At 48.9% G+C, this 57,671-nt stretch carries 55 protein-coding genes and 3 tRNA genes (1 of these 58 running past the window's edge); 34 read left to right on the top strand and 24 right to left on the bottom strand.

The annotated features are described in order from the left end of the window. A partial coding sequence (locus VGS28_01660) for an NAD(P)-dependent oxidoreductase (GenBank protein HEV2412495.1) occupies positions 1-827 on the bottom strand: 827 nt, incomplete at its 3' end. A 60-nt stretch (positions 828-887) separates the two neighbouring features. Here VGS28_01660 and VGS28_01665 point away from each other — a divergent pair. Beyond that, entirely contained in the window at positions 888-2,051 is a 1,164-nt protein-coding gene (locus VGS28_01665) for a DUF4236 domain-containing protein (protein HEV2412496.1), read from the top strand. Between the two features lie 57 nt (positions 2,052-2,108). After that, positions 2,109-3,470: a hypothetical protein gene (locus tag VGS28_01670; protein ID HEV2412497.1), complete on the top strand. Its 1,362-nt coding sequence runs from the start codon at positions 2,109-2,111 to the stop codon at positions 3,468-3,470. Between the two features lie 347 nt (positions 3,471-3,817). Here VGS28_01670 and VGS28_01675 read toward each other — a convergent pair whose 3' ends face one another. Then, positions 3,818-4,048, bottom strand: a complete 231-nt coding sequence (locus tag VGS28_01675) for a hypothetical protein (GenBank protein ID HEV2412498.1) — start codon at positions 4,046-4,048, stop codon at positions 3,818-3,820. A 303-nt stretch (positions 4,049-4,351) separates the two neighbouring features. On the opposite strand from VGS28_01675, the gene VGS28_01680 reads away from it, so the two are divergent. The 4 genes from VGS28_01680 to VGS28_01695 all read left to right on the top strand — a co-directional run bounded on the left by VGS28_01680 (position 4,352) and on the right by VGS28_01695 (position 7,449). Next, positions 4,352-5,107 (top strand): hypothetical protein, encoded by a 756-nt coding sequence (locus VGS28_01680; protein ID HEV2412499.1) that lies wholly within the window; start codon positions 4,352-4,354, stop codon positions 5,105-5,107. 82 nt (positions 5,108-5,189) lie between these two features. Next, complete coding sequence (locus VGS28_01685; protein ID HEV2412500.1) at positions 5,190-5,429, top strand: DUF5659 domain-containing protein; 240 nt, start codon at positions 5,190-5,192, stop codon at positions 5,427-5,429. Positions 5,430-5,594: 165 nt separating this feature from the next. Next, positions 5,595-7,112 (top strand): hypothetical protein, encoded by a 1,518-nt coding sequence (locus VGS28_01690; protein ID HEV2412501.1) that lies wholly within the window; start codon positions 5,595-5,597, stop codon positions 7,110-7,112. Between the two features lie 70 nt (positions 7,113-7,182). Further along, positions 7,183-7,449 carry a hypothetical protein gene (locus VGS28_01695; protein HEV2412502.1) on the top strand — a complete coding sequence of 89 codons (267 nt, stop codon included), beginning with the start codon at positions 7,183-7,185 and terminating at the stop codon, positions 7,447-7,449. Positions 7,450-9,216: 1,767 nt separating this feature from the next. On the opposite strand, the gene VGS28_01700 is transcribed toward VGS28_01695, so the two are convergent. From VGS28_01700 to VGS28_01715, 4 genes are all read right to left on the bottom strand, one after another. Continuing rightward, positions 9,217-9,293: transfer RNA gene (locus tag VGS28_01700), tRNA-Arg, on the bottom strand. Between the two features lie 114 nt (positions 9,294-9,407). Further along, entirely contained in the window at positions 9,408-10,100 is a 693-nt protein-coding gene (locus VGS28_01705; GenBank protein ID HEV2412503.1) for a hypothetical protein, read from the bottom strand. Between the two features lie 70 nt (positions 10,101-10,170). After that, positions 10,171-10,263, bottom strand: a tRNA-Ser gene (locus tag VGS28_01710). Positions 10,264-10,329: 66 nt separating this feature from the next. Next, positions 10,330-10,417: transfer RNA gene (locus VGS28_01715), tRNA-Ser, on the bottom strand. Positions 10,418-10,577: 160 nt separating this feature from the next. Here VGS28_01715 and VGS28_01720 point away from each other — a divergent pair. Continuing rightward, positions 10,578-11,066, top strand: a complete 489-nt coding sequence (locus VGS28_01720; protein ID HEV2412504.1) for an Hsp20/alpha crystallin family protein — start codon at positions 10,578-10,580, stop codon at positions 11,064-11,066. Positions 11,067-11,202: 136 nt separating this feature from the next. On the opposite strand, the gene VGS28_01725 is transcribed toward VGS28_01720, so the two are convergent. The 5 genes from VGS28_01725 to VGS28_01745 all read right to left on the bottom strand — a co-directional run bounded on the left by VGS28_01725 (position 11,203) and on the right by VGS28_01745 (position 13,776). Then, positions 11,203-11,643 carry a pilin gene (locus VGS28_01725; protein HEV2412505.1) on the bottom strand — a complete coding sequence of 147 codons (441 nt, stop codon included), beginning with the start codon at positions 11,641-11,643 and terminating at the stop codon, positions 11,203-11,205. A 96-nt stretch (positions 11,644-11,739) separates the two neighbouring features. Continuing rightward, positions 11,740-12,147, bottom strand: coding sequence for a hypothetical protein (locus VGS28_01730; GenBank protein HEV2412506.1), 408 nt, complete (start codon positions 12,145-12,147; stop codon positions 11,740-11,742). A gap of 62 nt (positions 12,148-12,209) precedes the next feature. Next, positions 12,210-12,629, bottom strand: a complete 420-nt coding sequence (locus VGS28_01735; protein ID HEV2412507.1) for a hypothetical protein — start codon at positions 12,627-12,629, stop codon at positions 12,210-12,212. Between the two features lie 20 nt (positions 12,630-12,649). Next, on the bottom strand, positions 12,650-13,399 hold the full coding sequence (locus VGS28_01740) for a hypothetical protein (GenBank protein HEV2412508.1): 750 nt from the start codon (positions 13,397-13,399) through the stop codon (positions 12,650-12,652). Next, positions 13,399-13,776 carry a hypothetical protein gene (locus tag VGS28_01745; protein HEV2412509.1) on the bottom strand — a complete coding sequence of 126 codons (378 nt, stop codon included), beginning with the start codon at positions 13,774-13,776 and terminating at the stop codon, positions 13,399-13,401. Before VGS28_01745 ends, VGS28_01740 begins: the two co-directional genes overlap by 1 nt. A gap of 127 nt (positions 13,777-13,903) precedes the next feature. On the opposite strand from VGS28_01745, the gene VGS28_01750 reads away from it, so the two are divergent. Genes VGS28_01750 through VGS28_01785 form a run of 8 tightly spaced genes read left to right on the top strand, consistent with a single transcriptional unit; the run spans position 13,904 to position 26,864 of the window. After that, positions 13,904-15,472: a hypothetical protein gene (locus VGS28_01750; protein ID HEV2412510.1), complete on the top strand. Its 1,569-nt coding sequence runs from the start codon at positions 13,904-13,906 to the stop codon at positions 15,470-15,472. Next, positions 15,472-16,965, top strand: a complete 1,494-nt coding sequence (locus VGS28_01755; GenBank protein HEV2412511.1) for a hypothetical protein — start codon at positions 15,472-15,474, stop codon at positions 16,963-16,965. The genes VGS28_01750 and VGS28_01755 overlap by 1 nt, the downstream gene beginning before the upstream one ends. A 2-nt stretch (positions 16,966-16,967) precedes the next feature. After that, positions 16,968-17,912: a PrgI family protein gene (locus VGS28_01760; protein HEV2412512.1), complete on the top strand. Its 945-nt coding sequence runs from the start codon at positions 16,968-16,970 to the stop codon at positions 17,910-17,912. Positions 17,913-17,940: 28 nt separating this feature from the next. Next, positions 17,941-18,975 carry a hypothetical protein gene (locus VGS28_01765; protein HEV2412513.1) on the top strand — a complete coding sequence of 345 codons (1,035 nt, stop codon included), beginning with the start codon at positions 17,941-17,943 and terminating at the stop codon, positions 18,973-18,975. Continuing rightward, entirely contained in the window at positions 18,975-21,008 is a 2,034-nt protein-coding gene (locus VGS28_01770; GenBank protein ID HEV2412514.1) for a DUF87 domain-containing protein, read from the top strand. Before VGS28_01765 ends, VGS28_01770 begins: the two co-directional genes overlap by 1 nt. Next, positions 21,008-23,860 (top strand): hypothetical protein, encoded by a 2,853-nt coding sequence (locus tag VGS28_01775; protein HEV2412515.1) that lies wholly within the window; start codon positions 21,008-21,010, stop codon positions 23,858-23,860. Before VGS28_01770 ends, VGS28_01775 begins: the two co-directional genes overlap by 1 nt. A gap of 1 nt (position 23,861) precedes the next feature. Then, a complete protein-coding gene (locus VGS28_01780) occupies positions 23,862-26,096 on the top strand; it encodes a serine hydrolase (GenBank protein HEV2412516.1) in 2,235 nt (744 codons plus the stop codon). Positions 26,097-26,150: 54 nt separating this feature from the next. After that, a complete protein-coding gene (locus tag VGS28_01785; protein HEV2412517.1) occupies positions 26,151-26,864 on the top strand; it encodes an Ig-like domain-containing protein in 714 nt (237 codons plus the stop codon). Positions 26,865-26,867: 3 nt separating this feature from the next. Here the strand turns inward: VGS28_01785 and VGS28_01790 are convergent, their stop codons facing one another. The 3 genes from VGS28_01790 to dnaA all read right to left on the bottom strand — a co-directional run bounded on the left by VGS28_01790 (position 26,868) and on the right by dnaA (position 30,710). Further along, positions 26,868-27,944: a DNA replication/repair protein RecF gene (locus VGS28_01790; GenBank protein ID HEV2412518.1), complete on the bottom strand. Its 1,077-nt coding sequence runs from the start codon at positions 27,942-27,944 to the stop codon at positions 26,868-26,870. A gap of 39 nt (positions 27,945-27,983) precedes the next feature. Further along, complete coding sequence (gene dnaN, locus VGS28_01795) at positions 27,984-29,078, bottom strand: DNA polymerase III subunit beta (GenBank protein ID HEV2412519.1); 1,095 nt, start codon at positions 29,076-29,078, stop codon at positions 27,984-27,986. Between the two features lie 279 nt (positions 29,079-29,357). Then, positions 29,358-30,710 carry a chromosomal replication initiator protein DnaA gene (dnaA, locus tag VGS28_01800; protein ID HEV2412520.1) on the bottom strand — a complete coding sequence of 451 codons (1,353 nt, stop codon included), beginning with the start codon at positions 30,708-30,710 and terminating at the stop codon, positions 29,358-29,360. Between the two features lie 232 nt (positions 30,711-30,942). On the opposite strand from dnaA, the gene rpmH reads away from it, so the two are divergent. The 4 genes from rpmH to VGS28_01820 all read left to right on the top strand — a co-directional run bounded on the left by rpmH (position 30,943) and on the right by VGS28_01820 (position 33,121). After that, on the top strand, positions 30,943-31,080 hold the full coding sequence (gene rpmH / locus VGS28_01805; GenBank protein HEV2412521.1) for a 50S ribosomal protein L34: 138 nt from the start codon (positions 30,943-30,945) through the stop codon (positions 31,078-31,080). A gap of 35 nt (positions 31,081-31,115) precedes the next feature. Beyond that, on the top strand, positions 31,116-31,463 hold the full coding sequence (locus VGS28_01810) for a ribonuclease P protein component (GenBank protein ID HEV2412522.1): 348 nt from the start codon (positions 31,116-31,118) through the stop codon (positions 31,461-31,463). Positions 31,464-31,534: 71 nt separating this feature from the next. Continuing rightward, on the top strand, positions 31,535-32,593 hold the full coding sequence (locus tag VGS28_01815) for a YidC/Oxa1 family membrane protein insertase (protein ID HEV2412523.1): 1,059 nt from the start codon (positions 31,535-31,537) through the stop codon (positions 32,591-32,593). Between the two features lie 3 nt (positions 32,594-32,596). Then, a complete protein-coding gene (locus VGS28_01820; GenBank protein HEV2412524.1) occupies positions 32,597-33,121 on the top strand; it encodes a R3H domain-containing nucleic acid-binding protein in 525 nt (174 codons plus the stop codon). On the opposite strand, the gene VGS28_01825 is transcribed toward VGS28_01820, so the two are convergent. After that, on the bottom strand, positions 33,090-34,220 hold the full coding sequence (locus VGS28_01825) for a glycosyltransferase family 1 protein (protein ID HEV2412525.1): 1,131 nt from the start codon (positions 34,218-34,220) through the stop codon (positions 33,090-33,092). The two genes, VGS28_01820 and VGS28_01825, sit on opposite strands and share 32 nt — an antisense overlap. Positions 34,221-34,339: 119 nt before the next feature. On the opposite strand from VGS28_01825, the gene cyoA reads away from it, so the two are divergent. The 10 genes from cyoA to VGS28_01875 all read left to right on the top strand — a co-directional run bounded on the left by cyoA (position 34,340) and on the right by VGS28_01875 (position 44,775). Next, on the top strand, positions 34,340-35,284 hold the full coding sequence (gene cyoA / locus VGS28_01830; GenBank protein HEV2412526.1) for a ubiquinol oxidase subunit II: 945 nt from the start codon (positions 34,340-34,342) through the stop codon (positions 35,282-35,284). Then, positions 35,281-37,293, top strand: a complete 2,013-nt coding sequence (locus tag VGS28_01835) for a cbb3-type cytochrome c oxidase subunit I (protein HEV2412527.1) — start codon at positions 35,281-35,283, stop codon at positions 37,291-37,293. Before cyoA ends, VGS28_01835 begins: the two co-directional genes overlap by 4 nt. Continuing rightward, complete coding sequence (gene cyoC / locus VGS28_01840; protein HEV2412528.1) at positions 37,290-37,907, top strand: cytochrome o ubiquinol oxidase subunit III; 618 nt, start codon at positions 37,290-37,292, stop codon at positions 37,905-37,907. The genes VGS28_01835 and cyoC overlap by 4 nt, the downstream gene beginning before the upstream one ends. A gap of 1 nt (position 37,908) precedes the next feature. After that, complete coding sequence (gene cyoD / locus VGS28_01845) at positions 37,909-38,310, top strand: cytochrome o ubiquinol oxidase subunit IV (protein HEV2412529.1); 402 nt, start codon at positions 37,909-37,911, stop codon at positions 38,308-38,310. Further along, positions 38,307-39,161 (top strand): heme o synthase, encoded by an 855-nt coding sequence (gene cyoE, locus VGS28_01850; protein HEV2412530.1) that lies wholly within the window; start codon positions 38,307-38,309, stop codon positions 39,159-39,161. Before cyoD ends, cyoE begins: the two co-directional genes overlap by 4 nt. Positions 39,162-39,176: 15 nt before the next feature. After that, a complete protein-coding gene (locus VGS28_01855) occupies positions 39,177-39,980 on the top strand; it encodes an ABC transporter permease (protein ID HEV2412531.1) in 804 nt (267 codons plus the stop codon). Further along, positions 39,981-41,201 carry an ABC transporter ATP-binding protein gene (locus VGS28_01860; protein ID HEV2412532.1) on the top strand — a complete coding sequence of 407 codons (1,221 nt, stop codon included), beginning with the start codon at positions 39,981-39,983 and terminating at the stop codon, positions 41,199-41,201. A 4-nt stretch (positions 41,202-41,205) separates the two neighbouring features. Beyond that, positions 41,206-42,369, top strand: coding sequence for a glycosyltransferase family 1 protein (locus VGS28_01865; protein ID HEV2412533.1), 1,164 nt, complete (start codon positions 41,206-41,208; stop codon positions 42,367-42,369). Between the two features lie 131 nt (positions 42,370-42,500). Then, a complete protein-coding gene (locus VGS28_01870) occupies positions 42,501-43,832 on the top strand; it encodes a glycosyltransferase family 1 protein (protein ID HEV2412534.1) in 1,332 nt (443 codons plus the stop codon). Between the two features lie 4 nt (positions 43,833-43,836). Beyond that, positions 43,837-44,775, top strand: a complete 939-nt coding sequence (locus VGS28_01875; protein HEV2412535.1) for an FkbM family methyltransferase — start codon at positions 43,837-43,839, stop codon at positions 44,773-44,775. Positions 44,776-44,791: 16 nt separating this feature from the next. Here the strand turns inward: VGS28_01875 and VGS28_01880 are convergent, their stop codons facing one another. From VGS28_01880 to VGS28_01900, 5 genes are all read right to left on the bottom strand, one after another. Further along, positions 44,792-45,526 (bottom strand): hypothetical protein, encoded by a 735-nt coding sequence (locus VGS28_01880; GenBank protein ID HEV2412536.1) that lies wholly within the window; start codon positions 45,524-45,526, stop codon positions 44,792-44,794. 49 nt (positions 45,527-45,575) lie between these two features. Beyond that, complete coding sequence (locus VGS28_01885; GenBank protein HEV2412537.1) at positions 45,576-48,164, bottom strand: hypothetical protein; 2,589 nt, start codon at positions 48,162-48,164, stop codon at positions 45,576-45,578. Between the two features lie 5 nt (positions 48,165-48,169). After that, a complete protein-coding gene (locus tag VGS28_01890; protein HEV2412538.1) occupies positions 48,170-48,742 on the bottom strand; it encodes a hypothetical protein in 573 nt (190 codons plus the stop codon). A 68-nt stretch (positions 48,743-48,810) separates the two neighbouring features. Further along, a complete protein-coding gene (locus tag VGS28_01895) occupies positions 48,811-49,221 on the bottom strand; it encodes a GtrA family protein (protein HEV2412539.1) in 411 nt (136 codons plus the stop codon). Positions 49,222-49,239: 18 nt separating this feature from the next. Further along, on the bottom strand, positions 49,240-50,202 hold the full coding sequence (locus VGS28_01900; protein HEV2412540.1) for a glycosyltransferase family 2 protein: 963 nt from the start codon (positions 50,200-50,202) through the stop codon (positions 49,240-49,242). A gap of 28 nt (positions 50,203-50,230) precedes the next feature. Between VGS28_01900 and VGS28_01905 the strand changes: the two genes are divergently transcribed. Continuing rightward, entirely contained in the window at positions 50,231-51,271 is a 1,041-nt protein-coding gene (locus VGS28_01905; GenBank protein ID HEV2412541.1) for a sugar phosphate nucleotidyltransferase, read from the top strand. Here the strand turns inward: VGS28_01905 and VGS28_01910 are convergent. Continuing rightward, complete coding sequence (locus VGS28_01910) at positions 51,268-52,380, bottom strand: glycosyltransferase (protein HEV2412542.1); 1,113 nt, start codon at positions 52,378-52,380, stop codon at positions 51,268-51,270. The two genes, VGS28_01905 and VGS28_01910, sit on opposite strands and share 4 nt — an antisense overlap. Further along, complete coding sequence (locus VGS28_01915) at positions 52,377-53,807, bottom strand: sugar transferase (GenBank protein ID HEV2412543.1); 1,431 nt, start codon at positions 53,805-53,807, stop codon at positions 52,377-52,379. Before VGS28_01915 ends, VGS28_01910 begins: the two co-directional genes overlap by 4 nt. A 154-nt stretch (positions 53,808-53,961) precedes the next feature. Between VGS28_01915 and VGS28_01920 the strand changes: the two genes are divergently transcribed. Next, on the top strand, positions 53,962-55,359 hold the full coding sequence (locus VGS28_01920; protein HEV2412544.1) for an O-antigen ligase family protein: 1,398 nt from the start codon (positions 53,962-53,964) through the stop codon (positions 55,357-55,359). Here the strand turns inward: VGS28_01920 and VGS28_01925 are convergent. Further along, positions 55,345-55,974, bottom strand: coding sequence for a hypothetical protein (locus tag VGS28_01925; protein ID HEV2412545.1), 630 nt, complete (start codon positions 55,972-55,974; stop codon positions 55,345-55,347). The genes VGS28_01920 and VGS28_01925 overlap by 15 nt on opposite strands. A gap of 51 nt (positions 55,975-56,025) precedes the next feature. Next, positions 56,026-56,538 (bottom strand): DUF2127 domain-containing protein, encoded by a 513-nt coding sequence (locus tag VGS28_01930; protein ID HEV2412546.1) that lies wholly within the window; start codon positions 56,536-56,538, stop codon positions 56,026-56,028. Positions 56,539-56,646: 108 nt separating this feature from the next. Between VGS28_01930 and VGS28_01935 the strand changes: the two genes are divergently transcribed. The 3 genes in view from VGS28_01935 to VGS28_01945 are tightly spaced (at most 46 nt apart) and all read left to right on the top strand, a layout consistent with a single transcriptional unit that may run on beyond the window. Further along, the gene (locus VGS28_01935; GenBank protein HEV2412547.1) at positions 56,647-56,790 is read left to right on the top strand and encodes a hypothetical protein; all 144 of its coding nucleotides are present in this window, start codon (positions 56,647-56,649) and stop codon (positions 56,788-56,790) included. Positions 56,791-56,836: 46 nt separating this feature from the next. Continuing rightward, complete coding sequence (locus VGS28_01940; protein ID HEV2412548.1) at positions 56,837-57,295, top strand: GtrA family protein; 459 nt, start codon at positions 56,837-56,839, stop codon at positions 57,293-57,295. A gap of 38 nt (positions 57,296-57,333) precedes the next feature. Then, positions 57,334-57,671: the 5' portion of a hypothetical protein gene (locus VGS28_01945; protein ID HEV2412549.1), read on the top strand. 133 nt of this gene lie beyond the right edge of the window; only the first 338 of its 471 coding nucleotides appear in the window; its start codon is at positions 57,334-57,336; the stop codon falls past the right edge of the window.

Genomic DNA, 57,671 nt, shown 5'->3' on the forward strand with positions numbered 1-57,671 from the left:
GCCCAAACGTTACCCTCGTAGTTATTGAACTTTGCCGGTTTAGCTTCAAAACCATAACCAAATAGCTTACCTGTTTTCACCATATCTATGATTTCTGTCATCTTGTCTTCTAATTCGATAATGTCAACGATAATTGCAGACTTCTTAACCTTTGATAATAATTCATCAGTAATAAGTGCATTAGTTTCGCCATTCTTAGCATATGCGGGGAATATAACATCGGCAGTAGAAAATAGTTCTTCTAATTCAACACGCATATAGCTGTCGTTGGTTGAAGAACGTGACCAATAAATAACGTCCATACCAAGTCCAGCACATCTCTCTGCTATTGCTGAACCATTATGTCCAAGTCCAATGATGCCAGCTGTTTTGCCTTTAATCTGCACTCCTCGATACTTCATAAAGTCAGCATCAAAATCTAGTGGGAAGTTGTCTTTAATTAAACGGGGAGTTTGCCGAGCTAGATTAAACATCATAGTAACTGCCCACTCTGCTACGGCCTGAGTTGAGAAGTTCTTGATATTACAAATAGGTATGCCACGCTTATCGGCAGTGTCTTTATCAATATATCCAAAGGCAGTTGAAGCAACTAAAATAGCTTTAAGATTAGGTATATTCTCATAGTCTTTACTTGTGAGCTTCCAACCAATGTAGTCAGGGTTAAGACACAGCAAGCGTTCTTCATTACCAGCGAACAACTCTGGCGTTTCACTCAATGGTTTTACATCAGTTATAACAGTAAGGTCTGCTTTGCTTTCAGCTAATTGTTCCTCAAGCTTTTCATCAACTAACTTTGTCCATAGAGGGTCAAATATAAATACTTTCATGGTCTAATAATACCTTATTTACCGCCTAAAATTGTATAATACAGATAGTAGGAGATATGTATGTCATTGCGATACCGCAGGTCAATAAGACTAGCAAAGGGAGTAAAGCTTAATCTAACTAAAACTGGTGTAGGCATGACTGTTGGCGGTAAAGGCGCACACTATTCTGTTCATAGTAGTGGACGTCGCACCGCTTCAGTGGGTATGCCAGGCACGGGACTTTACTACCAAAAGCGAACTAGTAGCAAATCACGCGATGCCGTCACACCACGCACGACCACTGCACCACAGCCGAGTGTACATGCTACACCGGCACAGCAAAAACAAGCTAATGCGATAGGAAGTACAGATGACGCGCTAAAGGTGACAAGTGATAGCTACGCACTATTTCGTACACAACTTACTACTCTGCTTGAATGGCGTAAAGTAAAACGTGCTGAGGTTACAGAGGCAAAGTCACAGCTTAAAACATTGACTGCTCACTACAATCGAAGACGCGCAATGGTGTTGAAACGATTTTATGTTGACGCAGAAGCGGCGATGAACCAGCAAGCAGAGGTAGTAGCGTCACTTGAGCAAGAACTCAATGAGAAGTCCATGAGTTTGTCTTTTGCAAATAGTCCACAATTTGCCAGCACATGGACAGACTGTGTCACTACGTTTAATGAGCTAATGGGGAGCGAACGAGTCTGGGACATCACATACTCAACTGCCGTAAACAAGTTCAAAGACCGGAGCGTTGCTAACAATAGCTTCAATCGTACTTTGATACAAGAAACTCCCGAGCCATTGGCATACATAAATAGTGATGTTGACTGCTTAGCATTACCTGGTGCCAATAATTCAAGTATCTACATTTATCCAACGTTTCTCTTAATCTTTAGGAGTTACCATGAGTTTGGCATCTTCGACTTGAAAGAGGTTCGCCCTGGAATACATTTGACCAAGTTTATCGAAAGCGAAGGAGTGCCAAAGGATACTGTTGTCGTAGGTCAAACTTGGTATAAGACCAACAAAGACGGTACCAAGGACAAACGCTTCAACGGCAACTACCAGATACCCATAGTTCAGTATGGAGAGCTGCTATTTGAGAGTGCTAAGGGACTGCAAGAGTTCTATATGTTCAGCAACATTAAGGCGTTTGCTTCATTTTCAAAGGCGCTTGCAGCACACTACCAAGTAATCGCAAAAACAAAAACTCAAGCAACGGCTATAAGAAGCTAGACGCTACTACAGTTGCTTAGCATTAGCCTTCTAAGTGAGGTTTATAATATATATGGTATGAGCGCAAGGAAGAATAGTAAGAAATCTCAAAAAGCATACAAACCAAAGCCGCCAAAGGTAGGTACTGATGTTGGTGAAGAAGAGAAACGCTATAAAGCATTTACTGAGCTGGCTATAAAAGGCGGTGCTGAACTTCGTAAAAAACTCAAGTTAAGCGAAGATGCGTTCTCATTAGTCTATGGCCCTAATACTGGTAACCCCAAGAAATACTATCTTACGGGGGTTTTGAATGAAGTCGAAAAGGCCGGTATGGCCATGATGTATACGGCTGACTTTGTCGTAGAAAGCAAGAAAAAACCAGAGCCAGAAATAACTGACGCTACAGGTTATCGGATTGCGAACAATGCTATCCAAGTCAAGATTGATGAATTAACAGTTTCTGAGCGAAAGTTGACCGAAACGTTGGTTGACTTAGTGGGTTTTCGGCGCGCAGATGAGGCAGACTATTATCGACATTACATCGTACTCCACGAATTAGATGCCAAGAAGAAAATCCAGAATGACATGCATGAGTTTTCAGGAGTGAAGAGTAAAAACCTTGCTTTCCAGATTGAAGAACTTGAAAAACAAGCTGATGCGCTAGCGGCCAAGCTTGACCCAGCAAAGTGCTGGTATGCCAAGAAGCGTCGTGGCGTTCTGACAAGGAATATCAGCACGTTTAGCGAGCGATTTAAAGAAGTTTTCCCTTACATGAAAGAGTATGAACAGGCGACACTTTACACTTATGGCGCATCGTTTGGTAGACAAAGCGGGTTCCTGCATTCTGGTAAGCCAGTGGAGCGACGTAAGTTAACCCTTAATACTTTAGGTGCACACGTCGGTCGTATTGGCACTTTAGCACCGGGTGTTCTAACGGCTACAAAAGACCTAGGCCACTTAAACAACGTCAAAGGCATCTTAAAAACTATATCCGACGTAACAAAGAAGAATGATTACCCCATTAAGCTCTTCAGGCAAAAAACAAAGCCGAAAATAGTTGAGGGTGATTTTGTGGTAACAGTTTGGGGTAGCCTGGGTCAAGTTACAAAAGTTATCAAAAGTAAATATGGTTATAAAAGCTTTCGAGTAAAGTACTTAACTGATATGCCCTTACCTGACATGCCGGTTGACGATTTTCCCGCTGAAAATGTTCGATTAGTCTACGCTAGGAAGCCACTCGTTGAGCAATTAAGGCAAGAAATACATAAGGCCACGCCCGAACTAAAACCTGGTACGAGAGAGCTAAACAAATTGATGACCGAGAGCGTTTTACACCTATGGAATAACGTCGGTCTCAAGGAGTTCACGCTTAACAACCCGAAAGCTGGTTATGAAAAAATTCAACAGGAAATTGATAGGATAAATTCTCCCAAGAAATAGGTTACTGACACTGCACTCCACCAACTCCTATTAAGTGCACAATAGACAGCCTAATCATATTTAATAATCCGTGGTCTACTAAGCAGTGCCCTGTAGCCTGCCTAACGCTGATTATTGACCATATGACGAGGCAGCCTACTAGAGCAAACCATGTAATAAGGTAAACTTTTGTGTCAATTCCTTCTGAATGAGAAGGCTTTGAGCCGACTTTTGCCATGATAGTACTTATTAGAAGTGCGATAGCACCGCTAATAAAAACAGTCCCCCAAAATGTTAAGAACAGTACTAGCAATATCATATTATTCCAACCCTGCCTATTACTAGGGTCTGAGTGTATGTGGAGTTCTTCATGCTTTCTTACCTGACTGCTTGCGCTTGTTTAAAACCTTTTGTGCATACACGAGATACACGACAAGTCCAAAAATACTGCATAAAAATCCTATGAATTCCACAAGTAGCGCTTTCGGCATATCGACAGGCAATTTATTGCGCTTATAGGCTCTGTGGCAGTAAATCCAGAACAGTATAAATGCAATTGCTCCAATACTTTGACCAACTTGCTGTGCATTGCTTTCCATTCAATCTCCTCTTGAATTTTCCTGCGGCCAAAAATAAAAAACGACACCGCAAGGTGTCTAAAGCCATTCACAAGTCAGCTTTCGCCGAAATGCTTATGCGGTGCCGTTTCTCACGGCGAACCGCAATTAAATTGCGCTTCTGACTTGATAATGACTTTAGACGTTGGTAATTATACCATTTACCCCTGTAATCCCCAAGCATAAGCGTAAAAATAAAACCCCTAGTGCTTGCTGTCTAACCCCTTATACACGAAAATATAGGAACGGGTGTGGGCGAAAACAAGTATGAATATGGGAATGTAAATGAACCTAAAAGCTCAAGTTAAACATATTGAAGGCAAAAGTTTAGCCTGGCGCAGGCTTGCCGTATTCTTTAGAGAAGAGTCAATCTATGAGCTAATCAAAACCCTGGGTATTTATTCGCGAAAAGGCTATTTTGAGTATGAGCTTAGGATTAGTAGTGGATACTATGACTGGACACAGGCTCGTCGGGATATACAGTTTCGCACAGATGTTTTTCAGCCGTCTCTTGGCTTTAAGGGGCTATATCAACAAGACCCCTATGGGTTACATGTTAAAGGCAAGTTACCACTCTCAGAGAAAGAAATAAATGAAGTCGTAGAAAAACTGCCGCCTGATATAGCCGAAAAGTATTTATTATTCAGCCTGACAAATATCAATCAGGGCAAATTCATGAAGCTCATTTCTAAGTTACTAGATGAAAATAGTGCTGACGATGACATATTTTATCCACCAGTTCAGTATCGAGAACTGAAGGTTGATGGTGATGGAATTTATTATAAAAACAAGCCGTTTGAAATGGACTACCCCCATCGGCAAGCTATGCGTATTTTGATAGAAAAGAAAGGCAAACCTTGCGATTACGAAGATTTTAAGGACGATGACGCAGGGATTTTTATTAAAAGCATTAGAGAATACCCTAATATCAATCACACCATACGTAACCTTATCTATGAATTACGCGGTGAATTACTGATTAACACGGGTAAGCGACTTATCGAGAACCATGAAAAAGGTGGCTGGTATCTAGATATTTGACCGCAACTATTACTGACAACTGACTGACCCTACACCCCTCATACTCAGGGGTGTTTTTAGTTTAAGGAGCATGTCTATGGATATGGACGAACCAGTCATTAGAATACACGATTTGGGGCTTGCGGCTGCGCTGGTGAGCCACGACTTCAAGTTACATGCTACTGACCGTGACCAAAATGGCCGCCTCTACTTTATCTTTAGACAAACTGACAACCTAACTCAAGACATTGACGCATATTGGGCTGACACACTCGTCGTTAAGGCGCGGACGTACTCAGACAATATCAAGATGCTTAAATCACGGATTTACGGAGAGCGGTAACTATGCGGCTCAGTGCAAGTTTAATAGCGAAGTTTCAGAAAAGGTACTTTGAGACCTTCGGTGAAGCTATTACGGCGGAACTCGCCGAATCGGAGCTGTTGAGTCTTGCCGAGCTGGTAGAGATTACGCGGAAGTTAGTCAAAGCAACCAATAAGGGAAATGGCAATGAAAAACAATCAAGCACCAAAAACCACAGTTGACCAAATAATTGCTGCCTTGACGGAAAGTGCTGTTAAGCTTTTTCACGACCAGTACAATGAGCCGTATATTGCTTACGACGGCAACGGCAGTAACGTCAGCAAAGTTCATTCAAATATAGCCAAGCTATGGCTAGTTCACTATTGTCACACCCAGCTAGGCAAAGTTCCTAGCACTGATGCAGTCAACCGTGTGCTGGATACACTGGCGGCACGCGCCCACTTTGACGGTAAGCAGCATGCTCTGGAAGCTCGCAGCGTCTACAACAAAGAGGGCTTGTGGTACGACCTTGGTGGCAGTGCTGTACATGTCACGCCGGAACGGTGGGAAGTCATCGAGCAGCCGCCAATCATTTTTAGGCGCTTCTCACATCAAAAACCCCAGGTTGTACCACGGCGCGGCGGAGACCTACGAGCACTCTTAAAGTATGTCAATATAACCGACGAAGCCGAACAACTACTGTTTCTGGTCTACGTTGTGGCAGCATTTATACCTGACTACCCGCACCCACTCTTAATCCTGCATGGTATACAAGGTGCTGGTAAAACTACGCCGATGATGATTATGAAAGACCTGATTGACCCGTCGTCGCTTAGAGAGGGTTTTTCACTGCCCAGCAAAGAGAGTGAATTTGCCCAAATCGCCAACCATCATTACTTCTTATTCTTCGACAACCTTTCGACGATGCCCGAAGCGTTTTCTGATACCCTGGCCAGGGCGGTGACTGGCGGTAGTTTTAGTAAGCGCGGCCTGTACACCGATGACGACGATGTTATCTACCGCTTTCAAAGGACTATTGCCCTTAATAGCATCAACCAGGTGGTCTACAAATCCGACCTGCTAGACCGCTCAATCCTTATACATTTAGAGCGCATTAGCGAGGATAAACGCAAGCCGTCCCAGCTTTTCTGGGCTGAGTTTGAGCATGACCTGCCAGACATACTGGGTGCAATCTTTGATGTATCAGTTAAGGCTCTCGCGTTGCGACCAAACGTTAAGCTCGACAAAGCAACCCGAATGGCCGACTTTTTACACTGGGGCTATGCTATTGCAGAAGCAGCCGGATATAGCGGCAAGGCATTCGAGCAAGCTTACTACGCCAACATCGCCACCCAGCATGACGAAGCGATTGAGGCCAATCCAGTCGCTCAGGCAATCATGGAGTTTATTAAAGACCAGGCAACGTGGACGGGCACGCCATCCGAACTATACGCACTGCTCACCCCGATAGCGTTCAAACTGGGGGTTAGTAATAGCCGAGGCTGGCCAAAAGATGCACCACGGCTTGGCAGGGTGCTGGAAATCCTAACCCCAAACCTTGCTGCTAAGGGTATCGTGCTAGAGCGGTCACGCGCTCAACAACGACTAATAACCATAACTAATACTACTGTCGTTACTGTCGTTACTGACGTTACCCCTGTAATAAATGCCTCTGATGATGACGGTACGACGGCAACGACGGCACAATCGGAGTTTAAGATGTAACACATAATCAAGATAACAATAAGGGGAAAGATATTTAAGATGCTAGTCAATAATTTTAAGGAGGTTAGAGATGGACAAATTAAACAATAAAACCGGTATTACTTTTCGCCTACAAGTCAAAGACTATAAGTTCAGAAGTGATGAAGGCAACACCTTCGATTTTGAAGATTGCACCGATTTGCATAGACTTTTTGCTTGGGCAATCGGCCATGTTGTAGATGAGTATGTATTTGAAGAACTACTTAAAGGTGATATTTCCAATATAACGATTGTGCTAAGCCCTGATAACTTAAAGGAGGAAGACTTTGTGACCGAAAATACAGGGTATAAGCTCTAACAATATGGAGATAGATATGTACGACAACACTTTAATAAGCTATAATATAAATGTTTTCACATCTGGTAGACACGCTGTTCGTGTTTTTATTTCTGCTCTTCAAGGGCAGCATGGTGCAGAAAGAAGCGAATAGCGACTGGATGTGAAAACAGCCATGCTGTCCTTTTTGATAGGAATAAAACCATGAACTACTCAGAACTAAAATTTGCCTTGTACGCCCGTAAGTCCACCGAGGACGAGGGTAAGCAGGTTCAGTCTATAGAAGACCAGATACACTATATGCGGCAAAAAGCTGATGACTGTGGTATAAAGCTAAAACGCAAAGACATTATCACCGAGGAGAAATCCGCTAAGGCACCTGGTAAACGGCCGAAGTTTTTGCAACTAATTGCTGACATCAAAGCCGGTAAGTACAACGCTATAACCTGCTGGCAGACCAACCGCCTGGCTCGTAACCCCGAAGAAGCGGGTATTATCCAACAACTACTGCAAGACGGAATTATCAAGTGTATTGTGACCAGTGACCGAACTTACTACCCCGAAGACAATGCTGTGGTGTTTGCTGTAGAGATGAGCATAGCCAATCAGTTTGTCCGCGACCTTATGAAGAATGTCCGCCGTGGCATGTATTCCAAAGCCGAAAAAGGCTGGTACCCTGGCAGGCCACCAATCGGCTACAAAAACGACCGTGAGGAGAAAATCATAATTGAAGACCCTGAGCGCTTTGATATGGTGCGCCGTATGTGGGACATGATGCTGACTGGTACCTACACCGTTAAGGCAATCGGTGAAATTGCCGATAAAGAATGGGGCTTACGCACTATCAAGCGCAAGAAAAGCGGCAATAAACCGCTGTCTTACAGTGGTGTTTATGATATGTTCCACAATCCCTTTTATAAAGGCGTCATACGCTACGGTGGTACAGAAAACCCTGGCAAGCATACAGCAATGGTTACCGAGGAAGAATATGACCGCGTGCAAAGCCTTATACACACCAAACTACCGGAACGGGCAAAGAATAAGGAGTACATCTTTGCTTTTCGTGGCATGCTTAAGTGCGGTGAGTGTGGCTGCTCTATAACACCGCAACATACCGTGACCACTAAGAAAAGCGGTGTTGTTCATGAGTACGACTATTACCGCTGCACACTCCGCCGCCGTGATTATAAATGCACCCAAAAGAAGTACCTAACCGAAGACAATCTCAACGAGCAGATTAAGCAGGAGCTAAAGACGCGCACCATCATGCCACGCTTTTATGAGTTGGCAGTTATGGCTTTGCAAGAAATGAATGAAGATAAAATCACCAAGCAGATTAAGGTGAGCGAAACGCAGAACAAGGCCATTGTCACCAAAGAAACCGAAATCCGTGAGCTTGGCCGCATGCGCTACCGTGGCGAGTGTCCTGATGATGAGTTCTACGCCTCTGAAAAGGATAAGCTTGACCAAGAACTCAAAGACCTCAAGAAAGCCCGTGAGAAAGCTGAAAAACGAGCTAATGACTGGCGAGCTGTAGCAGACGAAACTTTTAGCTTTGCCCGTTATGCCGAAGAAGACTTTAATAGCGACAGCCTTGAGAATAAACGGAAGGTCTTGGCAAAACTCGGTCAGAACCTCACGCTGCTAGATGGAAAAATCCATTTTACCCCTAATAAATACATGGTGCCGGTGCAACAGGCATATCCAGACCTTGCAGCCCGCTTAGAGGCCGTTAGAAACGCCCCACAACAGATACGAGAACGGGTTGAAGCAGAGGTCAAATCTGAATGGTACACCCGGCAGGATTCGAACCTACGACCTTCGGCTCCGCAAGCCGACGCTCTATCCAGCTGAGCTACGGGTGCATATGGTGCAGTCAGACGCAGATGTCTGCTGCATGTCAGTAAAAGGTACTTCCCGCGTGAGGGCGGGACTGACAAGAATATATCACAGGTTACCCTAAAAAAACAGGGGTAGTATTAGAAGCGGAGCTTGCGAGACAGTCGGTCGACTGCGTCGAACTTGTAGTTCTCCATGGGCAAGAAACGGCTCAGCACATCGACAATCTTCTCGCCCTGACCTTCCTCAAAGTAGATAGAGAGCATTGGTCTGAACCTGGCATTAGGACGGAGCAAGATGCTCCACAGGCCGCCATCCTTAACGATTCCGAATGAGTGGAAGTCGTTGAACTTATAGATTCTCTCACCAATATGAAGACCAGTCCCATCAATTGCGTAATGGAGAACACGCGGTTTCCTAACGCCGACGACACCAATGGCCACACACATAATCGCTGAACCAATTGCCATAAACCAATCACGAAGGATAAAGACACTGAAGAGAAGAAGCGCCACTACAAAGACGCCGAAAACGACAAACCAACTGGCCGGTTTTTCGTGATCTATAAACTCTGAGGCCTCCCACGAAACTTTCTCCGCTTCAGTAAACGTAGGCTTGGAGATCGTAGGGGCTTCGTCGTCTTCATCGGCCGGGTCATCAGGCGTTAGCAGAGCTGCCGGCAGACCGTCATGGCCGACCGGGGCCACCTCGTCATCCTGAGTAGGTGCGTCGTTGTGGGTCGCCGACGCATCAGTCGAGGCCGGTGCCATTTTGTCGTCACCACCCTCAGTATCTTTCTCCCAGTAGCCGTGCTCATCTCCTGGTTGCTGCATATAGGTAAAGTATATCACTAATGCCGCGAACGCCGCATAGACGACACCATGACAGTTGATTGCAAATGTATGGCGGAGAGGGAGGGATTCGAACCCTCGCACCAGGTCACCCCAGTCTAACGATTTAGCAAACCGTCCCCTTCAGCCTCTTGGGTACCTCTCCAAACATGGGTATTTTACTATAACTCTGCTCTCTTGGCGAACCGTGCGAATACAGATGTTATACGCGTGGCGGAGAGGGAGGGATTCGAACCCTCGGTACGTTGCCGCACACTGGTTTTCAAGACCAGCTCCTTAAACCGCTCGGACACCTCTCCAGTGGCCATATTGTACCATATTGCGCCCCTTATAGAGCTTGCCTTGAACCACATAATTGTGCTATCTTGACCTCTAACAGCCGTTTATTGCAAAACATTGACAATTTTAGCTATAATGAAGTTGCAATAACCGCAGTTTCGGCGATAAGTGGAGGATACAATGGCAAGAGGACAAAAACAGAAGGACGATCTGCTCCTAGACGAAGAGTTGGCTGCAGCGTTCTTGAACGATGACGACGCAGCCGCTGCCACTGATCAAGGACAGCCAGCTAGCGACGCAGCTCCAGTCCAAGCCGAATGGGAAGAGACAGAAGAGGAAGTAGTACCAGGCCAGCTTGCAGTTGATGTCTACGAAACCAAGGACAAGCTTGTTATCAAAGCACGGACAGCCGGTGTCGACAAGAAAGATCTCGACGTCAGCATTTCAGATGGCATTCTCACAATTAGCGGCACTCTCTCAGCCGGCGACGAATCGTCAGCTGAAAACTACCATATTCAAGAGTGCTATTGGGGAGAGTTCCGTCGCTCTGTAACTCTGCCCGTGCCGGTGCAGGAAGATGGAGTCCAAGCCGAACTCAAAGACGGTGTCCTGACGATTACGTTCACGAAGATCAAGCAGGAGACTGCCCGTAAGATCGAAGTTCTATAGACCATAAAACCGTATCTCAAAAAGAACTCCTCCGGGGGTTCTTTTATATTCAGCGCTTAGCGTAAAAGCAGGGGACATAGCAAAAGAAAAAGGAGAGCTGCTTATGCGCTCTCCTTTTATCAGCATCGATCTGGAGCTAGCTGTTGGCTGAAGCGGCAGCCGAGACGTTCCCAATGACGAAGTGGACGATAATCTGGGCAAAGATGACGATAATCAATCCGACTACGGCGTAGATAATCGTGTTCTTGGCATTCCCAATCTGCCCCGAATCACCACCTGAGACGATGTATCTGAATCCTCCGATGATGATCATGACGACAGAGACGGCGCCGATGATGAATGAGAGGATGTTAATCGCGCTCTTTACGACTGAGTTAATGCCTGTGTTGTTGTTGCTCTCACAAGTACTTGTCCCCGAGGAGATGACACCGTTACAGACGCCACCTTGGATGGGGTTGTTACCGTTGAGTGCTGCGTATGTGGCAGTGGCGGGTACCAGCGAGACCACAAAGAGAGAAAGGAACGTTGCCATGCTGACGGCAATAATCGTTCTGAACTTTTTAACAGCATTTACCATATCTTTAAAAGCTCCTTTGTTGCTGATTTTTCTTCATTATATATCACTAATGTTAGGTTTGCACTAGTCTAGATCTGATCGGTGTGTTAGCTATCGCTATTGGGTGACTTTGCCGATGACGAAGAGAACGATGATTTGAGCAAAAAGAGTGATGGCAAGACCGACCATGGCGTAGATAATCGTGTTCTTGGCACTGGAGATGGCATTTGAGTCGCCACCCGAAAGAACATACCTCATGCCCCCGATTATGAGCATGATAACGGAGGCCGCGCCGACGATAAATGAGAGCAGATTGAGTGTATCCTTGATAAGCTGCGGCACCGACTGACCTTTTCCGACAGCACCAGTGTCGTTGAGGCCTTTTTGGGCATCGCCAACCGAATCAGCCAATACAGAATGAGTGCCACTTGGCAACACAATAAGAATCGCAGCCACGAGCAGACACGCTCCGGCAATCAGTCCTAGTCTTTGGTATGGTGAGAGCCTGGCAAGTGCGTTTCTCATATCTTTCCTCTATCTCCGTGCCTTTCTATGCTGGTTATTATAGCTTATATCTTGTCACTGGATCATAAATAACCCAGCACGAACTGGATGATGGCGGCCCCGAAGACAGCAATTACCAGACCAGCCAAACCATAGATAATAGTATTCTTGCCGCTTTTAGTCCCTGACGGGTCACCGCCAGAGAGGACGTACCTCAAGCCACCGATTACCATCATAAAGACCGAGATAACCGCAACGAAGTAGATAAAGACGCTCAGAAGAGTGGCGAGCACTCCGCCTTTACCGAGAATCCCGCCTCCTTTTTGTGCCTCACAGACAGTTGCTCCAGGGTTGCTTTTACAGACACTCTGACCACCACCGGCGCCGAAGATGTCGAACGCATATGCAGGCGCCAAGCCTCCAAACTGCACAACGGCAGTAACTGCCAGCACAAAAGTTATAGCCCAGGCTTTCAGGTTGAAGATTTGTCTTTGTAGATTCATATGTCTCATTCTATTCCCACCTACAGTCCCGTGCCGAGCACAAAGCCAACTATAACCTGCGCGAAGAGTGCAAAGATAAGTCCAACTACTGCATATATAATTGTCTCTTTCGCTTGCTTAAGAGTGCCTGGGTCACCACCTGAACGGGTATAGGTGAGACCACCCCAAACAACCATGATGGCTGCCAGTACCGCTACGATCTGGAAGACAAGAGTCAAGATAAAAGCCAAAGTGCCGGCTTTGACGGCACCGGGGTTCGGCAGCCCGGAAGCCGCGTCAATCTTGGCTGCAAATTCACCGGCGATAAAGCCGATGATTCGAGCGGCCGTCACGGTAATGACAAGGCCAACAAGGGCATTCACGATAGTGTTACGGGCGTCGTTGATACTATTCGGCGAGCCAGCGCTGGTGGTATAGCGAATGGCGCCCCATATGACGAAGCCGACTGCTAAGATAGCGGAGAGTCGTAACAATATCTCAAAGACCGCAGCCACAATCAGCCAGATGCCGTCTGGTCCTGAGATAAAGGGCCTGCATTCCGTGCCTCCTCCATTGACGTTAACCTTGGTGCCTTGCAGGTATTCATACCAGGTCGGAAAAGCCAAAAAGCCAGTGTCTTGAGCAAGACTACAAGGAGCGGGGTTGGTCATGTTGAAGAGAACATTAACCGGACTAGCTGCACGCGCAGGCATGACAACAACGAAGAGGCCCATCACCAGACCCAGGAGACTGCCCGAGAGCATGATCCAAAGGCGAAATCGCATTGACATCAACCGAGGCCTCCCGGTGATATGAAGTTCAAAATAATCAGACCGAAGATGTAGAGAAAGAGTGCAACGACAACATTCCAGATCTGCATCTTTGCTTGGCTTACGGTCTGTGAGTTTCCGCCAGCGGTTAAGTACTTAAGGCCAGCCACAGCCAAAAAGACGACTAACAGGACGCCGATTCCGGCGGAGACAAACTGGACAGTGTCGTGGATAAGAAGTTGGAGATTACTAAGATCCTGCTGGTTAGGGTTTGGTGGTGGGGTCGCGGCAAAGACCGCACTCGGGAATAATACGTAGCCAGCCACCAGACTAAGCACGGCAGCCGAGGTGATATGTCGTTTTTTGTTTTGAACACTCAATTTGGTAAAGACGTGCATCGTATAAGTATTCTTCTTGGCTATACTGTAATACAGAAGTGGGGATCGAGGCAAGAAAGCTCTCAGGGTCTGAAGGCGATTTTCAGACCTCCAGATCTTAGAAAATACTGATATACTACATTACATAATGTTGAAGCGTCGGTCAGGACTGTTTGGGTGTGCTCTGCTTCTAGTTAGCTCACTTCTGATGGCCATTCTTCCCGCTCTGCCAATACATGCAGCCAACACATGCACATGGACGGGCAAAACCGCCATGACCTGCAATGGCACAAACGTTGGCCCAGGCACTATCTCCGGTGCAAACATGACCTTTCAGTACTCCGTCAGTGGTAGCGGCGTTGGCAACGCCTGTCGTGACTTTATAACAGTCAATAACTACAAGAAAGCCACTTCAGTCAGTATTCTCGAAGGTGTCGGCATTATTATGAATTCGAGGCTGGCTAGCACCGCGACCAACAATGGTATACAGCTTGCTGCCAACAACACCTGCTTGAGCGGTGGCACATATAACTTGACGAATACCTGGGGCGGTGGCGGTACTCAGGGTGGAGGAAGCTGCAACCCGCCTACTTTTAACATCAACAGTAACAACACGATCACTCTCGCTAAGGGTCCCTGTGCTGGCATTAGCAACACCTTTAACGAAGCGGGCCAATCGAACTACTATGTCGGCAGCATTAATAAGGACGGCTGCCCCAATGATTACGTTTATTTCGATCCGGTTGCTAACTCTATAACCTACTACCAGGTGGCCAACATAACTGGTCAAGGCTCGCAAGGAGGCTTTACGAACCCCCTGCCAGCAGATCTCGGCAACTACCCTGGTACCTGTGCGGCGAACAATGGGGCCGTGGCTACCATCGGCCAGAATCAGGTGGGCGGGCAGCAGCAACAGCAAGTCTGTGAGACCCAGGGTGGCTTCATGGCAGACATTCTCTGTGGCCTTATTAATGCCCTGAACAAAGTAATCCAATGGCTCTACAGCAACGTGCTGACGAGGCTTCAGTTCCAATTGCTCGAACCCGTCGCAGCCAGCGAAGACGGACTGACGGGCCTCTCGGGAGCTTCATATAATAGCGTTCATGCTTCATGGCTGGTCGTTGTCCGGCTGGCCTCCACCCTAATGATCCTCGTCTTCCTGATCATGATCATCGGCCAGGCGGCCGGCAATTATATCGACGCCTATACAGCCAAGAAGCTGCTGCCTCGCATTGTTATCGCCTTCATTCTCATCAACCTGTCATGGTACATAGCAGGTTTTGCTATGGAGTTTTCTAACATCGTCGGTGATGGTGCCAAGGCGGTCATGCTAGCGCCGTTCAGCAGCCAAGCTGCACTCATCATCAGTCCGACGGCTGGAGCAGAACAGCTAGGCATACTACTGGCGGCAACGGTAACGGCCACCCTCCTGGTTATCGCAGGACCGGGCCTCTTCGTCTTGGTCCCCATCGTGGCGGGTATATTAATCGCTGCGGCCATTGGCTTTTTCCTGGTCATTCTGCGACAAGGCTTCTTGATCGCCTGTACCGTTTTTGCCCCGGTAGCCATCGTCCTGTGGGTCCTACCCGGAACTAAATCGTGGTTTAACAAATATAGAGACCTGTTCGTGGGATTATTAATAATGTACCCACTCTTCCAAATCGTCATCGCCGTTGGCGCTTTGCTGGCATATGTAATAACGGCAGGTAACAGCTAATGGCAGCTGGACTTGTATCGGACGTCGTCGCAGAGATCTGTATCTTTGCCCCATTCTTCTTACTGCCTCGTATCGCTGAGTCTAGCTTAGGTGCGTTTGGTAAGGTTGCCGGCATCGCCAATGCTCGCGGCCGTAGTCTGCATGGCAGGGCCCGCAAGGCAACTGCCGAGAAGACCAAGGAAGGACTCAGAAAATCTGCTACCGGTGAACGGTATAAAGGTGTCGCCGGCAAGATCTTCAACAAGCCCGCCTTCATCGCCGGTAACGCTGCCTACGGTAAAGGAGCGGCTCGTTTTGCTCCGTTTGGCAAAAATGCTCAGATGCAACGAGTTGGCGCTATCTCGGCCGCCTCACAGCAAGCCGCCCGGGATATGCAGGCCCATGGTGTTTCTATGGATCCATTTTCAGCTCGCGAATTTGCCGCCTATGGCTATAACTCAAAGGCGCTCGAACAGCGCGCTCATCAGCTGATGGAAGGCGATGACTCATGGGTTAAGAATTCCGACGGCAGCTTTAAACTAAATGCAGCCGGTGAACGAATCAAGAATGCTGACGCCGTCTCTACCGGTAAAGCCTTAATGACCTACCGCGCTTTTGCCGGACGTGGAGACGCCCGGTTGGCTGCCGCTCAGGTCTCAGCCGAAGCTGGCAAGCTGACCGACGAAGCCGCCTTTGGAGCCGGACGACTACTCGGTACGGGTCGAAGCAATATGGCTCGTGACGCCTTTGTCGACTCGCTCTACCAGACCAATGCTCGCAAGGAGATGATGACCCAGTTCAGCCGTTCAACCGACTTCAACTGGGGTGCTGGTGACAACCAGCCGATGTATGCCGGTGCCGCGGCTGGTATGACTAAGGCTCAAGCTAAGGAAGTTGTCCACGCCAACCGTATGCAGCGCTTCCACGACGACTTTGTCACCAACGGTAAGTTTAGCCAGGAAGACCTTCAGAGCATCAAGAATGCCGACAATGCCCGCGACTACGCTCAAGGTCTTATCGACTACACCCAGGAGCGCCACACTGAGATGACGAGAGCTCAAGATGCAATGGGTGCCGCTCAGAGCAAGATGGAGCGAGCTGCGAACATCCTTAACAGTAGTACCGCTACAGAGGCCCAGAAGATAGAAGCTGGTAGACTTCGAGACTCGGCAGCCTCTCAGTTCAGAACAGCCCAGAAGAGCCAGGTTGTGGCTCAGCAGGCTGCCGAACGAGGGGCACAGAAGATTGGCTACATGACGTACCTCGGCGGTTACTTCCGAGAAGGCACAGGGGCAGCCATTCAAGGTCAGCTCACGAGCACCGTTCACCAGCCGACTGCGCCTGGCGAAGCACCATATAATGACACCGGCACCTTTATGCACTTCTTACGCGAGCAGTCACAGGCCGGCGCTCAAGGTAACGGTCGGAGCACACTAGAAGCCGAAGCCGCCAGACGGCGAGCAGCCGGAGGCGGACCTCAGCAGCACTTCTATGACCAGCCAGAAGGACACTAATCATGGCTCTCTATAAAGTCCCCCAGGACGTCGAGGCCGAAGATAAGATCGTCGGGCCATTTTCACTTAAACAGTTCATCTTTATCCTACTCTTCTTCGCCTCGGGCTGGTTCGCCTTTATCCTTAGCCGAATCGCTCTACCGTTTGGCTTTATCATGCTGCCGTTCCTCATCATCTTTGGGGTGCTTGGCTTCGTTATGCGTAAGGACCAGCCAGTTGAGGTCTATCTTGCCGCACTGGTTCGTTTTTATCTAAAGCCACACAAACGGATTTGGGATCAGGAAGGCTATGAGCAGCGGGTCATTATCACAGCTCCGAAAATAATTGAGAGGCGACGGACAAAAGATATTTCCCAAGAAGAGGTCCACTCACGTCTAAGTCGCTTGGCTAATGTCGTTGACAGTCGTGGTTGGTCGGCAAAAGGCCTGAACACCAAGCCGTCCGATCGTATCGCTAACCCGACCATAGCCAGTCCTAACCCTGACGCTGACGCGCCGGACATCATGGACGAGGGAACTGTGACGGCTCAGAAGTTCGATAACCTCATCCAACAGAGAACACAGGCCAATCGCCAGCAGGTGGTAAGCCAGATCCAGCAGGCAGCTGCAGCCTCGCCAACACCGCCATCCCAAATGCCAGCTGCCAACAACAAAGCCTTCAACGATGACGTCAACAACCTGCTCGATAGCATGGCGTCTACTCACTACAACCCATACCCGACCGATATCCACCAGACAGTAATAAAGCCGGGCGGAGATCGGGCGGCCGATCAAGCAGCGGTAGTCAAAGCAGCAACGGACGCCGCAAAAGCCGTCGCTCAACCTATGAAACCACAGGTATCACCTGCTATAATGCAGTTAGCGAATAACAATGACTTAACGGTGAGCGCGATTGCACGACATGCACACTCGCTTCCTACAGATGAAGTGGTGATCACCCTCCGTTAAGCCGAGTAGGGTGGAGCAGCACTCATCGATGGAACCGACCAACACGAACCCGAACCAAGCACCATCAGCGACCGGAGGGGGCCCACAGCTCCCCAGTGTTGGTGGCGCTCCAGCTGCGCCTCAACAGCAGTCTTCGTATTATCCAGAGGCGATGTCGACCAGCTCATCGCCAGCACTCGGGCTTAATCTACCTCATCATCCCGACACCCAGTCACAGCCTCCTCTGCAACCACAGCCAGCTCCTCCACAAGGCACGCCACCCCAACAACAGGAAGCCCACTTCCAGCAACCAGCCGCCCAGACGGGTGTGGCCAATCCGCAACAGAAGATGCAGACCCCACCAAGAAACCAAAACAGCACTCAGAATTTATTGGAGATCGCCGAGATACGCGACGGTATCGTCATCATGAATGATGGTAGCTTCAGGGCGGTCATCCTAGCCCGATCGATTAACTTCGACTTGATGAGCGCCGGTGAGAAAGAGTCCGTCGAGTACGCCTACCAGAACTTCCTTAACTCTCTCTACTTCCCAGTGCAGATCGTCGTTCGATCCAGGAAAGTGGATATGCGACCATATCTCGAAAAACTCAATAGGATCCGGACTGAGCAGGACAATATGTTATTGGCGCTGCTCATGGAAGACTATATTTACTACGTCTCACAGCTGGTCGAACAGACCAACATCATGAGCAAGCAGTTCTATGTAGTCGTTCCGTACTTCAGCGAGATCAAAGCCGGACAAGTCGCCGCACAGACCAAGGGTTTCCTATCGGGGATCCTCGGTAGTAGCAAGCAGCAACTGATCATAAACGAGAGTGCCCTTGTTAAAGCTAAGACCGAACTCCAGAATCGTGTCCAGAGCGTTGTTAACGGTCTCCTGCAGCTCGGTGTCCAGGCCGTCCCACTTGACACACAGGAACTTATCGAACTTTACTACGACGTATACAACCCCGATACTGCTACCAGGCAGCCGCTACCAGAGCTCAACAATATGGCAACGGTCGTCGTCACCAAAGGTGTAGGTAACGCTAAGCAGCCACACCTAGACGGAGGCGCACGGTAATGGCACTCTTCGGCGGCAAGAAGGTAAACCCAGTCGAACTGGCTGAACAGCAGCGACTTCGTGAACAGAATGAGGTCGAACAAGCCTTCCTCAAAGGCGTCACCGAGCTACGAGACTTCATAGCGCCGAGCTCACTCGAACTCGAGTCCGGCTTCTTCCGACTCGGTACGTATTATGCCCGCAGCTTCTATGTGTATGGTTACCCGAGACAGATCTTCACTGGCTGGCTCTCCTCAATTATCAATATGGACGAAGAGATCGATGTCTCAATGTTCATCTATCCAGTCGAAAGCCGCGTCGTACTCGACAACCTTCGCAAGAAAGTATCCCAGCTTGAAGCCGACCTGCAGTTAAACGCCGAGAAAGGACGAGTCCGCGATCCAGGGACCCAGGCAGCCATCCAAGACGCCGAGGAACTTCGCGACAAGCTCCAAGTAGGCGAAGAACGCTTCTTCCGATTTGGTCTCTACTTCACTATCTACTCAACATCACTCGACGAGCTTAACTTTATCCAGCATAAAGTCGAGACGGTTCTTGGTCAGCAGCTGGTCTACTCAAAGCCGGCTACAGTTCAGATGGAACAGGGTTTCAATTCGACAATTCCACAAGGTCTTGATCAGCTTCAAGTCCGCCGGAATATGAACACCGGAGCCCTGAGTACCAGCTTCCCATTCACCAGTGCAGACCTCACCCAAGAGAATGGCATTCTTTATGGCATCAACATGCACAATAACGGATTGGTTATCTTTGACCGTTTCACTCTAGAAAACGCCAATATGGTCGTCTTTGCCAAGTCAGGTGCCGGTAAGTCGTTTACCGTTAAACTCGAGGCACTACGAAGTATGATGATGGGGACTGAAGTGATTATCGTTGACCCCGAAAATGAGTATCAGCGCCTTAGCGAAGCAGTCGGTGGCTCGTATATCCGCCTCTCACTCAACTCCGATACCCGGATTAACCCGTTTGACCTGCCACTGGTTGTCGATAGCGAAGAGGCAGACAACGCACTACGCTCCAACCTCATTACGCTCCACGGCCTGTTACGACTCATGATGGGTGGCGCCACTGCGGCCGCCTCAACAGCTGGGGGATACAGTGTCTCCGCGATTGGCCCTGTTCTCAGCCCGGTAGAAGAGGCCGACCTAGACCAAGCCTTAATCGACACTTACGCGAGAGCCGGTATCACTAACGATCCGCTGACGCACAACACCACCCCACCGACTGTTAATGACCTCTACGATACCTTACTCCACATGCCTGGTACCGGGCCGCAGTTGGCTCAGAGATTGCGAAAATACACCTCAGGAACATTTGCCGGTATCTTCTCGCAGCAATCAAATGTCGACATCTCAAACAAGCTGGTCGTCTTTAACATCCGTGATCTTGAAGACGAGCTTCGCCCCGTCGCTATGTACATCGTTCTTAACCACATCTGGAATCGTACCAAGACAGACCGCAAGAAGCGCATGCTGGTCATTGACGAAGCCTGGCAGTTGATGAAGTATGAGGACTCTGCTAACTTTATGTTCTCACTCGCCAAGCGCGCTCGCAAATACTTCCTCGGCCTGACAACCATCAGCCAAGACGTTGAAGACTTTATGAGCTCGAAGATGGGACGTGCTATTGTTGCGAATGCATCGATGCAGATTCTCCTCAAACAGTCACCAACAGCAGTCGACATCCTAGCTGCCGTCTTCAAGCTGACTGAGGAAGAGCAGAAGCGGCTATCTCAATTCCCAGTCGGTCAGGGTCTACTCTTTGCCGGTCAAAATCACGTTCACGTCCAGATTGTTGCCTCACCGACCGAAACCTCACTGATTACTACCAATCCGGCCCAAATACAGCAGCAGACGGTCAATATTGCGCACCCGGGCCCAGTCGCTCCGGGCGCTACCAATCCTCCTGTACCACCGCAGCCAGCTGAACCGCAGTTCACATCGCCTAACGACGAGGTTCCCCGCGAGCCTCTTGCGTCCGTTGAAGCCCAACAGGGGGGAACATTAGAAGTTAACGGAGGGGCAGGTAGACCGTAGTGGTGGCGCTACAAAGCGAAGACTCCAGAACAGGCAATCGATCCCAGCGCCGACGACCAGCAGCTCGTACCGGTGCAGGACGCCCTCCGGCGAGACCTAGTGGTACTCGATCGGGAACTCCGCGCATGGGAGGTCCGGCCAATCTACCGACCCTAGAAATGGGGGACGACGGGCTTACCCAGCAGCCAGGTGGTGGCGGTCAAATACTGACCCCTCAGCGCGAGGAGTCTAGTGAGTTTGAGCCGCCTATTCAGACCGGAAGCAGTGAGCCAGAATATCCGGGCGATCAAAGTCATAGACAAAGCACTCTGCGTGACGCTGAAGCTGGCGTTGAGCAGCCACGCGATAACGAAGGAGGCGGTCTTGGTAGCGTCGCAGCAGGTGAGGGGTCACTCGAAGCACCAGCTACTACGCAATCAAGCTTCAAGTACAAACCAGACGCAGACAGTCTCCAAGGTTCTGCTAAAAAGAAGCGGAAGAGAAAGGTCCTCTTTGGTATTATTGGTGTCTTTCTTGTCATCTTCTTTCTGGTCATCCTCGTCCAACTGTTTAAGGCCAAATATGAGGCCTTGATCATTGATGATGCCACCAAGATTGCTATCGACTATATGCTCGAGAAGCGGCTCAAACAGTATGTTAATGACTACTTCGCTCACGTTATCTTTCCTGAAGCCGCTTTCTGTCACGGAGATATTACTCCCGAATGTATCGACAGAGCTGATGGAGCGGGTCTCTTCAAATTACTAACCGCCAAAGGAAAACAGCTAGCCCTGAATAAGATCGAGAATAAGCTCTTGGTTGACCCTGACGGCAACAAATGGAGAATGGAGTTCGACGGCGCTAAGAAGCAGTGGAAGATCAGTTGTCCAGACTGTGGGGCAAACGGAACGGCAACGGTCGCCGAAAACGTGGCCGAGGACCCAGCTAAATTCGACCTCTTTTCGGAGGTATATACCCGCAACCCGGTGACTGCTACCAGACTCATAATGGAACGGCTGAATGTCGGGGAGGATCGTGTTGGCTTCTTTACCAACCTATTGAAACGTATTTTCGTCTCTTGGAGGTACGGTACCTCCGGGTGTGTCTTTGCCTGCACAACACTAGAGAAACTCTATAATGCTAAGCTCGGCGTCACAGATAAGATAGCTGAGTATAAAGCGATGCTGCTTAGTATTATCAATGACCGCGTGATAGAACCGATCAAAATCGGAGCCACTCTACTCTTGGGATGCGTCCTCGACCTGAGCCTCTCGTGTCTCAACAAAGGCGGGCCCGAGCAGGATGAAGCACAGGAGGGTCAAGACGTCTTGGCGGAAGATGCCGTTGACGAGAGCGCGACAGTCGAAGCGCAGGCCTCAAAAGGGCTACTTGCAGCACTCAAAGAGAAAGTCACCGGCTACCTTGCTACGTTGATTGCCTATGCTCTTACCAAAGCAGGCTTTGACGTAACCGCCAAGAACGTCACAGATGCGGTCCCATATGTTGGGCAGGTTATCTTGGCCATCCAGATAGCTCACTTCATTGGCAAACTCTCTACCATCCTGGGAGGTGGTGGTTTAGCCATTAGTCTGACGGGCGTTCCGTATCCCTATCAAAACCAAGTCCCACCGGCTACTCGTGATATCCCTATGAACCTCTGGAACGATGTCATCAAGATTCCTCAGGCCGAACAAGCCAATAACTTACTCCAGGCAGCGGCCGCTGAACCAACGGCTGAGCTGAATGGTGGCATTGAGGCGGGTGCCTACGACACCAACCAGATAATAGCCAGCAACGAACTGGCTGGATCAACTGCCGACGTTGGGCGAAGCAAGCTTTACGACTACATCGCCGGTGGTGAGTACGGGCAGACTACGCCGGGCAATACCGGTGCCCAGACGTGTCGCGATGGTCACCCGGTGCCCTCTAATCAGCTCATGTGTAACGAGTTCAGACTTGACCAGGAACCACCGCTCGTTCAAGCGATCCGCAATAATCCGATCCTTGAAATATTCCTCAACAGCCTCTCAGGCCTTCTCAATAATCCAGTTGTCAACGGACTCGACGCCATTATCAACTTCGTCTTTAATCTCCTCGGCACCCTGATTGTCGACCTTCTTAAAGCCATCTATTCGCTGCTGAACTGGTCTTTGGGCAGATACAACCCCTTGCGTTATGCTGTTGACCTCCTTGGAGACATCTTCAAGCATTGTCTGCCATACGTCATGAAGTTCTTTGAAGTCGTCTTCCCGCCGATGATTGAAAGCTTGACTGAGGTTATCCAGACGCCGTGGCGACTGTTCGATGCCGCTTATACCGGAGCCTCATACGCTAGCTACCAGCTGGCGACGGGTGGGATCGACACCAACGGCCAGCCGTACGGACTCGGCGGTTACGACCTCAACCAGCAACAATCCAACCAGCTTATCTCGGCAGCCAACGCTGATTACGCCGCCAATGAGGCAGCCCTGCCACTCGGTCAGAAGCTCTTCTCGATCACTGATCCAAACTCAATCCTAGCCAGGCTAACTATGTCCGCCCCGATTCCAACGAACGTTGCCGACTTTACTGCTACTCTCAACCCACTCAATATTTTCAGCATGCCATTTGCTGCCATATCCCAAGCTCCGGCCCATGCTCTTCTAGAATACCCGAGCCAGGACACCAACGGCGTTCCAACGGTTGGCTTCGCAGTAAACGACAAGGCCTGGACCTCGGACCCATTCATGGATCCTGACACCTGCACCGATAACCGGCAGACGAACGGAGTCAACGCCATCGGTGAGACCAACTACACAACCGGTGACATGTGTCTCATGGATGACGCGGTTGGTAATATATTCTTAAGCGGTAATGGAAACTCACCGAATTAATATGAGACAGCTCTTACAAATCACTGGCAAGGTCACGTTTATCGCCATACTCAGCGTTATGTTCAACCTCGTTACACTGTCCGGCATGGCGGGAGCAGCTCCGACTGGAGGAGGGGATAATGGCACGAGTCCATACTATAACACCAACACCCCCGAGGTATACGGCGGCTATCCATGGTATGCCCTGCCGTGTTTCAGCTCTACGGCCGGAAACACAACCTCAACACTTCAGATCAACAGCCAAGCCGCACAGGCCTTGGCGAAGAAGCTAAGCACCGGCAGTGTCAATATCGGATACGCCATGTACGACTCGAGCGGCAACCTTGTTTCCAACTACAATGACACGTTTGAAAACTATGGAGCCTCTATCACCAAATCTATGATCCTCGTGGCCTACCTTACCCAAGTAGCCAATGGAACACTCAACCCCAATACGACCGAGAGCGACGGCATAAGTCTGGCGGCTAACGCCGACGCAATGATCCATATATCCGACGATAACGATGCGAACGTCGTCTACCATGCACTTAAGAATCCGTCACAGTCAATTCAGAACGTAGCCAGCCAAGCAGGCATGACCGGTTTTAAATTCAACGATTCAGCAGACACTCTCTACGACCTCGGCCAGTCGCAAATCACGGCTAATGACTTCGCTAAGTTCTTCTCTAAGATCGATACCATGATCCCATCATCACAACAGCAGACTGGCCTCGATCTGCTCGCCAACGTCAGCCCTGTCACGGGTATTCTACAAGCCGGCATACCGGGTACCGTTTACTCAAAAGAGGGATGGAAAGGGGAGTCGAGCAGCAACACTGGTATTAGCACCCAGACAAACCCATATGGTGCAGAGGGAGTACCATACATCGTCAACCAAGCAGCTCAGTTCCAAAGTAACGGCACGACCTACGGCCTTGCTTTTACAACTGCCGGCGTAGCCGACGAAGGTACTGGCGAACTAGATATCTTGGATATCACCAAGGCACTCTTAACGCCATCCCAGAGTGGGACACCCGGTACACCAACAACCACCCCGAGCCCGACTGGCTCGAGCGGAGGTATTACACTGACCGGCGTACCACAGGCCTGGCAGCCGCTCTTCATTGATGCTGGGGAGAAATTCAACGTTCCACCGATTTGGCTGGCAGCCATCTTCTACACCGAGAATGGCAATAATTGGGCCGGCTCACCAACATCTACAAACTGGCCGACCTCGCCGACAGGCGCCCAAGGACCAATGCAGTTCGAGCCCGGCTCATGGTCAGCTTATGGGACAGTTGCCAGTGGCACCGGCCTGCCCGCACGCCCCTCCAGTGTCGGCAATTCACCGGATATCAACTGGCCTCCAGATGCTGTTTTTGCAGCTGCAAAATACGGCTCACAGGGTCTTGGTCTATCCGGGACAGCTGCCCCAGGTGATCTTAATCAAGCATTTATCGCTCACACTATGATCTACGCCGCAGGTGGCTATAACGCCGGTTATGGCACGATGATACAGGCCACCAAGCAGTTTGGTGCAAATGCGCCCGTGGACGATCTTACTAAGCTTGGAGCGGGCTACTCACAGACCGTCGCCTACATGAAAAACGTCTACGCTCTCGTAACTTCTAAGTTCAGCCAGTCTGGTCAAGGACCTGGTGGGAGCAACTCGCCGTGCTCAAGTAGCACCGGCGTAACTGTTAGCAACAGCAACATCGTCAATGTTGCTCTTCAACAAGACGTAGCCTGGAATAGTAACCCAGGCTCTGACCACTCACTCTTCGTCAAATATACTGCTAATCAGTCATACCTGATCGGTGAATGGTGTGCAGCCTTTGTCAGCTGGGTTTATATGACCGCCGGTGTACCGCTCTCGGGAGGTGGCGGGCCGTCTTGGCTAATCGGTTCAGCGTTCGGCATCATGCGCTACATGCAAACACACGGGATCTGGACCGCGAATGGAGCTAACGCGGCCGCACCACAACCGGGCGATGTCGTTGTCTTCTGTTTCCAAGGTTCGACATGCGGGACGTCAACCTCATTCGAAAGTCATATCGGTATCGTCGACCAAGTAGTTGGAAATGACCTCTATACAATCGAGGGGAATGCTGGGCTTAACGCCTCAACAGCCGGTCTGGCTCCAGGATGCAAAGCGTTTGCAGGCAATATAGCTAGCGCCCCGCTTGGCGTTGGCTGTTCCGTTTATCCGGGATACCAACATCTTAGTTCAATCGTCGGTTGGGGTGGTCTTAAATGATGCAAATAAAGGTAGACTACATATATGGACCCACAGTATAGACGTTATCTGCTTATGACCCTTGCCGGTGTAGTGGGCGTCTTTGTGCTCATCTTAATCGGCTACAGCCTTCGCAATGTCTTCCGCGGACCGTTTTATGTTGTCAGTACGGATCCCGCTAACAAGGCAACCCTCGATATTGTCAGCCCAGTCTCTATCACATACAACATACCGGTTGCCTCATCAACTACCAAGAACTTCTCAATCTCCCCAAGTGTCAACGGAACTCTGTCTACAAAAGGGGACACGCTAACTTTCACTCCTAAAAACAACCTTAAATACCATGATCAGTACACGGTTATCGTCTCCAAGGCAACTTCGGCTAATGGGAAGTATACAATCGGCTCCTATAAACTCACTTTCACTGCAGGATACGTAAACTACAACCAGCTACCAAAGTCGCAGCAGCAAGCTTCAAACAATGCGACGGATCTCCTATATAGGCAGTTCCCGATAACCAAATTCCTGCCATATCAAACAGTCCATTATTATATCGGCTTTAGCGGTGAGACTGACGGCAAGCTCGACCTTCAGATTCAACTCTTTGCTCTTTATATCAACAACAATGTGTCTATGTACCAACAGGATCTGCAGCAGTTCCAGAATGAGGCCCTGCAGTGGCTTCAAGGTAATGGTGTCAATACGTCGACTTTGAATATTACATGGAGCCCAGATCCAAATAACCCGGCAACCTACAGCAATCTACCCACTATGACTCCTGGGCCCTAAGGTTTATCCTAGGTTGATGGTCTGACCCAGTCTATTCTTGGGTATACTCCCTTCAATACCCGACTCCGGAGTAGTAATGATCGTCTGCCACGGCGTTAGGTGATGCGACAAGGCCTTACGTCGAGTCGCATCCAGTTCCCCAAAGACATCATCAAGTAGAAGAAGTGGTGGCCGTGAACTTACCTCGTATAGCAATGTAGCTTCAACAATCTTGAGCATCACAACAAGGGTTCGCAACTCTCCTCGCGAGGCATTGAAGTGAGCAGGTGAACCATCGAGGTCAATTGTAAAATCGTCGCGGTGAGGGCCAACTGAGGTAAATCCTCTCTCCTGATCCTTGCTTAGATTTGTTTCCAATTGATGCAGGAAGGCAGAAGCTAGAGTGACAACATCCCCTTTAACCGCTGTCTGGTGGTGAAGTTGAACCTTTGACGCCTTGTGACTCAGCTGGCTGTAAGCATCACTTGCTAGCTTGTTTACTCTATCAATTAGATCCTGACGTTCGTTCATAATATGAGCTCCTAGCTCGCTCAGACGCACGTTCCAGACAAAGAGTTGGTCTTGTGGAGCAATATGGTCGTAAATGTCTTTCAGGAGTCTGTTACGCTGCGCCAGTGACCGTTTGTAACGCGTCAAGATTCGCTCATAAGTGGGGGAGAGCTGAGTAAGTAGTACGTCTAGAAAGAGTCGACGCTGATCTGGGGAGCCCGTTAAGAGCTGCATGTCCCGGGGTTCAAAAAGAACAACCGGAATACGAGTGTTGACGTTTAGTCGTTTGCTGACATCATTGATCCGAAATTCCTTGGTAGTCGTCTCTTTCTGAGGATCACGACGGATACGCAGACTACGTTCAACTGCCTGCTCGTCATTCGTCGCCAGATGCAACCAATCGGCATCATGATGTATAAGGTTACTATCCTGCACGCGAAACGAGCTTCCATAAGAAGTAACATAGAGAGCCTCAAGAAGGTTCGTCTTACCGCTACCGTTCGGGCCGACAACCATATTAACCCCATCACTTAGGTCGAATGTGGTGTCTTTATATGAGCGAAAGTTCTTAAGATGAATCTTTCTGTACATCACAAGCTATTATCGTTCACTTTAACCAGTGACACAAAACTAGCTCTTTAACGGCATAACAATGTGCTTATAGTCGACCTGCTTCGTGGCAGCTGTCAGAACACACGGTGATAGCTTGCCGTTGAAGGCAAACTTGACGGATTTCTCATCAATACAGCCAAGTGCTTCAAGGACGTAGCGTGAGTTAAGTGTCAGCCGGCCACTTCCTGTTACTTCGGCTTCTATGTTGGCGTCGTTTTCGCCAACCTGCGAAGCAACCGAGTGGATACTGACCGTCTTGGTTGTTTCGTCCACTTCAATCGTAATACTGCCACCGCTATCCCGAGCAAAGAGCGAGGCGATCTTGGTGATACGAACCAGCTCTTCCTTGTCCAGTACCGCAGAGGTCTCATTGGTATCAGGTATTAACTGGCGGTAATCCGGGAATGTGCCGTCAATCAAACGGCTGACAATATCGATTTCACCAATACGAATGCGAACCTGTGTCTCGTCAAACCAGAACTCAACCTCTTCAATGTCATCCGTTAAGACTCTCAGAACTTCCTGTAGCGTGTCTGCCGGAATAATCGACTGAAGTTGGGCGGAGCTTTCCACCAGTTGTCGTTCCGCCAGGCGATAGCCGTCTGTAGCTGCAAAGTAGAGTTTCCCGTTGTGAGTATGTGCGTAGACACCAGTCAGTACCGGACGAGTGTCGTCGCCCGAAACCACTAGAACGGTCTGCTGAATTGCTCGCTTGGTGATGTGGGCGGGGAGAGTGATCTTATTCTGGTTACTCACCGATGGCAGACTTGGAAACTCATCCGCCACCATACCGTTGATAGTAGCGTTGTAGTTAGTTGTCTTGACGTGTAGTTTATGTTGATCCGAGATTAGTTCAACATTACCTTTGGGAAGATTACTGACAAGTTCAGTCATAAGACGAGCAGGAACTGTTAGCGACCCCTCTTCCTCAATCTTGCCTCCGACATATTCCGTAACTGCTAATTCCAGATTGGTAGCTGCAAGGAGAAGTCTGTTTTGTTCGGTCTTTAAAAGGACGTTATTTAAGATGGGCAGGGGAGTCTTGCCGGAAGCAATGCGAGCAACTACTGATAGTGCTTTGCTTAGATTCTCTTGTGTAACTTGAAGGCGCATCTTTATTGGCTGATTCCTTTCTTCCTATTGTTATTTATATAAGTAGTAGAAGTAATAGTAGGGGGTGTTGATAATGTGTACAAACGGCTTTTCAACAGATAGAAAATTGTCTCAAGTGTTGTGAATAGTCTGCGTAAAATAGGTGCGCAACTTGATGTCAGTGGGGGAGAGAATGGGGAATACCAGGCTGGTTTGATAGCGAGTGCTTCTACCTGTGTATAAGACCGATTTGTTTGCACATGACTAGACACAGTTGAAGACACAGTTTGTGCACAGCTCCTAGACATAGAGGTGCTCCCTTAGTTCTGCTACAATTTGTCGCATTGAATAATCAAGAGCGATAACTTTCTCAATCTTTTCAATGGAGTGAATGGCTGTGGTGTGGTCTTTTCTGCCAAGCTCACCGGCGATCTTCGGAAAACTTAAATGGAGTTCGCTTCGAAGTAGATACATGGCTACTTGTCTTGGTAAGACGATGTGTTTGTCGCGTTTAGGGCCAATCATATCGGCCACGGGGATCTGAAAGTGTTTGGCCGTCTTCTCTACGACCTGCTTTGAGGTCAACCTTTGTGGTCTGTTGCGGTGCGTACCGAGTAGACCACTTGCTACCTGTACATCAGGAGCGACGCCGCGCATCTCGCAATATGCCAGCAACTGATTAAGACCACCTTCAAGTTCACGAATGTTGGTCTGGAAGTTAGTGGCTAGAAACTCAATCGTGTCTCGGTCGAGCGTTACGTTATGAGAGTTGGCCTTTGACTGCAGAATGGCGCACCGGGTCTCGTAATCGGGTGTCTGGATATCTATCGCCATCCCCCATTCGAACCGACTTCGAAGACGCTCCTCTAAAGTGGGGATCGACTTAGGGGGTTTATCTGAACTGATGATGATCTGTTTGTTGGCCTGGTGGAGGGCGTTAAAGGTGTGGAAGAACTCTTCCTGAGTCTTCTCCTTGCCGGCAATAAACTGCATGTCATCAACGATTAAGACATCGACGTTTCGGTAACGATCGGCAAAGCTTTTCTTCTTGAAGCGAATTGCTTCGAGGAATTCGTTAACAAAGGTTTCGGAAGATATGTAGGTGACATGTGCGTCTGGGTTCTGCTCAGCGATGCCATTACCGACGGCCTGGATAAGGTGTGTCTTGCCAAGCCCGACCCCGCCGTAAATAAAGAGCGGGTTGTACTTCATACCCGGGTCGCTAACGACTGCTTGGCAGGCAGCATAGGCTAGTTCGTTGCTCGAGCCGACTATAAAAGTGTCAAAGACGTAGCGAGGATTAAGCCCGACAGCTCTACTGTTGGGCTTAGAGCCTGAGGCGAGCGAGTTGGTGGGCAGGGAAACGACATCCTGTCCGGCACGGCCTTCATTCTTCTTCGTGTTTTTGCTGGATCGTATCTCGTAGGTGATACTTTTTACTTTGACTTCGTTCTTCTCGAGACTCTCTTTTATCTGTTTGTTGTATTTGACCTCGAGCTGTCTTTTGGCAAAGATGTTCGGCACCTCAATGGTGATATTGCCATTAGCGTCATCAATCAGTTCGGTATTTTTAAACCACGTCGTGAAGTTAGCACGAGATACTGCAAGCTCGATTTCACCGAGAACACTCTGCCAAGTGGCACTCTTCGCCAATTCCTAACCTCCCTCGTACGGTTTTGATAGTCCTACTAAAACTATACTCAATGAGCCGACTTTTCCACAATCTATTTTAGTTACAAAAAACGAACAGCTAAGATGTTCGTTTATACACAGCCTTCAATTCTCCCCTGTAAACATGTGGATAAGCTCTTGTCTAATGTGGAAAAGTTGTTAAAATAAACGACAGCTTATTTCTCTTTAGACCAGAGACTGAAAGGATTAATAAATGCCAAAACGAACGTACCAGCCGAAGAAACGACATCGCTCTCGCGTGCATGGCTTTCGTGCTCGCATGGCTTCACGTGCCGGACGACTTGTCCTCAAGAGCAGGCGCCTTAAGGGCCGCAAACGACTCTCCCATTAGGTCGAGGACCTAATGTGTTTATACTGTAGGTAGCTATGTTAGAAGCGAGCTACAGATTTCATGGTCGGCGTAGTCTTGGGTTTCTCTTTAATCGTGGCAAGACGGTTCGATATGATGGCTTGAGCCTCAAGTTCGTCTATAACTCCCGTAGTATCAACTCACGCTGTGCTGTAGTGGTCGGGAGGAAAGTCACGAAGAAAGCACCTGTTCGTAATCGGATCCGGCGGCGAATCTTTGAGATCATCAGGTTGGAGTGGGATCACATAAAGCGGCCGTACGATATTGCTTTCTTTGTCTTTGATGAGAGGGTGGCCGATATTCCTTATGACGAACTTCACGACCAAGTCGTCTCACTCTTAAAATCTGCCAACTTATACACCTAGTAATTTGGAGCGATATAAAAGGCTCTCGCCGCTTCACAACAGAGAAGTAATTATGCTACAATATCTCTAATATGCAAGGCATTGTCTACTTCCTGTTATTTGTTATCGTCTTTATTCTGGGCGGTAAGTACATATTCCCCATACTTGGTCATGCGATAATCGGCCTCTATCACGTTATCATTTCTATTACCCTCAATATTCTGGCTGCTATCTACGCCATAATGCCAGGGCACGACTTCGGCGTCACAATAATCGTCTTCACCGTTCTTATTCGCCTTCTCATGTGGCCGCTTCTTAAGAAACAGATGCATCAGACGAAAGTTATGCGCAAGATTCAGCCTGAACTCAAGCGTGTCAAAGAGAAGGCCAAGGGTGATAAGCAACTTGAAGGCAAGCTGATGATGGAGCTCTATAAAGAACGAGGGATCAACCCGTTTGGAACGGTGGGGGTACTTGTGCTCCAGTTGCCGATAATTCTCGCTGTCTATCAAGTACTTCGTCTTATTAGCGGTAATCCTCATGAATTGGTTGCTAAATCATACAACTTTGTTCGTCACATCGGTTACATGAAGAACGTGTCATCTAACATTCACCTTTTCCACGAAACTCTCTTTGGGCGAATCGATCTAAGCGTCCATGCACTTGGTAGTAATGGCAAAGTCTATATTCCTCTCATGTTCATTGCGCTCTTGGCAGCCGTCTTCCAGTATTTCCAGTCCAAGCAACTTATGCCGGTCGCGAAGGACAGTAAGTCATTAAAGCAGATCTTTAAGGATGCTGGCAGTGGCTCATCCATCTCCGACCAGTCCGACATGACTACCGCTATGAATGGCATGATGGTCAAAATCTTTCCGCTATTCACCTTCTTCTTCGCCATCAGTGTGCAGGGCGGTTTAGCGCTCTATCTTCTCACAACCACACTTGTTGGCTGGGCCCAACAGAGCTACTTACTCAGCCGAGATGAGGAAGAGATGGAAAAGTCGGTTGAAACCAAGACGTCAGTCGTTGCACGGGCTGAAAAGGCGCAAGAGGCTGAAGTTGTGAAGACCACTCCAAAGAAGAAGACTAAGAAGAGTAGTAAGAGCGCCACGCATGTTAAACGCGGTAAGACCACTAAGAGGAAGGGGTAGGTTATGAACCAGGACGAAGCCATTACATTTGCCAAACAGTACCTAGAAAACCTTCTGAGCTTCTTTGGTCTTAATACGTCTGTTAACACCAGCTGCGACGACGAAGTTATCGAACTACAGATTCCCTCAACCCACCTGAACGGTTTTCTAATCGGTCAACATGGTGATACACTACGCTCTCTGCAATATCTTGTCAGTATGGCACTCAAGAATTCAAACGCCTCAATAGACAGGGTCAACATTGATGTAGCCGACTACAAGAAGCACCGCGCTGAGCGATTGGCTACCCAAGTGCAAGACTGGTCTGAGCAAGTTCGCAGCAGCAAGCAAAAGATGGAATTGCGTCCGATGAGTCCAGCGGACAGGCGAGTCGTTCATCAGACCGTCGGAGAGTATAGTGACCTCAAAACTGAATCTGTCGGTGAAGGCCGGGATAGACGAGTTGTTATTCATCCTGCCGACCAGACTGATCAAAAAGAACCAGCAAGCGAAGAACCTACAACTGAGGCAGTTCCTGAGGAGGAGTAGTCTCTTCCTTTGCGACTAAGGCGTTCTTGTAGACTTCCAACGTCTGCTTGGCCATCTTCTTCCAAGAGTACTTGTCGTGGACTTTCTTGCCGGCAACTCGAAGCTGGTCACGTATCTTCGGGTTGCTAATTACGTAGTCTATGGCTGCCACCATGTCGTTGAAGTTGTGGGGGTCAAAGTAGTATGCACCATCTCCATAAATTTCTGGCAGACAGGTCGTATTACTACTAACAACTGGTGCGCCGTCTCCCATTGCCTCAAGGGCCGGTAACCCAAAACCTTCCATAAATGAAGCCAGGACGTAGGCAAGGCAGTGTTTGTGGAGCCATGCGACTTGTTCGTCAGGAATGAAGTCGGTAAAGTGAATCTGTTTATAGCCGAGGTCTTTGGCCCACTCCATATCAGCTTGACGCTGCTTATCGATTTTGCCAACAATAACGAGCCAGAGATCAGGGTGGGTTTTTAGTAATGCTTGATGGGCTTTGATCAGGCCTCGGTTGTTCTTGTATGGCTCCGCTCTACCTAGGTACATGATAAATTTATGCTTAGCCATTTTGGAATATTGTTTTTGCTTACTCTTAGATAGGTCGGTGCCTTCATAGGTAACTGTGATCTTGCTCGAAGGTATACCACTAAAGTTGATCAGGTCGTTCTTGGTGTAAATGCTAGTGGCGATAATATGGGTGCTTCGTTTTGCGACTCGTTTGAGTAGATATGCAAAGACTCGCTGTTTTACAAAGAGCTCGATCTTGCTCATGTCATTTGCGGTTATTCTGAGCAGGTTCAGGTCATGAACGGTTGTTACAGAGTTACCTTTATATAGGAGCGGCTGTTGAGGCATACAGAAGTGAACGAGGTTTGGTCGAAGCTTACGAAGTAGTTTGTTAAAGCCGAGCTGTTCGGCAAAGCTGTAATCCGCAAAGTCGGCTTCGACAATCTGAAAATTTGGCTTATGCGGCTTGTAATAGTTGAGATCCTTGCGCCTCACCAAGATAAGAAAAGTGTCTGCCGTATCGAGCTGCTCAAGATAGAAAAGCAGTCGTTCGATATATCTACCAGTACCTGTGCTAATAATTCGAGCGTCTATGGCAATACGCATCAGACGGATACCTTATACATAGGCATAGTATATAATACTCGTCGCCTTGTCTTGGAAAGGATGGTGACGTGCGTCACACGACCCCCTTTAGAGCTGTGCTATAGTGACTAATAACGGTTATGGCAAAATCAAACGGGAGTCACACAAGAAAGGGCCTGAAATTACTGCTAATCACAGCCCTGATTGTCGTTGTCGTCTCTGCTCTCGCCTGGTATCTAGATCATCATACTGTTGCGGTTTTGCAGCCTGCAGGAGAAGTTGCCCGAAGAGAACGGGAGCTCATGATTATCGCCATCCTTCTTTCCGTTATCGTAGTAGTGCCAGTCTATATTATGGCAATCTCCTTTGCCTGGCGATACCGCGAGGACAACCGAAAGATCAAAACTCGCAAGTACCAGCCAGATTGGGATCGTAGCCGCGTTTACGAGACTCTTTGGTGGGGTATCCCGATTATTATCATCGGCGCCCTCTCAGTTATAACCTGGGAAAGCTCTCACGCCCTTGATCCCTTCAAACCGCTGAGTTCTTCGGTGCCGGCCATACCTGTTGATGTTGTTGCACTCGACTGGAAGTGGCTATTTATCTATCCGAAGCAGCATATTGCCTCTGTAAACTTGCTTGAAATACCTAGCAATGTACCAATTGACTTTGATGTTACCTCTGATACCGTTATGAACTCTTTCTGGATTCCGCGGCTCGGCGGGCAGATCTACGCCATGCCAGGTATGTCGACCCAACTACACCTCATAGCTAACGAGACCGGGAGCTACTATGGTTCATCCGCGAATATTTCCGGCGTCGGCTTTGCGGGCATGAACTTCACAACTAAGTCGGTTAGCTGGTCGGACTTTAACGCTTGGGTGAAAAGAGCTCAAGCATCATCGAAGGTTTTAACGTCGGAGGCGTATAGCAAACTTGCTGAACCTAGCCAGAATAACAAGGCCACCTACTACTCAGATGTCCCAAATAATTTGTATGATGATACTGTCATGAAATATATGTCGCCTCTTGATATGCCGACAATGCCTGCATCAGCCTCATCAACGGGGATGTACATGCAATGAACTGGCACATACTGACACTCTTCGGTGGTCTACTCGGCAAGCTCAACCTTAACCAGATACCACGCGATCCGATTACTTTCGGTGCGGCCGCTTCTATTGTCGGTGGCTCGATCCTAGTCGTTATCTTGCTTACCTACTTCAAGAAATGGAAGTGGCTGTGGAATGAGTGGTTGACGACGACGGACCATAAGAAGATTGGCACGATGTACCTAATAGTAGCTGGCCTGATGCTCGCACGGGGAGGTGTCGATGCTGTCATGATGCGCCTTCAGCAGGCAACGTCAGTGGGGGCCTCACACGGGATTATGTCTTCGAATATGTTCCAACAGGTCTTTTCTGCGCACGGTACAATCATGATCTTCTTCGTTGGTATGGGTTTCCTCTTCGGCATCGTCAATCTGGTTCTGCCTTTGCAGATAGGCTCACGTGATGTTGCTTTTCCCTTTATGAATGCCACAAGTTTCTGGCTCTTTGCAGCGGGCATGGTTTTGATCAACGTCTCGCTGGTTATCGGCTCATTCTCGGGAGCAGGTTGGCTAGCTTATCCGCCACTTAGTGAGTTAAAATTCAGCCCTGGCGTCGGCGTTGATTACTGGATATGGAGTCTGGAGATTGCCGGTGTTGGTAGCCTGCTTAGTGGTATCAACTTTATGACTACCATATTTAAGATGCGGGCACCGGGCATGACATTTAGAAGACTCCCGATGTTCGTCTGGAGTGTCATGGGGACTATGACACTTGTTATTTTTGCCTTTCCAATTCTAACTGTCACCTTGACCCTCCTATTTCTCGATAGAGCACTTGGGATGCATTTCTTTACAGCTGGTGGTGGAGGCAACGCCATGATGTATGTCAATCTCATCTGGGCCTGGGGGCATCCGGAGGTTTACATATTAGTTCTACCCGCCTTCGGAATCTATTCGGAAGTAGTGGCCACTTTCTCTAGGAAGCGACTTTTCGGGTATACCTCTATGGTCTGGGCAATCTGGGCAATCGTTCTCCTCTCGTTCTGCGTCTGGCTGCACCATTTCTTTACCATGGGCGCGGGTGCAGACGTTAACGCCGTCTTTGGTATTGCTACTATGCTGATTGCGGTACCGACTGGTGTGAAGATCTTCAATTGGCTCTTCACAATGTATAGAGGAAGGATCCACTTTGCTTCACCGATGATTTGGTTTATGGGATTTGTCTTTCTCTTTACCATGGGCGGAGTGGCCGGAGTCCTTATGGCGGTGCCTCCGATCGACTTTCAGGTCCACAACAGTCTCTTCTTGGTTGCTCACTTTCATACCATGATTGTCAGTGGTGTGCTGTTTGGCTACTTTGCCGGCCTGACTTATTGGTTTCCTAAGTATTTCGGCTTCAAGTTGAATGAACGACTCGGTAAGTATGCGGCCTGGTGCTGGATAATCGGCTTTGTTTTGGCCTTCGGCCCGCTGTATATTCTCGGGCTTATGGGAGCGACACGACGCCTCGATCACTACGCGCTTTCAACGGGCTGGCAGCCCTTGTTCATAGTTGCGGGAATCGGCGTGGCTATTATCTGTCTAGGTGGTGCCTTTCAAGTCCTGCAGTTAATTGTCAGCTTCTTCCAGCGAGGGACGCACAAGGATCTAAGTGGTGACCCATGGAATGGTCGCACACTTGAGTGGTCAACACCTTCGCCCGTTCCCTTTTATAACTTTGCACTTATCCCAAATGTAACGGATAGAGATGCTTTCTGGGCTATGAAGCAGGCCAAGAAAGGGAAAGGCGAGGGGAACGAACCACCGTATCGGCCGATACACGTGATGAAGAATACCCCGGCAGGCCTATTCATTGCCGCCTTTGCGTTTGCCGTTGGCTTCGGCGCTGTCTGGCATAGCTGGCTTCTTGTGGCGGCGGGCCTTATCGGTCTGGCCTTAACGATGATTATTCGTCTGAGCAACGATAGTATTGAGCGGACTGTCTCAGTGGCAGAGATCAAGCGCGTCGAGGCTAGCTATGTGGTTGAAGGAGAGAGTGTATGAGTGAAAGTGCTGCCACCATGGCTGTCGAGCAGTTGAATACCCGTGAAGAGCACCAGGAGGCGGACTCACGCGCGACCTTCGGCTTCTGGGTCTATATCATGACCGACTGTGTCCTCTTTGCCAGCCTCTTTGCTGCCTTTGCCGTTCTGCGTAATAACACGTACGGCGGTCCTCCAGGCGGTCTATTATTCAGTCTCCCCTACATCTTGACGGAAACACTCGCCCTGTTAACTAGTAGCTTCACATGCGGACTAGGTATACTTGCCGCCAACCAAAAGAAGAAAAATCTGACCCTCTTCTGGTTTGGAGTTACCTTCCTGCTGGGCGCCTTCTTTGTTGGGCTTGAGCTACATGAGTTTGCCAAACTGGTCCATGATGGTGACAGTTGGCGTCGAAGCGGCTTTCTCTCATCCTACTTTACGCTGGTGGCTACTCATGGCCTCCATGTGTCGATGGGCTTGCTCTGGATGATCGTCATGGGATTTCAGGTGGCTACCCGCGGGCTCGTCCGTTCGACAGTTCGTCGCCTGACATTGCTGAGCATGTTCTGGCACTTCTTGGATATTGTCTGGATCTTCATCTTTACGATCGTGTATCTGCTGGGGGCCCTCTAATATGGATGAACAGAAACCACAACTTTTTAAGAAAGAACGTGCTACTTACCGGGGGAGTCTGGCTCTCTATGTAACCGGATTTATCTCGTCAGTTGTCTGTACTCTGGTGGCCTATATGCTGGTCTGGATCCACGTCAACTCGGGTCACGAAACCTTCACTCATCCGTTCATCATCACCTGTATTGTTGCCTTGGCGCTCGTTCAGTTCTTCGTTCAACTCTACTTCTTCTTGCATCTTGGCCACGAAACCAAGCCTCGTTGGAAACTGTTGGTTCTTGCCTTCATGATATTGGTTGTTTTCATCTTGGTCTTTGGCAGCCTCTGGATCATGCACAATCTTAACTACAGAATGACCCCTCAGCAGATGAATACGTATATGATCAACCAGAACGGCGGCCTATGAGTCTACTCAAGGACTACTACGAGCTAGCCAAGCCAGAGCGAACCTATGCCAACATTATGACGGCTGGAGCAGGGTTCTTGCTGGCCTCTAGATGGCATATCAACTGGGCGCTACTAGTCTACCTACTGGTTGGTACGTCGCTAGTTATCGGTTCAGCCTGTGTCGTCAATAACTACATTGACCGAGAGATAGACAAGAAGATGGCTCGGACAAAGAAGCGCCCGCTAGCTGTTGGTCGGATACCACTTTGGAACGCCATAACCTATGCCGTTATTCTTGGTGTTGTTGGCTTTGGCATCTTGGCTCTCTATGTCAACTGGCTGGTTGTTGCGATGGGGGTCATAGCCTATATAGACTACGTTGTCCTATACGGCATTGCCAAGCGAAAATCAACCTACGGAACGATTGTCGGCAGTGTCTCTGGCTCTATGTCGATGGCAGCGGGTTATGTGGCAGTCAGCGGTCGGATCGATGGAGCAGCAGTCTTACTATTTGCCATTATGACCCTCTGGCAGATGCCTCACTTTTACTCAATTGCCATGTACCGCCTCAAAGACTACACGGCGGCGGGGATCCCGGTTCTTCCGAGTAAAATCGGCATGCGGAATACTAAGATACGAATTATCTTGTATATCATTGCGTTCATGGTGGCCTCCATGCTTCTGACTGCGTTCGGCTATGCCAACGATATCTATTTCACTATCGCTGCGGCCGTCAGCGTCTATTGGCTTTGGCAGGGGTTGCAGACTTTTGAGGCTGCCAAGGACGAACCTTGGGCTCGAAAGATGTTCTTCACCTCGCTAACAGTTTTGACTGTCCTCTGTCTAGGGATAGCCATAGGGTCAATCTAGACTATAATAGTGTCAGTGAAAAAACTCATGCAACGCTACAGGTATTCGGTGATCCTGTTACGCGAATTAGTCGTGACTGACTTCAAGCTTCGCTATCAAGGATCATTTCTTGGTTATCTCTGGACGCTTGTCAAACCGCTGGCCATCTTTATTATCATGTACACCGTCTTCGTACGGTTCTTAAAGTTTAACTTCCACGTTCCACACACTGCAGTCTATCTCTTTATCGGAATTGTCCTGTGGGGTTTCTTTACGGAAGTTACTACCGGCTGTACGACATCCATCTTTGGGCAAGGAGAGCTGCTTCGGAGCATTCACTTCCCACGTTACGTGATCGTCATGGCTGTCTCCATCAACGCCCTCATCAACCTGCTCTTTAACTTTGTAGTGGTGGCCATCTTCATGATTGTTAGCAAAGACGCCATCTCCCTGCATATCTTGATGGCCCTACCGCTCTTACTTGAGCTGTATGTTCTTGGCCTGGCTATTGGCTTTATTCTAGCTACTCTCTATGTCCGCCTCCGTGACGTTAACTATATCTGGGAAGTTGCTCTCCAAGCCCTCTTTTATGCCATCCCCATTCTCTATCCAATTGCTCGAGTCCCTGAGAAATGGGCTAAGTGGTTGCTGTTGAATCCAGGCGCACAGATCATCCAGGGAGCACGCTACTATATCGTCACAACCAAGAGCCCGACGATCGATAACTACTGGAGTAGCCCCTTTATTCGCCTAGCCCCAGTCATGTTAGTTATCCTCATTGCGATTTTCGCTGGGCTCTACTTTAAGAAGCGATCAAAATACTTTGCGGAGGAAGTCTAGATGGACGATCAAAGCAAACCACCAGTCGTTGTTAAGGTTGATCGAGTCTCCAAGAACTTTGCTCTGCCGCATGAGCAGGCCAACTCAACAAAGATGCTCTTCACCCATATATTTAACAGCCGTGCTTTTCGCCGGACTGAAGTACAGCATGCCCTCAAAGACGTCTCGTTTGAAGTTCGGAAAGGTGAGTTCTTTGGAGTGGTGGGTCGTAATGGTAGCGGTAAGAGCACTCTCTTGAAGATGATGGCCGGCATCTACCAGCCAACCTCAGGCAGCATTACAACGACTGGAAAACTGGTGCCATTTATCGAACTTGGTGTCGGCTTCAACGGTGAGCTAACTGGACGCGAGAACGTCTTTCTCAACGGTGCCTTACTCGGCTTTTCGCGTAAGCAGACAGAGTCTCATTACAAAGAGATTGTCGAATTTGCTGAGCTCGAGAAGTTCATGGATCAGAAGTTGAAGAACTACTCGTCAGGAATGAAGGTACGCCTGGCCTTCGCCTGCGCAACGATGTCTCAGGCCGATATTTTGGTAGTCGACGAGGTCCTAGCCGTCGGGGATGCCGACTTCCAGCGCAAATGTTTTGACTACTTCAAACAGATCAAACGGGGAGATACTACAGTTATCTTTGTTAGCCATGACATGAATGCTATCAAAGAGTTCTGTGATCGCGCAGTCCTGATTGAGAAAAGTAAACTCGAATATGAAGGTGATCCGAAGGATATTGCCCGTGAGTACGCAATGCTCTTCATGGAAAACTACAAGGGCTTTGTCGGCCAAGGTGACAACAAACGGTGGGGCAACGGAGACGCAGTCGTCAAAGATGTCACTCTCACGCAACATGGCGATGAGATCATCGTCTCAGCTGACGTTCTGGCCCGCAAAAATCTCGACAGCATTATCTACGGCATTCATGTTTTCTCAGCCGACGGCCGAGAATTAACAGCGATGAATAATAGGATGATTAATCTGCCCGATATAAGCGATATTAAGGCCAAGAGCCGCTTTAAGATTACCTGGAAGATGCTCAACATTTTCAATGACGGCAACTATTCTATGACACTTGTGCTTGGTGACTCTGCCAATAATATTCTCGATTGGTACAACGAGGCTGCGACCTTTACGATCAAGCGTGCCGAGCGTTCGACGACTCCTATAATGCCACCAGTAAGCGCCAAGGTCACTAAAAAAGAGGCGACCGCCGCAAAGAGTCATTGAAGCTATGGCAACGACTAAAACCAAGCTGTTTATTGAGGCAATTCCTCTCACCAGAGAGAGACTGCATGGCGTGGCCCACTCGCTTCTTGGTACTGCCAGTACTATCGCTAACGATTCTGACTTCAAAGAACACTATGAGATCATCTTAGTTGCCCCGAAACAAGGTCTATCCAGACTTGATAGGTTCCCAGAGCTTAAGGACTGTCGTCGAATTGCTTTACCGTTTAAGACTCGCGTCTTCAATGGCTTGGTCAAATACGGTCTACTGCCGCCCATGGATCAGTTGCTTGGCCGTGGCATCTATCTCTTTGGTGACTTCAAAAACTGGCCACTTACCAAACGCTCAGTAGCACTGACTTATATCCACGACATTTCCCATGTTCTCTTTCCTGAGTTTGTCGAGCCCAAGAATCAGAGGATGCTGCAGCGAAATACTCCGCGCTTCATCAGACAGACCGACTACATCATTACAGTCAGCGAAAACTCCAAGCGAGAGATAGCAGAGCATTATCATATCGACCCGGCCCGTATCCTAGTCCTCTACAATGGCGTTGATAGAAAGCTCTACCGTCCCTACAGCAGCAAAGAGATCGTAAAAGTTAAGAAGATTTACGGTATCACCAAGCCCTATTTCTTATATGTCGGCAATATTGAACCTCGCAAAAATCTGGTACGACTCGTGGAAGCATTCGAAAAGCTTCCGAAGACAATGAGCCTTGTTTTAATTGGTGGTAGCGGGTGGCTTGACGATCCGGTCACTCGGGCTGTCACAAAGGCACGGCGTCGCGGTGTATCTATTGTTAAGCCAACGTCGTATGTCTCTGATGAAGAGATTGCAGTTTTGACGAGTGGAGCGACAGCCTTCGTCCATCCATCTCTTCATGAAGGGTTCGGCATGGATCCTGTTCAAGGCATGGCAGCGGGCGTACCCGTGCTAGCTTCCGATATACCCGTACTTCGAGAGGTTCTTGGTGACGGCGCTACCTATTTCGATCCTACTGACACTGAGGCTATCACTGAGGCCCTGCAGTCAGCACTCAAACTGACCGATGCACAGAAAGAGAAGAGAGCCAAGAAGAGCATGAAGCGCTCAGATCTCTACGCGTGGGGGCTAAGTGCTAAGAAGTTATACGATTTTCTGAAGACCAGAAAACAGTCTACCCGATGAATATTCTGGTTGTGCCAAAACAGCAAAACTATGTTAGAATCTCGTCAGCTAGAGGGGTGGTGGGTACAGGCTATCTGCGAGTATTTTCTAGCGCATTTATACCAATCTAAGCTGATATAATTGGGACAACCATGAGAATTTTGTTTGTGACAATCGATGCCGAAGAGAGTATGCGCGGCATCGGGGCGATTATGAAGAATCTTATTCGGGCAGCCAGGGAAGATGGCCATGAGGTTGGTCTGCTCACGGGCATTCCGTACAAGCATGCATATGAGGGCAACAAAGAACTTCGCGACCGTGTCGAGCATATTCACCTTCAACATTACTTGCTCGAGGGGCGCAAGAGCTTTCGATACATGATCAAGGGTGGTTATCGAAGACGTACTGCCATAAAGATGATGTTGAAGCTCAAGTTCTTGGAGCATTCGTTGATGAAGGTCCGTCCAGAACTACTTTCTGGCAAGAAGACGTTAGCGCACGAGCTAGACTTCATCATCCGAGCTCCATTCGCCTATCAGTTTATTGCCCGTAATAAAGCCCGGGTCAGCCGCATGATTGTCGGTCGGATCGCAAGAGCTTACGACGTAGATGTTGTCTATGCTGTTTCGCCAACGATTCTGCGCAGTAAAGATCTTGGTCACAGGACCAAGCTGGTCACCTTTGTGCATGACATCATGCCACTTGAGCTGATCGAAGACCCGGCAGATAACGGAACCCAGGTTCGTTTCGCCCGTCAGGTTGAAACAGCCCTCAAACACTCTGATTTAGTCCAAGTCAACTCAAAGAACACGGCCGAAAAACTAAAGCCGTTCAAGCCTCGCTGTAAGGTTGATGTTGTCTATGGTGTAGTCTCGAGTGTTCCCGAAGACCTTTCAGACAGTGCGATACTCGAAATGAAGAACCTTCAACCACAGAACTATCTACTCTATGCTACAGGCATTGAAAAACGGAAGAATGTTGGCGGATTGCTCGAGGCCTACGCCATCGCTTATGATCGCATAAGGAAGCCGCTGGTCATTATCGGTGCACCGGCATTTGGGGTTGAGGATATCGTTGAGATCTACGAATCGTTGCCCGGCCATATTCAAGACAACGTTCTCTTCACCGGCTTCATTAGCGAGGAAGACAAGTTTACGCTCTATAAGAACGCTCTCATCTTTACTTTTCCGAGCTTCTCGGAGGGCTTCAGTATTACTGTCCTTGAAGCTATGAGCTATGGCATACCCGTTCTAACCAGCCGAGGTGGTGCGCTACCAGAGACGGCAGCTGACGCAGCCTTATACGTTGAGAATCCATATGATATCCACGAGATTGCCGAAAAGATGGTGGAGCTGGCGAACAATCGAGCGCTGCGTACACGGCTGTCAGAGCTTGGCAGAGAGAGGCAGAGGCAGTTTACATTTAAACATTTCAAAGATAAGGTAGGCGATTCACTGAAGAGGCTTGAAAAGGAGGGTAAGTAGGTAAATGGTTCCAGGAAGAGGGAAAAAGGGGTTTAACGCAGTAGACTTTATCAAGAACGCTCGGCACAAATCTGCTCCGTCTCCGGCAGACGAGTCAGCGGCTAAGATGGATGAGTCACTCTATTTCATCCATATGATCAAGAATGGTGCCACGGTTGCGACCGGTGAGCATGAGGCGCTCACTAGAATCTTTACTGGCCAGAAGATGTATGTTGATACGAGAGACATCTCACTAGCGCCACACCTGATGCTGGATGGCGTATGGGAAGAGAGTTTCACTAAGATCTTTCGTCGTTATCTTAAGCCTGACTCGGTTTTCTTTGATGTTGGTGCTAACTTCGGCTATTTTGGCCTCGTCGCTGGCACCGAGATAACCTCTGAGGGTAGTATCCACTTCTTTGAGCCAAACCCCTTGCTGGCGGCTTACATAAAGAGGACTGTTTCAATCAACGGTATGTGGGGACGGTCGAAAGTCGTTCAAAAAGCAGTCGGTGCTTCCAGGGCAAAGTTGGCTCTGACTGTGCCTGGCGACTACTTCGGAAGCGCTAGTATGGTTATCGACGAACAGGTTGTTGCGGCATTTGTCGATAAAAAAGAACTTCGTTCGTTCAAGGTTGACCAAGTTTCGCTCGATGACTATGTTGAGGAGGCTGGACTCAAGAAAGTCGACGTCATGAAAATAGACGTCGAAGGTTATGAAGAGAGCGTCTATCGGGGCATGAATCAAACGATCAAGAAGAACCCTGATCTCGTTGTTTTTCTCGAGTTCACGGCGGGAAGTTATAAGGATCCCAAGGGATTTTTTAAACAGATCAAGAGGGACTTTAAGAATGTCTATCTCTGCGACGAGGTCCTCAAGCCAGTCGAAACAATCTCAGATCTTGATGAGACTATCAAGAAAGATGGTTTTGCAATGATTGCCTTCTCAAATATCAACCTTTAGATTAAGAATCCTTAATCTAGTCAGTATCGATCATTGCTTTTCCTGACTGTTTATGGCCGATCCAATCACCTGCTGTGTTTTTCTGGCCATAACTTGGTCCGCGATAGGCCCTGTTTGGGTCTTTTGCCTCCAACCCTTTTTTCAGAAGATCGTCACGGATAAAAAATGCGTTGACGCCTCTACTCTCGCAGTATACAAGGCTATAACCTTTCGATTTAGCAATGTGATACATAGCCAGGAGACTACCGCCAAAGTAGTTGGTTGTGTCCCAGTAGTGTTTGGGATCATACTTTATGGTTTTGGCCTGCCATGGCGGGATCGAAGCGTTGTATTCAGTCACCACCAAGCGGGGTCGGTAGCTGTTACTGAGACTCTTCCAGATCCAATAGTCGTTACTATCGATATCGATACAAAGAAAATCGAGATCATTTGGGACTGAGTACTTCTTGAAAAGGCGATTGATGTTCTCAGCTGTAACGAATTCTTTCTTAATCTCGGGTGAGTTATCATCTCGGCCATCCATCTGCAGAATCTGCCACCCAGACTCTTTGAGGAGGCGAGAGTTACATTCTACGCCATCTTCAACACCGAACTCAACGCCAAACCTACTTTCTGTCCCGGTACGATGAAGCAGCTCAGCGATAATACCGTCCTCGCCGTTCTGGGAGTAGACACTCTCCTCAAAGGGCTCGAGGTATCCTGGCCAGTACTTCCGCAGCAGTCTCTTCTGTTTCTGGGTTGATCTAAACATGAACCTAAGTATAAGTTAATGATTAACGCACGAGAATAGTTCGGCCTGTCTAATTGACGATCACGTTAAAGTAGCCGAGACCGCCGATATTCCAGTTACTAGCACCTTCTAGAATCGGCTGTAACCATTCCTGATAGGTGCCGGCTGAGGTGCCAGACGGCACTTTGAAGTCGAAGCTGAACTTGACGATTTGGCCAGGTTGAACTTGATGCTGATTAGACGTTAGTGTCGCGCCATCAGACTGATAGACGGCTGCGAAACCCGTTGTCGGCCGGTTATTATCAGTCCATGTTGATGAGTCGTAGAACGGGCTCGGGTTGTTAATCGGGTTCGTCATAGCCATCACGAGCGGTGCGACACCAGGTGGGCTCGAGGTCTGGTCGTAGAGCGTGTCGTTTCCAGTGTTCTTATATTCAATCGTGACCGTGGAAGAGCTGCCAGGTGCTACAGAAGGATAGCCGCTAAAGTTATAGAACGACATGCTCCGGCTGTCTTGTTGTACAGTCACATTAGAGAATCCGTTACCACCTGTCATAACTCCTGGCCACGATGGGAAGTATGGCGCAAACCATTCTTGATAGGTGCCCGGGTTCTCGTTGGTGCCGGCCGTCCAGGTAATGTTAAACTGCACATATTGCCCGGGCAGGACTTCATGTTGGTTAGAAGAGAGAGTTGAGTCGTCGCTGTTATAGACCGCCCCGAACGTGTTTGCTAGTGTGCCTGGCGACGGCCATGTCCAGCTAAAGTCACTCGGTCGGTTATTGGGTCCCAGTGTTGCGAGAGTGACAGGGTCAACGCCAGTCGGTGCGCTAGTGCTGTCATACCAAGTCGCATTACCAGTGTTTTGGTATTGGATCCATTCAGTTGATTGGCTACCAGGCATGAGATTCGGGTAATTCTGCATCTTCGTGAACTGGGCACTGTAGGTTGTCGGTTGGACAGTCACGTTGAAGAATCCATTACCACCCATCAGTGGGTTGACGTTATTCTCGACAACAGGCTGGACCCACTCCTGGTACGTTCCGGGGCTAGCCCAGACGGGTATTGTAAAGGTAAGGTTGAACTTTACAATCTGGGTCGGAGCAACTTGGTTCTGGTTTGAGGCAAGGGTACTGCCGTCGGAGTTATAGACTGCCGCAAAACCAGTTGACGGGATGCTTGTGCTCGTCCATGCGGCGCTGAACGGGCTCGACCGTCCTTGCGGTGTCGTCTCGAGATCAACGTACGTGCCGCCTGAGGCCGCAGTCAGATTGTTCCAGGTGGTGTTACCGGTATTTTGGTATTCAATCCACTCCGAAGTCGATGAACCGGCTTGGGCTGATGGGTATCCTGACATGTTGTAGTAAGACGCTGCGTAGGTTGAGAGAACGCCTATATAGAAGTAGCCGATGCCACCTGTGTTCCAGTTGCTGGCCCCCTCAAGGGCAGGTTGTAACCATTGAGTGTATGTGCCAACGGCTGTGTTGTTTGGTACCGAGAAGTCAAAGCTGAACTTGATTATCTGTCCTGGTTGGGCGACGTGCTGATTAGAGGCAAGAGTGGTTCCGTCTGAATTATAGACTGCTGCAAAACCGGTTGTCGGTCGCGTGTTATTGGTCCAGGTGCTGGAATCATAGAATGGACTCGGGTTGTTGATCGGGTTGGTCGTTGCAAGGACGAGAGGAGCAGTTCCGCCGGGTGCCGAAGTCTGATCGTATAAAGGATCAGTCCCTGTATTCTGATACTCAATCCAAACGGTACCGGTCGCACCGTCCTTTATATATGGGTACCCGCTAAAGTTATAGAATGTGGTCTGGTATGATGGCGCGTACGTGCTACCCCACCAGCTGACAAATGAGTCGACGAAGTTATAGCTCCCGCTATAGTAGTCACCGCAACACCCATATTGGGGAAGGCCGTAGAGGCCTTGAGGGTTGTTGTATACGTGCGGCGTGTAGCAGTAGAGCGACGAAGTCGAAGCATTCGGCAGAATGAAGTTGTTATAGTTGACTCCGTTGCCATCAAACCACGTGACATGACTACCTGGCACAAGAGCGCCTGAATAGAAGTTGGTGCTGCTGTTGCAGGCGTAGTTCAGATTTGAGTTCCACCAAGTGTTATCACCGTTAGCCCGCTCGTAGTTAAAGCGGAGCTGCCAGGTGGCGTTATCTACTTGGGTGAAGAAGCCCGGAAAACTACAGCCTCCGGAGTCAGGGCAGCCGTAACCCATAGCATAGTTGAGCTGCGAAGCGGTCGGATTCGGCGTTGTTACAAGTGACTGCTCTTTTTGGAGTGTGGCTAAGATTACCTGGGGGTTAATGCCGTAAGCTTGGCCGGCGTCATAGATGATCTTTGAGTCCGGCTCAGTCTGGCCGCAACTGTAGTACTGGGCCTCATAGGAGTAGGTTGGGTCAGATGTGCTGCCGCAGTTCTCAACGTCAGTCAGATTAGCAAGGCCACTCCCCTGAGCTCCTAGAAAAGATTGAATCTGGGAGGCGTTCATCGAGGTGTTATTGCGGAAGATTGAGTCGTCGATAAGGTATCTCGACCAGTTATCGTCAGATAAAGCATGTGCGTGAGGAGATGAAAACCCAAGTAGAGATAACACTGCGGCTACTGCTACAAGGCTTGTTATGAGTATGTACTTCTTCTTGGTCATCTAATTTAAAACTTAACTGGTATTACAACCTCGTTAATCTGCCTGCCGTTCAGCTGATTATTGGCGGTATTGTAGACGTCGAGTTGCCCACCGCTGGCATAAGGAGTGAACTGTACCGTAGCCGTGAAGTTACTGTTCACAACGCTGATTGATCCTTGTGAGATCATGCCTGCTTGGTTATCGATCAGCGTGTAGAAGACAGGCCCGGCCGAGGCACTACCTACTATTGTATCACCGGAGTGAAACGTGCCGTTGGCCGAGGGTAGTTTCACGGTTACGAGTCCGTTTGAGGACGTTGACCACTCGCTGGGATCTGTCGGGACGTTGTTGACAGAAGCACCATGCAGGTCTGTACCGGTGCCTTGTTGCACAATCGAGGATGGCTCAGGGCTCTTCGGCTTGTCTGTAGTTACAGGTGAGTGGTAGCTTGGCTTGCCGGGCGCACGAACAACCGGCGAAGAGTGTAGGAGGTGAATAGTGCCAGTTATCTCGAGTACTCCTAAAACAAGAACCGCCGCAACGATAACACCACTGGCGACCAGCAGCTTAGGTTTAAGGGTGCCTGTCTTCTTTTTCATTTTTGTTTTGTGGCCTTTTTATCAAAATAACATCAAAAACTGCTTACGTAAACTATCAGATTACAATACTACAACGGCTCCCCTTTAGATGAGGTTTTGAAGACAAGTCGTTTGTAGACTAAAAAATTCCAGCATGTGGTTATAGCTAAAGCTATGGTACGGCTCAAGATAATATAGCGACCAGGGAAGAGGCTCACTATGACGACTGTCAGCGAGTAGTTGAAGGCAACGAGTACGGCATACCAGACTATCTGCTTAGAGATGGCGCGGATCTCTTTCTGGTAGTCCTGGAAAGCAACCAGCTTTTGTAGAAGGAAGGAGATTAGCAGACCTACCCAAAAAGAGGCGCTAGCCGCAAGTGCTCTCGTCGTATGAAGACCGGCGTACAAACCAACAAGTATGGCGATGTCTATGATATAGGTGAGGCCGCCGATGAAGACGTATCTAAAGAGGGGTCGTTTAAGAGCTTTATCTAGCATATGATTAGGGTATCATAGCTACTTCGGTAGGATAGACTTTGTTTCGTCGATAATATAAAGTGGCCGGTTCTGGGTCTCGGTGTGGATACGAGATATATAAAGGGCAATAATGCCCTGCGAACTAAGGACGATGCCTACCAGGAAAACAAGTAGGATACCCAGCATACCGGTACCGGTCACCTTCAGGTGCATGGGATCTCCCATGATCAGCTGTTCGACGATAACGAAGATGCCAAAGAGAAAAGCAATAAACGTAAAGATCGAACCGATGATGCTGAGTAAGTATAGCGGCGCCAGACTCAGTGAGATGAAGCTGTTCGTAAAGAGCTGGATTAGCATCGAGACGTTATAGCTGGCCTTACCATGCATTCTAGGGTTGGCTACAAACTCAATAATGTCTTTATCAAAGCCGACCCAATCAATGAGACCACGAGTGATGCGATTGCGTTCCGTTAATCGTTTAAATTCTTTCTGGACATCTTGGTCGATAAGACGGAAGTCGGTAGCTCCTGGTGTCAGACTCGTCCCGGACGTAGTGTTGAAGAGACTATAGAAGATCTTTGAGCCGTAGCGTTTTACAAGCCCTTCCTTCTGATTAGCTTTGCGGACTCCAATGATAACTTTGGCGCCACCGCGCCACTTCTTCAGGAAGTCATGGATGAGCTGAGGCGGATGCTGGCCATCAGCGTCGATCATAACGATGGCCTTCCCGCGGGCAACGTGGATGCCTGCCGTCGTTGCGGTCTCTTTACCAAAGTGGCGTGAGAAGCTGACGAGCCTTACTCGTGGATCCTTCTTGGCTAGCTTGCGTATCTCCTCAACTGTCCCGTCTGAGCTGCCGTCATTTATATATATGAGCTCATAGGTCAGGCCACGTTCTCGAGTCAGCTCTTTAGTGAGCTGTTTGTAGAAAGGTGCTGTATTCTTCTCCTCATTGTACGAGGGAACAATAACCGATAGTTGCACGGAGCTCGTTTTCATGTACTTATAGTACAGTATAATATGCCACATGATAGTTGTCATCTTCGCAGGTGGCTCGGGCACTCGTCTCTGGCCACTCTCTACAAACAACAACCCTAAACAGCTGCTGGAACTCTACGGAGATAAATCTCCGGTTCAGACGACCTATGAGCGAGCCAAATCTCTCAGCGATGATATCTACTTCGTCCCAGAGACACGCCTGACTAAATCAATCCAAGCCCAACTACCAGGTCTTCCCAAAGACCATTTTGTGGTGGAGCCTGGCCTGAAGGGTACAGTCAACTGCGTGTTGGCTGCTCTGGCCCACGTCACACCTAACCACGACCACGATGAGCCGATTGCTTTCATACACGCCGATCATTTCATACGTGACCGCAAAGGGTTTGTCAAATCGTTTAAGACTGCTGAGAAGGTAACGAATGCAACGAAAGAGATTGTCTTGGTTGGCATCGAACCAACCTATCCGGCTACAGGATTCGAATATATCCAGAAGAATGGCGACACGGACGCTGAAGGTCTCGCCTATAATGTGCTGACTTTCAAGACCAGACCACCATACGAGATAGCCCAGGAATACCTTAAGAGCGGGGATTACCTGTGGAACGCCGGCTACTTCATTGCTTCACTCAACACTTTCCTGCAGCAGATGAGCGACTACACCCCAAATCTGAAAAAGGCATACGACAGATTGCTTGCAGCGAAGTCGAGAAAGGAGTTCGAAGAGATATATCTTGGGCTAGAGAGCGACACTATTGACTTCGGTCTCATCCAAAAGGTTAAGCATCTCATGGTCGTCCCGGCTTCATTCGACTGGGTGGACGTCGGATCTTTTAAGGATCTCTATTCGGTCAGTGAGCACGACAAAAAGGGTAACCACACTAAGGGACCGAATATAGAACTCGACAACGTTGAAAACTCCTACATTCGCAATGAAGAGGACAAACCAATAGCCGTGATAGGCCTAGATAACATAGTCGTCGTCAATAGCCCCAACGGCGTCTTGGTGGCTCGCAAGGATCTTTCGCAAAATGTGGGTAAGATTGCCAAAAAAGTTCAGGCTCTCGATTAAGCTGGTTTCTTCCGATGGCTGGCAACAAATTTGTGAATGTTCTTTTGGAACTGTTCTTCTGAAAACTTCTCGGCCTGCTTCTGTAATTTTGCTGCCGAAAAAGACATAGTCTCAAACTTCTTGATTGCCTTACAGAGCGAGGAAACAGTCTGCTCTTTGAAGAAGAGTCCAGTAACTCCGTCAATCATGGTGTCGAGTGCCCCGTCTTTTTCGTAGGCAATGACCGGTGTGCCTGCTGCTAAGGCCTCAACGAGCACAATCCCAAAGTCCTCAACTTGCGGCCAGAGGAGTGCTTTGGCCCCTTGGAAGTATTTGGTAATCTCCTGGTCATCAGGACCGACGACGAACTCAATGGTGGGTCCAGCTATCTTCACGAGTTTCTCGTGTTCAGTCCCATCCCCTACGACTATCAGCCGGCGACCGAGTCTGTTGCAGGCCTCGATGGCTATGTCGAAGCGTTTGTAGGTGTTTTGGCGTCCGCTAACTAAGTAGTAATCACCCTTTTTGACTGGTCTCTCGGGCTTGAAGCGCCTGATATCTACCGGAGGAAAGATGACGGTCGAGTCGCGATGATAGTACTTCTTGATTCGCTTCTGGACTGCATGAGAGTTTGCGATAAAGTAGTCGACACCCTGGACCGATCGCATGTCTAGGTGCCTCATCCATTTTACGAATGGGGGGATGAGTGGACGTATAAACGGGTCAAGGTTACCAAAGCCCGGGTTACGCCGGTACTCTTCATAGTGGCTCCAATAGTAGCGAGTTGGTGTGTGGCAGTAGCAGATATGAACGGCATCTTTTCTGACTCTTACGGCCTTGGCCTCTGCGCTTGCCGAGGAGATAACAACATCGTAGTCTTTTAGGTCAATCTGTCGGAAGGAGTGTGCCCGGACAACTGGCAGTAGCTGGTGTCGTCTACGTATCGGTTTGGGTAGCTTTTGGATATAGGTCGTTCGAACATCCAGGTTGTTAAACATGTAGAGAAGGCTAGTTGGTTCAAAAGCCGAAACGAAGATCGGTGCATCTGGGTACGCTTCATGAAGGGCGAAGAGAACTCGTTCAGCTCCTCCGATGTTTGTTAACCAATCATAGGTCAGAGCGATCTTCACCTTAAGACTCCGCTTTTAGTAAAGACAACCCTGACGGTCTTGATGAGAATAAGCATATCAAGCCAGAAGCTCCAGTTCTGGACGTAGTAAAGTTCTAGTTCGATGCGCTGTTCGAAGGTTAGACTGTTCCGTCCTGAGACCTGCCACAGACCCGTGATGCCAGTCCGTACACTGAAAAGAAGTGGACTGGTCTTGTAGTGAACAATCTCCTGCGGCATGAAGGCTCGTGGGCCGACGAGACTCATCTCTCCTTTTAGAACGTTCCAGAGTTGAGGTAATTCATCGAGACTTGTCCTCCTCAGGAAACGTCCCACTTTGGTTACACGGGGGTCGTTCTCTACCTTGCGGTATTTCTCTAGCTCTTCGATAAGGTCAGGCCGGTCCATCTTGCGGAAGGCCTCGATGTCTGACATGCCTGAGTACCGTGGAGTCATGCTGCGGAATTTGTAGAAGTCAAAACGATGGCCAAAGCGAGTCACGCGCTTCTGGGTGTAAAAGACTGGTCCGCCATCGTTGAGTTTAATAGCAAGGGCTATCAACAGAAAGACAGGAGAGAGTACGATCAATCCTATGAAGCTGGCGACAGTGTCAAAAAGTCGTTTGGCGATCCGCCCCCAACCATTAAGGGGAGTAGGTCTGACGCTGACGGCTGGTAACCCGTGGTATAGCTCGACACTGTTTGAACTCGTATAAAACTCACTATGCGTTGGGATGAACTTGTAGGCTATATGTTCTTGCTGGGCGGTCTGCAGTATCAAGGTATTAGTTTTGTCGTTATACCACTCAGTCTGGATGATGGTATCGATACCAAGATGATCTATCTCGGCTAATGCCCTAGTTAGGCTACGGAAGTGTTTCACTCCATGCCTGAGGAAGTACTGCTTGTTGCCGACCGTAGCTTCGATCTTGTGCCCCGTGTGGCGGCTGTCGCTAAGAACCACACCCAGCTCTTGAGTCGCCTCGCCATCACCTATCAGCATGACGTGGGTCAAACCCCAGCCATAACGGAAGACTGTAGTTCTGACAATCCCCATTATTTCGCGCTCGATCAACAGCAAAGCAAAACCAATGAGGGTGGCATAGACGGGAACGATATGGGCGGGGAAGACGGCCTGTTCGCTGAAGTACTGGTAACCGATAACAAAGAGGATACCGACGATAGAACCAACCAGAAGTCGCACTGCTTGGCTCATTCGGTTTTCAAATACGGGTTTTGTATAAAGGCCAAGAAAAGCAAAGAGAATCAACCAAAATGGGAGGAGGGCAAGAGTTAGGCGAAGGTACTGTAGGGCGTATACGTGAGCGGCAAGTGGGGCGTGACTGACCTTGACACGCAATATATAGGCAACTGTAAAAGCAAGTACTAGTACGAAGAAATCGCCACCAACAAGCAAGAGACGATATATTTGCGACCAGCGTTCATTCATTGTCTGTTATTTTAGAGCGAATAATGTAAATAGGCTAGTGCGCAGATGTTAGGTGTAGCGTCAACTTCATTATGTCTTGGTGAGCATTTGTCTAGACGCCCATAGTTTATAGGCCGCTAGAGTGGCATCTGGCGCGTGTATACTGATAGGCGAGATGACTGACACATCTGCCGTCCACATCCCGTACATAAAGCGGCCGTTCTTGTTACTCAAGGATATCTTCACCCCTCTTAGTTTTGTCGAGCGATTTCTGCTAGTCAGCTGGCTACTGGTCATTGCCCTGATGCCATTCGATGCGCTTCTGACCTCCTGGGCCGGTTCGGTCTTTGGCCACACCTTGGTGGTCAAGTCCTGGAAAGAGATACTCATCGCTCTCGATACCTTGGTGGGATCTCTTTACCTCTATCGCCGGAAGCTGTTTAAGAGTTTTTACACCGACAAGATTGTCCTACTGATCGTTGCTTACACGCTTCTAAACCTGCTCTTATGGGCAGCACTTCACCCGGCACCAAAGGCGGCCATCGCCTCTCTCCTGATGAACGTCCGTTACCTCGTCTTTCTGCCGTTCGGTTGGCTGCTTCTGACATTCGTCGAACGAAAGAAACTTGCTCGACTGACTCTATATGTAGTCCTAGGCTGCGCTGTTATAGTTGGCCTCTTCGCGTTGTTGGAGATGACAGTCCTACCCAAGAACTTCTTAACTCACTTTGGCTACGGCTTTGGGCAGACGGTTGTCAGCCCGTATACGACTCTGAATAACAACCAGGCCGTCATTCGTCTACAGTCGACACTTCGTGGCCCGAATCCGTTCGGGGCGTACTTGGTTATCGTTACGTTGCTGCTCGCGATGCTTTGGCGAAAAAGACGCAAGTTCTTCCTAAGCGTTCTCTTTGCTGTTTCACTCGTTTTGCTCTATAAGTCATACTCTCGAAGCGCCGCTCTTGGCATGGCAGCCGCCGTCGCGGTCTACCTCTGGCTGAGTATCTCCAATCAGAGAGTGCGCCAATGGATCTTTGGCATCGGTGCTGTGATCATAGCTGCAGGTGTTGTCGCTGTGCTCATCCTGCTGCCCCACTCAAACTTCCTACAGGCAAACATTCTCCACGCCAGGAAGAACCAGACTAATATTAACTCGACGACGGCCCACTTTAACGCTGTAACCACCACCGTTAAGGCGATCAGTCATAAACCTCTCGGCTATGGCCCGGGTAGCTATGGTCCAGGATCGTTCTACAGTAAAGTCCCCCAGATTCCGGAGAACTACTACTTAGATATCGCTGCTGAGACGGGTGTCTTGGGGCTCCTGCTCTTTCTGGCTATCAATGTTCTGGTAGCCCGACGACTCTGGTTTCAGCATCGGCAACTTTGGCCTCGTGCGCTACTAGCCGTCTTTGTCGGTATGTTCGTTATCAACTTAGTCCTAGAAGGCTGGTCGGACGATCCGACTGCCCTACTGTGGTGGGGTTTGGCTGGGCTTTGGACTGCGCCAGTCTTTGTAGCCTCTCCTAACAAGAAAACTCGACGCTCCCTAAATACTTCAAACCGTCGTTGACTGTAAGTCTCGTGAGCTCCAAGAAGAGACGTTCGGGTGAGCGGTCGCGTAAGCCAGGCGAAGAGCCTGGTTACCCATCTCAAACTGCGGGAACCAGCCGAGCTGTGGTTCCCCAACGCTGACATCAAACTCATCAGCCGGTCTGTCAGCTAGGTAGGCCCAACCTCGAGAAGGGTCGACACCCACAGCGCCAGTAAGCTGTGTCCATGGGGAGAGAGTGGGGTCGCCCTGAACCTTGAATGCTTCGCGAATTGAATACATGGCGATAATCCTATGGGCTTTTGCTGAGTCAGCCTCTACTAGGGAGTCATTGAGGAAGTAGCACGTGTTGAATCCAAGTCGTACGCTGTCAGGTGTTCTAGTTACGACGCTCGGATCGGTATTGAAATCGTTGCTCAGTGCCAACCTGCCGGCATCAACGCCATCAACTTTTACAAAGAAGCAGGCAACCCAATCACCCAATGCTCTCTGTGCTTGACGATATGACCTAACCTCCAGTACCCCCGGCAAAAAGCTAACAACTGCAGGATTTAGACTGGCCTCGTTGAGCAGTTGTATATAGCGCCGTACATCGAGAGGGTTTCGAGGCTGGATCCGTTCAATCTCGATTCGCATCCTATCGGTGACTCTACCACTTGTGATCAGAGTCACCAAGCATAACGGGGGTTAGTCTCCTTTTGGGCCGTGTGTAGCTAAGAGCCGTTTTTGCCTGCCATACTCCCGGCTGGTCAGGTAAACAATCAGGCAGTCGAAGAGCGTCAGCAGTGTCAACGTAATCGAGAAGCGGACAAATGTAATCCTATAGATCTGGTAGACGATAAAGCCGATCGTCAAAACGACAAGGCCTATATAGGCCCAGAGGCGATCTCTCAAAATTTCAATAACCAGCACGACCTTTGAGAGACCATGTGCCAACAGGTATATAGCCCCGAACAGCAGGGCAGAGTGTGTTGCGTAGTGGACGCTATGCAGGATGTGATTAGCTAAAAAGTCCTTTGGGTCCTCACTGAGTTCTTCTTGAGTAACGAAGTGGATCAGATGGTTAACGTCACTCGGTCGGACAAAGAGCAGAACTAGTCCGCCGATGGTCTCGATAATTCCATCCAAGGCCTTGAGCAAGATGCTGATAACAAAGACCTTATCCAGATCGTTACGGATCTTAAAAGTAGGCATATGCATACTTTGATTGTACCTCGCGACCACTAAAAGGGAAGTTGACATTTTTGCACATTCGTGCTAGAATAACAATATCTACAACAAAAGATAAACACAGGTAAAAACAAAAAAATGAGTGTCGAAGACAGAATTCTACGTTTTCAGGAGCGGATCAAGAACCGTCTTGAAGAGATCGAAGCCATGGAAAATGACAACCGCATCGCTCTCGTCCCGGTCGTCGGCCTCGACCAATCCGAGCTTAGTAACGATCGATAGAGACGCCCGATCGCCTTTCTAGGCCAGCTGTGGTTGAATAGAGACTATGAGTAGAGCAGTGGCCGAGCACCCGTCCGCGCTGGTGCGTCTACACAGAGAGCTGAAAGAGTGGGTTGTTATCCCCTATCTTCTCGAGGGACAGATCTACTTTTGGAGTGGCTACCTCGTATTCGTTCTCTGCTACCACTTTCTTGGTTTCCGGCTCTTTCCCTCGACAGCAATTCAGTATGTTTTTGGCTTGATCATCAACTTCATCCTGGTGCGTTACTGGGTCTTTGCCAAACAGGCTCGACGTGATCATCTCAAAGCTGGGATTATAAAGTACGGTCTCTATCTGGCCCTTAACTACTTTGTCACCTACTTCCTGCTTAAGGGTATGCAAGACTATCTGGATATCACACCATATATTGGCCAGTTCATTGCGGCAGGGTTTATGACGTTCTGGAATTACTTCAATTACCGAACCTGGGTCTTTAAAGGCCCAACACGCATACATCACAATTGATTCGGCAGATAATAGGGGTTATCATAAGCATATTCATCATGACTCCTAGCGAAATGCGACCCAGCAAAAAACAACGTGAGCTCCTCGATTTTATCGAGAATTTCATAAACGAACACGGATATGGGCCGAGTTATCGGGAGATAATGAGGGGAATGGGTTATAAGTCTGTTTCAACCGTAGCTATCCATATCGATAATCTAATCTCTAAAGAATGCCTCAGAAAGCGGACGCGCTCAGCTCGCTCGCTTGAAGTTATGAGACAGAGCGCAGAGGTGCCAGTACAGTCATCCGCCAAAGCTTCTCCTGAGAAATGGCTCGTCGGGCAAGTCGATAAGAGGTTTCAGGCAGTTGAGAAGTCTGCCAAAAAAGTCGAAGA

The organism is Candidatus Saccharimonadales bacterium, assembly GCA_035945435.1.
GTDB lineage: Bacteria > Patescibacteriota > Saccharimonadia > Saccharimonadales > DASZAF01 > DASZAF01.

Bases quoted from the DNA above. Each gene is read 5' to 3' on its own strand.
- VGS28_01815 (HEV2412523.1), top strand. From the start codon at position 31,535: ATGCAAGGCATTGTCTACTTCCTGTTATTTGTTATCGTCTTTATTCTG.
- VGS28_01730 (HEV2412506.1), bottom strand. From the start codon at position 12,147: ATGAGAAACGCACTTGCCAGGCTCTCACCATACCAAAGACTAGGACTG.
- cyoA (HEV2412526.1), top strand. From the start codon at position 34,340: ATGGCAAAATCAAACGGGAGTCACACAAGAAAGGGCCTGAAATTACTG.
- VGS28_01685 (HEV2412500.1), top strand. From the start codon at position 5,190: ATGGACGAACCAGTCATTAGAATACACGATTTGGGGCTTGCGGCTGCG.
- VGS28_01780 (HEV2412516.1), top strand. From the start codon at position 23,862: ATGAGACAGCTCTTACAAATCACTGGCAAGGTCACGTTTATCGCCATA.
- VGS28_01940 (HEV2412548.1), top strand. From the start codon at position 56,837: ATGAGTAGAGCAGTGGCCGAGCACCCGTCCGCGCTGGTGCGTCTACAC.
- VGS28_01935 (HEV2412547.1), top strand. From the start codon at position 56,647: ATGAGTGTCGAAGACAGAATTCTACGTTTTCAGGAGCGGATCAAGAAC.
- VGS28_01765 (HEV2412513.1), top strand. From the start codon at position 17,941: ATGGAACCGACCAACACGAACCCGAACCAAGCACCATCAGCGACCGGA.
- cyoE (HEV2412530.1), top strand. From the start codon at position 38,307: ATGAGTCTACTCAAGGACTACTACGAGCTAGCCAAGCCAGAGCGAACC.
- VGS28_01890 (HEV2412538.1), bottom strand. From the start codon at position 48,742: ATGAAAAAGAAGACAGGCACCCTTAAACCTAAGCTGCTGGTCGCCAGT.
- VGS28_01875 (HEV2412535.1), top strand. From the start codon at position 43,837: ATGGTTCCAGGAAGAGGGAAAAAGGGGTTTAACGCAGTAGACTTTATC.
- VGS28_01680 (HEV2412499.1), top strand. From the start codon at position 4,352: ATGAACCTAAAAGCTCAAGTTAAACATATTGAAGGCAAAAGTTTAGCC.
- VGS28_01810 (HEV2412522.1), top strand. From the start codon at position 31,116: ATGTTAGAAGCGAGCTACAGATTTCATGGTCGGCGTAGTCTTGGGTTT.
- VGS28_01860 (HEV2412532.1), top strand. From the start codon at position 39,981: ATGGACGATCAAAGCAAACCACCAGTCGTTGTTAAGGTTGATCGAGTC.
- VGS28_01755 (HEV2412511.1), top strand. From the start codon at position 15,472: ATGGCAGCTGGACTTGTATCGGACGTCGTCGCAGAGATCTGTATCTTT.
- VGS28_01930 (HEV2412546.1), bottom strand. From the start codon at position 56,538: ATGCATATGCCTACTTTTAAGATCCGTAACGATCTGGATAAGGTCTTT.
- rpmH (HEV2412521.1), top strand. From the start codon at position 30,943: ATGCCAAAACGAACGTACCAGCCGAAGAAACGACATCGCTCTCGCGTG.
- VGS28_01690 (HEV2412501.1), top strand. From the start codon at position 5,595: ATGAAAAACAATCAAGCACCAAAAACCACAGTTGACCAAATAATTGCT.
- VGS28_01770 (HEV2412514.1), top strand. From the start codon at position 18,975: ATGGCACTCTTCGGCGGCAAGAAGGTAAACCCAGTCGAACTGGCTGAA.
- VGS28_01835 (HEV2412527.1), top strand. From the start codon at position 35,281: ATGAACTGGCACATACTGACACTCTTCGGTGGTCTACTCGGCAAGCTC.
- VGS28_01885 (HEV2412537.1), bottom strand. From the start codon at position 48,164: ATGACCAAGAAGAAGTACATACTCATAACAAGCCTTGTAGCAGTAGCC.
- VGS28_01785 (HEV2412517.1), top strand. From the start codon at position 26,151: ATGACCCTTGCCGGTGTAGTGGGCGTCTTTGTGCTCATCTTAATCGGC.
- VGS28_01790 (HEV2412518.1), bottom strand. From the start codon at position 27,944: ATGTACAGAAAGATTCATCTTAAGAACTTTCGCTCATATAAAGACACC.
- VGS28_01670 (HEV2412497.1), top strand. From the start codon at position 2,109: ATGAGCGCAAGGAAGAATAGTAAGAAATCTCAAAAAGCATACAAACCA.
- VGS28_01740 (HEV2412508.1), bottom strand. From the start codon at position 13,399: ATGTCAATGCGATTTCGCCTTTGGATCATGCTCTCGGGCAGTCTCCTG.
- VGS28_01750 (HEV2412510.1), top strand. From the start codon at position 13,904: ATGTTGAAGCGTCGGTCAGGACTGTTTGGGTGTGCTCTGCTTCTAGTT.
- VGS28_01900 (HEV2412540.1), bottom strand. From the start codon at position 50,202: ATGAAAACGAGCTCCGTGCAACTATCGGTTATTGTTCCCTCGTACAAT.
- VGS28_01745 (HEV2412509.1), bottom strand. From the start codon at position 13,776: ATGCACGTCTTTACCAAATTGAGTGTTCAAAACAAAAAACGACATATC.
- VGS28_01895 (HEV2412539.1), bottom strand. From the start codon at position 49,221: ATGCTAGATAAAGCTCTTAAACGACCCCTCTTTAGATACGTCTTCATC.
- VGS28_01870 (HEV2412534.1), top strand. From the start codon at position 42,501: ATGAGAATTTTGTTTGTGACAATCGATGCCGAAGAGAGTATGCGCGGC.
- cyoD (HEV2412529.1), top strand. From the start codon at position 37,909: ATGGATGAACAGAAACCACAACTTTTTAAGAAAGAACGTGCTACTTAC.
- VGS28_01820 (HEV2412524.1), top strand. From the start codon at position 32,597: ATGAACCAGGACGAAGCCATTACATTTGCCAAACAGTACCTAGAAAAC.
- VGS28_01880 (HEV2412536.1), bottom strand. From the start codon at position 45,526: ATGTTTAGATCAACCCAGAAACAGAAGAGACTGCTGCGGAAGTACTGG.
- VGS28_01920 (HEV2412544.1), top strand. From the start codon at position 53,962: ATGACTGACACATCTGCCGTCCACATCCCGTACATAAAGCGGCCGTTC.
- VGS28_01665 (HEV2412496.1), top strand. From the start codon at position 888: ATGTCATTGCGATACCGCAGGTCAATAAGACTAGCAAAGGGAGTAAAG.
- VGS28_01735 (HEV2412507.1), bottom strand. From the start codon at position 12,629: ATGAATCTACAAAGACAAATCTTCAACCTGAAAGCCTGGGCTATAACT.
- dnaN (HEV2412519.1), bottom strand. From the start codon at position 29,078: ATGCGCCTTCAAGTTACACAAGAGAATCTAAGCAAAGCACTATCAGTA.
- VGS28_01675 (HEV2412498.1), bottom strand. From the start codon at position 4,048: ATGGAAAGCAATGCACAGCAAGTTGGTCAAAGTATTGGAGCAATTGCA.
- VGS28_01760 (HEV2412512.1), top strand. From the start codon at position 16,968: ATGGCTCTCTATAAAGTCCCCCAGGACGTCGAGGCCGAAGATAAGATC.
- VGS28_01925 (HEV2412545.1), bottom strand. From the start codon at position 55,974: ATGCGAATCGAGATTGAACGGATCCAGCCTCGAAACCCTCTCGATGTA.
- VGS28_01720 (HEV2412504.1), top strand. From the start codon at position 10,578: ATGGCAAGAGGACAAAAACAGAAGGACGATCTGCTCCTAGACGAAGAG.
- VGS28_01695 (HEV2412502.1), top strand. From the start codon at position 7,183: ATGGACAAATTAAACAATAAAACCGGTATTACTTTTCGCCTACAAGTC.
- cyoC (HEV2412528.1), top strand. From the start codon at position 37,290: ATGAGTGAAAGTGCTGCCACCATGGCTGTCGAGCAGTTGAATACCCGT.
- VGS28_01725 (HEV2412505.1), bottom strand. From the start codon at position 11,643: ATGGTAAATGCTGTTAAAAAGTTCAGAACGATTATTGCCGTCAGCATG.
- VGS28_01905 (HEV2412541.1), top strand. From the start codon at position 50,231: ATGATAGTTGTCATCTTCGCAGGTGGCTCGGGCACTCGTCTCTGGCCA.
- VGS28_01865 (HEV2412533.1), top strand. From the start codon at position 41,206: ATGGCAACGACTAAAACCAAGCTGTTTATTGAGGCAATTCCTCTCACC.
- VGS28_01705 (HEV2412503.1), bottom strand. From the start codon at position 10,100: ATGCAGCAACCAGGAGATGAGCACGGCTACTGGGAGAAAGATACTGAG.
- VGS28_01915 (HEV2412543.1), bottom strand. From the start codon at position 53,807: ATGAATGAACGCTGGTCGCAAATATATCGTCTCTTGCTTGTTGGTGGC.
- VGS28_01825 (HEV2412525.1), bottom strand. From the start codon at position 34,220: ATGCGTATTGCCATAGACGCTCGAATTATTAGCACAGGTACTGGTAGA.